General features: G+C 62.9%; 56 protein-coding genes and 2 pseudogenes (2 of these 58 running past the window's edge). 26 read left to right on the top strand and 32 right to left on the bottom strand.

Features of this window, described 5'->3' with window-relative positions; all coding sequences use genetic code 11:
- Positions 1-260 carry the 3' end of an O-methyltransferase gene (locus tag QYQ98_RS09820; RefSeq protein WP_302006684.1) on the top strand. The gene continues 424 nt to the left of window position 1, outside the view, so the window shows 260 of its 684 coding nt (coding positions 425-684); its start codon lies beyond the left edge, outside the window; its stop codon occupies positions 258-260.
- Between the two features lie 60 nt (positions 261-320).
- On the opposite strand, the gene glgC is transcribed toward QYQ98_RS09820, so the two are convergent.
- Complete coding sequence (gene glgC, locus QYQ98_RS09815) at positions 321-1,544, bottom strand: glucose-1-phosphate adenylyltransferase (protein WP_302006683.1); 1,224 nt, start codon at positions 1,542-1,544, stop codon at positions 321-323.
- A 151-nt stretch (positions 1,545-1,695) separates the two neighbouring features.
- Here glgC and QYQ98_RS09810 point away from each other — a divergent pair, with 151 nt between their 5' ends.
- Positions 1,696-2,958, top strand: coding sequence for a glycosyltransferase (locus QYQ98_RS09810; RefSeq protein ID WP_302006682.1), 1,263 nt, complete (start codon positions 1,696-1,698; stop codon positions 2,956-2,958).
- A 16-nt stretch (positions 2,959-2,974) separates the two neighbouring features.
- On the top strand, positions 2,975-4,354 hold the full coding sequence (locus QYQ98_RS09805) for a GH32 C-terminal domain-containing protein (protein WP_302006681.1): 1,380 nt from the start codon (positions 2,975-2,977) through the stop codon (positions 4,352-4,354).
- A gap of 52 nt (positions 4,355-4,406) precedes the next feature.
- Here the strand turns inward: QYQ98_RS09805 and QYQ98_RS09800 are convergent, their stop codons facing one another.
- The 7 genes from QYQ98_RS09800 to dapE all read right to left on the bottom strand — a co-directional run bounded on the left by QYQ98_RS09800 (position 4,407) and on the right by dapE (position 9,481).
- Entirely contained in the window at positions 4,407-5,285 is an 879-nt protein-coding gene (locus QYQ98_RS09800) for a methyltransferase domain-containing protein (RefSeq protein ID WP_302006680.1), read from the bottom strand.
- 23 nt (positions 5,286-5,308) lie between these two features.
- Positions 5,309-5,479 carry a DUF3117 domain-containing protein gene (locus QYQ98_RS09795; protein ID WP_087116512.1) on the bottom strand — a complete coding sequence of 57 codons (171 nt, stop codon included), beginning with the start codon at positions 5,477-5,479 and terminating at the stop codon, positions 5,309-5,311.
- A complete protein-coding gene (locus QYQ98_RS09790) occupies positions 5,467-5,832 on the bottom strand; it encodes a cell division protein DivIVA (protein WP_302006679.1) in 366 nt (121 codons plus the stop codon). The genes QYQ98_RS09795 and QYQ98_RS09790 overlap by 13 nt, the downstream gene beginning before the upstream one ends.
- 9 nt (positions 5,833-5,841) lie before the next feature.
- Positions 5,842-6,597 carry a glucosyl-3-phosphoglycerate synthase gene (locus QYQ98_RS09785; protein ID WP_302006678.1) on the bottom strand — a complete coding sequence of 252 codons (756 nt, stop codon included), beginning with the start codon at positions 6,595-6,597 and terminating at the stop codon, positions 5,842-5,844.
- Positions 6,597-7,469 carry a dihydropteroate synthase gene (gene folP / locus QYQ98_RS09780; RefSeq protein ID WP_302007762.1) on the bottom strand — a complete coding sequence of 291 codons (873 nt, stop codon included), beginning with the start codon at positions 7,467-7,469 and terminating at the stop codon, positions 6,597-6,599. The genes QYQ98_RS09785 and folP overlap by 1 nt, the downstream gene beginning before the upstream one ends.
- Positions 7,470-7,501: 32 nt before the next feature.
- On the bottom strand, positions 7,502-8,302 hold the full coding sequence (locus QYQ98_RS09775) for a TIGR00730 family Rossman fold protein (RefSeq protein ID WP_302006677.1): 801 nt from the start codon (positions 8,300-8,302) through the stop codon (positions 7,502-7,504).
- Positions 8,303-8,371: 69 nt separating this feature from the next.
- Complete coding sequence (gene dapE, locus QYQ98_RS09770) at positions 8,372-9,481, bottom strand: succinyl-diaminopimelate desuccinylase (protein ID WP_302006675.1); 1,110 nt, start codon at positions 9,479-9,481, stop codon at positions 8,372-8,374.
- 42 nt (positions 9,482-9,523) lie between these two features.
- Here dapE and QYQ98_RS09765 point away from each other — a divergent pair, with 42 nt between their 5' ends.
- The 3 genes from QYQ98_RS09765 to dapD all read left to right on the top strand — a co-directional run bounded on the left by QYQ98_RS09765 (position 9,524) and on the right by dapD (position 13,038).
- The gene (locus QYQ98_RS09765) at positions 9,524-10,453 is read left to right on the top strand and encodes a succinyltransferase (RefSeq protein WP_302006674.1); all 930 of its coding nucleotides are present in this window, start codon (positions 9,524-9,526) and stop codon (positions 10,451-10,453) included.
- Positions 10,454-10,555: 102 nt separating this feature from the next.
- Entirely contained in the window at positions 10,556-11,926 is a 1,371-nt protein-coding gene (locus tag QYQ98_RS09760; protein WP_302006672.1) for an amino acid permease, read from the top strand.
- Positions 11,927-12,072: 146 nt separating this feature from the next.
- Positions 12,073-13,038: a 2,3,4,5-tetrahydropyridine-2,6-dicarboxylate N-succinyltransferase gene (gene dapD, locus QYQ98_RS09755; protein ID WP_302006669.1), complete on the top strand. Its 966-nt coding sequence runs from the start codon at positions 12,073-12,075 to the stop codon at positions 13,036-13,038.
- Between the two features lie 158 nt (positions 13,039-13,196).
- On the opposite strand, the gene QYQ98_RS09750 is transcribed toward dapD, so the two are convergent.
- The 7 genes from QYQ98_RS09750 to typA form a co-directional block, all read right to left on the bottom strand.
- Positions 13,197-13,715 carry a GtrA family protein gene (locus QYQ98_RS09750; RefSeq protein WP_302006668.1) on the bottom strand — a complete coding sequence of 173 codons (519 nt, stop codon included), beginning with the start codon at positions 13,713-13,715 and terminating at the stop codon, positions 13,197-13,199.
- Positions 13,716-14,046: 331 nt separating this feature from the next.
- Entirely contained in the window at positions 14,047-15,150 is a 1,104-nt protein-coding gene (gene dapC, locus QYQ98_RS09745) for a succinyldiaminopimelate transaminase (RefSeq protein ID WP_302006667.1), read from the bottom strand.
- Between the two features lie 10 nt (positions 15,151-15,160).
- The gene (fdxA, locus tag QYQ98_RS09740) at positions 15,161-15,484 is read right to left on the bottom strand and encodes a ferredoxin (protein ID WP_302006666.1); all 324 of its coding nucleotides are present in this window, start codon (positions 15,482-15,484) and stop codon (positions 15,161-15,163) included.
- A 46-nt stretch (positions 15,485-15,530) separates the two neighbouring features.
- On the bottom strand, positions 15,531-15,938 hold the full coding sequence (locus QYQ98_RS09735; protein WP_302006664.1) for a hypothetical protein: 408 nt from the start codon (positions 15,936-15,938) through the stop codon (positions 15,531-15,533).
- Positions 15,938-16,855, bottom strand: coding sequence for an N-acetyl-1-D-myo-inositol-2-amino-2-deoxy-alpha-D-glucopyranoside deacetylase (gene mshB / locus QYQ98_RS09730; RefSeq protein WP_302006662.1), 918 nt, complete (start codon positions 16,853-16,855; stop codon positions 15,938-15,940). Before mshB ends, QYQ98_RS09735 begins: the two co-directional genes overlap by 1 nt.
- Positions 16,818-18,512 carry an ABC transporter family substrate-binding protein gene (locus QYQ98_RS09725; RefSeq protein ID WP_302006660.1) on the bottom strand — a complete coding sequence of 565 codons (1,695 nt, stop codon included), beginning with the start codon at positions 18,510-18,512 and terminating at the stop codon, positions 16,818-16,820. The genes mshB and QYQ98_RS09725 overlap by 38 nt, the downstream gene beginning before the upstream one ends.
- A gap of 135 nt (positions 18,513-18,647) precedes the next feature.
- On the bottom strand, positions 18,648-20,564 hold the full coding sequence (gene typA / locus QYQ98_RS09720; RefSeq protein ID WP_302006657.1) for a translational GTPase TypA: 1,917 nt from the start codon (positions 20,562-20,564) through the stop codon (positions 18,648-18,650).
- Positions 20,565-20,858: 294 nt separating this feature from the next.
- Between typA and QYQ98_RS09715 the strand changes: the two genes are divergently transcribed.
- Positions 20,859-21,563, top strand: coding sequence for a hypothetical protein (locus QYQ98_RS09715; protein ID WP_302006655.1), 705 nt, complete (start codon positions 20,859-20,861; stop codon positions 21,561-21,563).
- Positions 21,564-21,624: 61 nt separating this feature from the next.
- Positions 21,625-22,191 carry a DUF402 domain-containing protein gene (locus QYQ98_RS09710; RefSeq protein ID WP_302007760.1) on the top strand — a complete coding sequence of 189 codons (567 nt, stop codon included), beginning with the start codon at positions 21,625-21,627 and terminating at the stop codon, positions 22,189-22,191.
- A 26-nt stretch (positions 22,192-22,217) separates the two neighbouring features.
- Here QYQ98_RS09710 and QYQ98_RS09705 read toward each other — a convergent pair whose 3' ends face one another.
- Positions 22,218-22,595, bottom strand: coding sequence for a DUF2218 domain-containing protein (locus QYQ98_RS09705; protein WP_302006654.1), 378 nt, complete (start codon positions 22,593-22,595; stop codon positions 22,218-22,220).
- A gap of 76 nt (positions 22,596-22,671) precedes the next feature.
- Between QYQ98_RS09705 and QYQ98_RS09700 the strand changes: the two genes are divergently transcribed.
- Entirely contained in the window at positions 22,672-23,583 is a 912-nt protein-coding gene (locus QYQ98_RS09700; RefSeq protein ID WP_302006653.1) for a DUF808 domain-containing protein, read from the top strand.
- Positions 23,584-23,594: 11 nt separating this feature from the next.
- Positions 23,595-24,713: a hypothetical protein gene (locus tag QYQ98_RS09695; protein WP_302006652.1), complete on the top strand. Its 1,119-nt coding sequence runs from the start codon at positions 23,595-23,597 to the stop codon at positions 24,711-24,713.
- Positions 24,714-24,743: 30 nt separating this feature from the next.
- Here the strand turns inward: QYQ98_RS09695 and QYQ98_RS09690 are convergent, their stop codons facing one another.
- Complete coding sequence (locus QYQ98_RS09690; protein WP_302006651.1) at positions 24,744-25,166, bottom strand: DUF4298 domain-containing protein; 423 nt, start codon at positions 25,164-25,166, stop codon at positions 24,744-24,746.
- A 109-nt stretch (positions 25,167-25,275) separates the two neighbouring features.
- Between QYQ98_RS09690 and QYQ98_RS09685 the strand changes: the two genes are divergently transcribed.
- From QYQ98_RS09685 to QYQ98_RS09675, 3 genes are all read left to right on the top strand, one after another.
- The gene (locus QYQ98_RS09685) at positions 25,276-25,710 is read left to right on the top strand and encodes a cupin domain-containing protein (protein WP_302006650.1); all 435 of its coding nucleotides are present in this window, start codon (positions 25,276-25,278) and stop codon (positions 25,708-25,710) included.
- Positions 25,711-25,936: 226 nt separating this feature from the next.
- Complete coding sequence (locus QYQ98_RS09680) at positions 25,937-27,406, top strand: DHA2 family efflux MFS transporter permease subunit (protein WP_302006649.1); 1,470 nt, start codon at positions 25,937-25,939, stop codon at positions 27,404-27,406.
- 92 nt (positions 27,407-27,498) lie between these two features.
- Positions 27,499-28,359, top strand: coding sequence for an SDR family oxidoreductase (locus tag QYQ98_RS09675; protein WP_302006648.1), 861 nt, complete (start codon positions 27,499-27,501; stop codon positions 28,357-28,359).
- 83 nt (positions 28,360-28,442) lie between these two features.
- On the opposite strand, the gene QYQ98_RS09670 is transcribed toward QYQ98_RS09675, so the two are convergent.
- Together QYQ98_RS09670 and QYQ98_RS09665 are read right to left on the bottom strand one after the other, a co-directional pair.
- Entirely contained in the window at positions 28,443-30,623 is a 2,181-nt protein-coding gene (locus QYQ98_RS09670; protein ID WP_302006646.1) for a YhgE/Pip domain-containing protein, read from the bottom strand.
- Between the two features lie 165 nt (positions 30,624-30,788).
- Positions 30,789-33,200: an ATP-dependent DNA ligase gene (locus QYQ98_RS09665; protein WP_302006645.1), complete on the bottom strand. Its 2,412-nt coding sequence runs from the start codon at positions 33,198-33,200 to the stop codon at positions 30,789-30,791.
- Between the two features lie 63 nt (positions 33,201-33,263).
- Here QYQ98_RS09665 and QYQ98_RS09660 point away from each other — a divergent pair, with 63 nt between their 5' ends.
- The 5 genes from QYQ98_RS09660 (at position 33,264) to QYQ98_RS09640 (ending at position 37,677) form a co-directional block, all read left to right on the top strand.
- The gene (locus QYQ98_RS09660; RefSeq protein WP_302006644.1) at positions 33,264-34,229 is read left to right on the top strand and encodes a Ku protein; all 966 of its coding nucleotides are present in this window, start codon (positions 33,264-33,266) and stop codon (positions 34,227-34,229) included.
- Positions 34,230-34,281: 52 nt separating this feature from the next.
- Positions 34,282-34,971 carry a type 1 glutamine amidotransferase domain-containing protein gene (locus tag QYQ98_RS09655; protein WP_302006643.1) on the top strand — a complete coding sequence of 230 codons (690 nt, stop codon included), beginning with the start codon at positions 34,282-34,284 and terminating at the stop codon, positions 34,969-34,971.
- 9 nt (positions 34,972-34,980) lie between these two features.
- Entirely contained in the window at positions 34,981-36,072 is a 1,092-nt protein-coding gene (locus QYQ98_RS09650) for a hypothetical protein (protein ID WP_302006642.1), read from the top strand.
- A gap of 225 nt (positions 36,073-36,297) precedes the next feature.
- A complete protein-coding gene (locus QYQ98_RS09645) occupies positions 36,298-36,930 on the top strand; it encodes a hypothetical protein (RefSeq protein ID WP_302006641.1) in 633 nt (210 codons plus the stop codon).
- A 69-nt stretch (positions 36,931-36,999) separates the two neighbouring features.
- Positions 37,000-37,677: a YoaK family protein gene (locus QYQ98_RS09640; protein WP_302006640.1), complete on the top strand. Its 678-nt coding sequence runs from the start codon at positions 37,000-37,002 to the stop codon at positions 37,675-37,677.
- Here QYQ98_RS09640 and QYQ98_RS09635 read toward each other — a convergent pair whose 3' ends face one another.
- From QYQ98_RS09635 to QYQ98_RS09625, 3 genes are all read right to left on the bottom strand, one after another.
- On the bottom strand, positions 37,678-38,238 hold the full coding sequence (locus tag QYQ98_RS09635; RefSeq protein ID WP_302006639.1) for a DUF1707 domain-containing protein: 561 nt from the start codon (positions 38,236-38,238) through the stop codon (positions 37,678-37,680).
- 128 nt (positions 38,239-38,366) lie between these two features.
- Positions 38,367-39,335: an NAD(P)-binding domain-containing protein gene (locus QYQ98_RS09630; protein WP_302006638.1), complete on the bottom strand. Its 969-nt coding sequence runs from the start codon at positions 39,333-39,335 to the stop codon at positions 38,367-38,369.
- Entirely contained in the window at positions 39,328-39,453 is a 126-nt protein-coding gene (locus tag QYQ98_RS09625; RefSeq protein WP_302006637.1) for a hypothetical protein, read from the bottom strand. Before QYQ98_RS09625 ends, QYQ98_RS09630 begins: the two co-directional genes overlap by 8 nt.
- Positions 39,454-39,541: 88 nt before the next feature.
- Between QYQ98_RS09625 and QYQ98_RS09620 the strand changes: the two genes are divergently transcribed.
- Positions 39,542-40,084 carry a DUF488 family protein gene (locus tag QYQ98_RS09620; RefSeq protein WP_302006636.1) on the top strand — a complete coding sequence of 181 codons (543 nt, stop codon included), beginning with the start codon at positions 39,542-39,544 and terminating at the stop codon, positions 40,082-40,084.
- 3 nt (positions 40,085-40,087) lie between these two features.
- Here QYQ98_RS09620 and QYQ98_RS09615 read toward each other — a convergent pair whose 3' ends face one another.
- Both QYQ98_RS09615 and QYQ98_RS09610 read right to left on the bottom strand, forming a co-directional pair.
- Positions 40,088-40,822: an SCO1664 family protein gene (locus QYQ98_RS09615; RefSeq protein ID WP_302006634.1), complete on the bottom strand. Its 735-nt coding sequence runs from the start codon at positions 40,820-40,822 to the stop codon at positions 40,088-40,090.
- Positions 40,819-41,361, bottom strand: coding sequence for a histidine phosphatase family protein (locus tag QYQ98_RS09610; RefSeq protein ID WP_302006633.1), 543 nt, complete (start codon positions 41,359-41,361; stop codon positions 40,819-40,821). The genes QYQ98_RS09615 and QYQ98_RS09610 overlap by 4 nt, the downstream gene beginning before the upstream one ends.
- Before the next feature lie 58 nt (positions 41,362-41,419).
- Here QYQ98_RS09610 and QYQ98_RS09605 point away from each other — a divergent pair, with 58 nt between their 5' ends.
- From QYQ98_RS09605 to QYQ98_RS09595, 3 genes are all read left to right on the top strand, one after another.
- The gene (locus QYQ98_RS09605) at positions 41,420-42,814 is read left to right on the top strand and encodes a magnesium chelatase (protein ID WP_302006632.1); all 1,395 of its coding nucleotides are present in this window, start codon (positions 41,420-41,422) and stop codon (positions 42,812-42,814) included.
- Positions 42,807-44,726 (top strand): VWA domain-containing protein, encoded by a 1,920-nt coding sequence (locus QYQ98_RS09600; RefSeq protein WP_302006631.1) that lies wholly within the window; start codon positions 42,807-42,809, stop codon positions 44,724-44,726. Before QYQ98_RS09605 ends, QYQ98_RS09600 begins: the two co-directional genes overlap by 8 nt.
- A 383-nt stretch (positions 44,727-45,109) precedes the next feature.
- The gene (locus QYQ98_RS09595; protein ID WP_016423158.1) at positions 45,110-45,463 is read left to right on the top strand and encodes a type IIL restriction-modification enzyme MmeI; all 354 of its coding nucleotides are present in this window, start codon (positions 45,110-45,112) and stop codon (positions 45,461-45,463) included.
- 70 nt (positions 45,464-45,533) lie between these two features.
- Here QYQ98_RS09595 and erm read toward each other — a convergent pair whose 3' ends face one another.
- A complete protein-coding gene (gene erm / locus QYQ98_RS09590; protein WP_016456425.1) occupies positions 45,534-46,388 on the bottom strand; it encodes a 23S ribosomal RNA methyltransferase Erm in 855 nt (284 codons plus the stop codon).
- 1,839 nt (positions 46,389-48,227) lie between these two features.
- Between erm and QYQ98_RS09585 the strand changes: the two genes are divergently transcribed.
- The 3 genes from QYQ98_RS09585 (at position 48,228) to QYQ98_RS09575 (ending at position 50,771) form a co-directional block, all read left to right on the top strand.
- Positions 48,228-48,536, top strand: a complete 309-nt coding sequence (locus tag QYQ98_RS09585; protein WP_024058948.1) for a helix-turn-helix domain-containing protein — start codon at positions 48,228-48,230, stop codon at positions 48,534-48,536.
- A gap of 171 nt (positions 48,537-48,707) precedes the next feature.
- Entirely contained in the window at positions 48,708-49,007 is a 300-nt protein-coding gene (locus tag QYQ98_RS09580) for a hypothetical protein (RefSeq protein WP_024058949.1), read from the top strand.
- A 1,518-nt stretch (positions 49,008-50,525) separates the two neighbouring features.
- Complete coding sequence (locus tag QYQ98_RS09575) at positions 50,526-50,771, top strand: hypothetical protein (RefSeq protein ID WP_302006629.1); 246 nt, start codon at positions 50,526-50,528, stop codon at positions 50,769-50,771.
- A gap of 44 nt (positions 50,772-50,815) precedes the next feature.
- Here QYQ98_RS09575 and QYQ98_RS09570 read toward each other — a convergent pair whose 3' ends face one another.
- From QYQ98_RS09570 to QYQ98_RS09560, 4 genes and pseudogenes are all read right to left on the bottom strand, one after another.
- Positions 50,816-51,526, bottom strand: coding sequence for an IS6 family transposase (locus QYQ98_RS09570; protein WP_271694428.1), 711 nt, complete (start codon positions 51,524-51,526; stop codon positions 50,816-50,818).
- Positions 51,527-51,743: 217 nt separating this feature from the next.
- Entirely contained in the window at positions 51,744-52,022 is a 279-nt protein-coding gene (locus QYQ98_RS10100) for a pentapeptide repeat-containing protein (RefSeq protein WP_158093103.1), read from the bottom strand.
- Between the two features lie 222 nt (positions 52,023-52,244).
- Positions 52,245-52,953, bottom strand: a pseudogene (locus tag QYQ98_RS09565) (IS6 family transposase).
- 337 nt (positions 52,954-53,290) lie between these two features.
- The gene (locus QYQ98_RS09560; protein ID WP_302006628.1) at positions 53,291-53,836 is read right to left on the bottom strand and encodes a hypothetical protein; all 546 of its coding nucleotides are present in this window, start codon (positions 53,834-53,836) and stop codon (positions 53,291-53,293) included.
- Between the two features lie 305 nt (positions 53,837-54,141).
- Here QYQ98_RS09560 and QYQ98_RS09555 point away from each other — a divergent pair.
- Positions 54,142-54,369 (top strand): annotated as a pseudogene (locus tag QYQ98_RS09555) (recombinase family protein); the annotation flags it as partial.
- Positions 54,370-54,469: 100 nt separating this feature from the next.
- On the opposite strand, the gene QYQ98_RS09550 reads toward QYQ98_RS09555, so the two are convergent.
- The 3 genes from QYQ98_RS09550 to QYQ98_RS09540 all read right to left on the bottom strand — a co-directional run.
- Positions 54,470-54,901, bottom strand: a complete 432-nt coding sequence (locus tag QYQ98_RS09550; RefSeq protein ID WP_042406442.1) for a single-stranded DNA-binding protein — start codon at positions 54,899-54,901, stop codon at positions 54,470-54,472.
- A 91-nt stretch (positions 54,902-54,992) separates the two neighbouring features.
- On the bottom strand, positions 54,993-55,136 hold the full coding sequence (locus QYQ98_RS09545) for a hypothetical protein (protein ID WP_016456431.1): 144 nt from the start codon (positions 55,134-55,136) through the stop codon (positions 54,993-54,995).
- Between the two features lie 159 nt (positions 55,137-55,295).
- Positions 55,296-56,017 carry the 3' portion of a DUF4192 domain-containing protein gene (locus QYQ98_RS09540; RefSeq protein ID WP_302006627.1) on the bottom strand. Its footprint extends 301 nt past the window's final position, so only the last 722 of its 1,023 coding nucleotides appear in the window; its start codon lies beyond the right edge, outside the window — the gene reads right to left on this strand; it ends in the stop codon at positions 55,296-55,298.

Genomic DNA, 56,017 nt, shown 5'->3' with positions numbered 1-56,017 from the left:
CGTACCACCTCGTCTACGCCGCCGTTGACCCCGTCGACCTGCCCGCCGTCGTCGAAGCCGCGTGGCCGCTGCTCTCCCCCGGCGGGACACTCGTTCTCGCAGGCTCGCTTCTCGACGCCACCATCACCGACCCCACCCGCAAAGACCGCGGCACCCTCGCCGCCCGCGAGGCGGAGGAACTGGTGGATGGGCTTGAGGGGGCCGTCGTCACGCGGCTGCCCCTCGATTCCGGCGTGACACTGGTGACCCGCCGAGGCTAGGCCACCAGGGCTAGACCGCGCGGGCGCATTAGCCCCCTCCAGCCGGACCGCGCGGGCGCGCTACTCGACGACCTCGGATTTGCCCACCACCACGACACCGGAGTCGGAGATGGCGAACTCTCGGGCGCGGTCGTTGTCCTCGTCGACGCCGACCGTCGCGCCGTCGGAGACGTAGACGTTCTTATCCAGGATGGCGTGCCGCACGACTGCTCCGCGGCCGACGCGCACACCGGGCATAAGCACCGACGACTCGACCGTCGCACCTTCTTCCACGCGCACATCGGTGGACAGAACCGAGTTGCGCACTGTCGAACCGGAGATGATCGAACCCGGCGCGATGATGGACTCCTGCGCGATGCCTCCGGAGACGAATTTCGCGGGCGGCAGGTTCTCGTCCTCGGTGGAGTGGATCGGCCACGCCTTGTTGTAGAGGTTGAACACCGGGTGGATCGAGATGAGGTCCATGTGCGCGTCGTAGAAGGAGTCGATGGTGCCGACGTCGCGCCAGTAGCCCTTGTCGCGCTCGGTGGAACCGGGGACTTCGTTGGCGGTGAAGTCGTAGACGTTGGCCTGGCCTTTGCCCACGAAGTACGGGATGATGTCGCCGCCCATGTCGTGGTCGGACTCGTCGTTCTCGTTGTCTTCGCGGAGGGCGCGGATCAGAGCCTCGGTGGAGAAGCAGTAGTTGCCCATGGAGGCGTACGTCATCTCGGGGTCGTCGGGGGTACCGGGCGGGTCGGCGGGCTTTTCCAGGAACTCGGTGATAGTGCCATCTTCGCCGGATTGGATGCAGCCGAAGGCGGTGGCCTCGCTACGCGGGACGCGGATGCCCGCGACGGTGCATTCCTTGCCCGAGGCAATGTGGTCCTCGACCATCTGCGACGGGTCCATGCGGTAGACGTGATCGGCGCCGAACACGAGGACGTAATCCGGCTGCTCGTCGTAAATGAGGTTGAGCGACTGCAGCAGGGCGTCCGCGGAACCCTGGTACCAGCGCTTACCCAGGCGCTGCTGCGCCGGAACAGACGCGATGTACTGGTGCGTCGGGCCCGAGAAATTCCAGGCGGTAGCCACGTGGCGGTCGAGCGAGTGGGACTTGTACTGCGTCAACACGGCAATGCGGTTGTAGCCTGCATTGACCAGGTTCGAGAGGACGAAGTCGACGAGACGGTAGTTTCCGCCGAACGGCACGGCGGGCTTGGCACGGTCGAGGGTCAGCGGGAAGAGGCGCTTTCCTTCTCCGCCGGCGAGGACAATGGCGAGGACATTCGGCTGGTTGTTCACACATCCAAGCCTAGGTAAGAACAGATGGCCCCGCACTGCCCTTTAGCAAAGCTCTGGCAAACTTCATATAAATAGGCTCCGCGCCACCTCCCTCTGTGGGTACCGCAGAGGGTGCCTGCGCGTGTGCCCGATCGCTACTACTCTCGGTGGCATGAGAGTCGGAATGATGACCCGCGAGTACCCGCCCGAGATTTACGGGGGCGCGGGAGTCCATGTCACAGAGCTGACGCGCTTCATGCGCGAGCTTGAGAGCGTCGCCGTCGACGTCCATTGCATGGGCCAACCCCGCGACGAGGAGAACGTGTACGTCCACGGCGTCGACCCGGAGCTTGAGAGCGCCAACGGCGCCATCAAGACGATGTCGACGGGCCTGCGCATGGCGGACGCCGCCGACAACGTCGACATCGTGCACTCCCATACCTGGTACGCGGGGCTCGGTGGCCACTTGGCGGGTCTGCTGCACGGCATCCCGCACGTTGTCACCGCGCACTCTCTCGAGCCAGACCGCCCGTGGAAGCGCGAACAGCTCGGCGGCGGCTACGACGTCTCCTCTTGGTCCGAGAGGAACGCCATGGAGAACGCGGACGCAGTCATTGGCGTTTCCTCCGGCATGAAGGACGCTATCTTGCGCGCCTACCCGCGTATCGACGAATCCCGCGTCCACGTCGTCCTCAACGGCATCGACACCTCGTTCTGGTACCCCACCGTCGACGCGAGCGGCGAGCAGCGGGATTCAGGCGCCGCAGCTGACGCGAACAGCGGAAATAGCGCCAATGGCAACGGCGCAAACGACGGCGACGGCGCTAAGGACGGCAAGGTCATCGAGCGCCTCGGTGTCGACCCGTCGCGCCCGATCGTGGCGTTCGTCGGCCGCATCACGCGCCAAAAGGGCGTGCCGCACCTGGTGAAAGCGGCGCAGGACTTCGACCCGGACATCCAGCTGATCCTGTGCGCCGGCGCTCCGGACACGAAGGAGATCGCGGAGGAGACGCAGGGTCTCGTCGATAAGCTGCGCGAAACGCGCGACGGCGTGCACTGGGTGACGGACATGCTGCCAAAGGAAGACATCCGCGACATTTATTCTGCGGCCGATATTTTCGTGTGCCCGTCGGTGTACGAGCCGCTGGGCATCGTGAACCTGGAGGCGATGGCGTGCCAGACGGCGGTTGTCGCATCTGACGTGGGCGGCATTCCGGAGGTTGTCGTCGACGGCGAGACCGGTAGCCTGGTGCACTACGACGCGGACGACACGCAGGCGTTCGAGAAGGATCTCGCCGCGGCCGTCAACGCGCTCGCCCAGGACGCAGCGACCACAAAGCGCTTCGCCGCAGCCGGTCTGACCCGCGTGAAGCAGGAATTCACCTGGGACAAGATCGCCCAAGAAACCGTCGACGTGTACAAGTCGCTTCTGTAACCCGGAGGACGAAACTGTGAGCAATTTGAGACCCGAACTGCATGTCACCGCTGACAAAGGCATCCTCGACGCTGCGGCAGGCATGCTTCGCGACGGCGACGACTGGCACCTCTTTTACCAGTACGAGCCGACGCTCGACGCCCCCACCCGGTGGGCGCACCAGTTCTCGGAGGGGAACCCGTTCGACTTCTACGAGTGCAACGACGTCATCGCACCCGTCGGAGGCGAAACCCGAGTCCTCGCAGGCTCCGTGGTGTCGACGTCGGAGGGCACGGACCTCTACTTCACATCCGTCACCAACGCCGGAACAACAATCCAGGCAGCGCGTATCGACGAAATCGAGGCCCTTTGCGACGATGTCGACGAAGCCGGCGAGATCGATACGGGTGTGCGGCGCCTCGGACCAGTAGTTAAAGACATGGGACGCTTCACCCGGTTCCGCTCCCCCTGCGTCGTGCCTGACTGGACTGAGAGCACCGACCGCAACCGGGGCCAGTCCGGCTGGGTGATGCTGGCCAGCAGCGGCCCATCCGAAAAGCCCATTCCCGTCGTCCTCGATTCCTCCGACGGCACCTCATGGTCGCTTCTCGGGCCGCTCCGCTTCAACGGCGATACCGGGCTCGACGACGATGCTGTCACCGTTGCCCCCCGCATCATCCGCTTGCGGGACGAAGAGGACGGCGACATCTACGATGTTCTCTTCCTCACTTTGGAGCTCGAAGACGGCGACCTGTCCGGCTACCTCGTGGGCACGCTCCACGAGACCGAATTCACCGTGAGGACCTCGTTCCGCCGCCTCGACCACGGCCACGACTTCACGCGTCCTCGCAGCACGAACGTCGTGCGCGGCACGCAGACCGACGACGAGCGCTACGCCGAAGCCCGCATCTTCGGTCTTTTGGCCGCCACCGGCCGCGGGGGCGACCCGACCGCGCAGCCCACGTGGGAGACCGAAGGCTGGGCGAACGCGCTTTCCCTGCCGCGAGTGGTCACGCTCGCGGGCGGCGAGCTCTTCCAGACACCTGCGAAAGGCCTTCCCGACGCTGTGAGCGCTACTGAACGCGCCAAGCTCTGGACCGGAATGTGCGACATCCCCGTCGGATCGTCTGTGACGGTCGAGGTGCTGGACACCAACGGCGACGTTGCGGCTTCCATCACCCACTCCGGCGATCAGATCACCCTCGACCGATTGGACGGTTCTCCCGCCACGGCCGAGCTTTCCGACGAGGACGAAGACCACATTTCCGTGCTTGTCGACGGCTCGGCCATCGAAGTCTTCGCCGGCGGCGGTGCCGTCACCTTGGCCAGCCGCTTCTGGCCCGAAAACGGCGTCGGCGAGCTCCGCGTCGCTGCTGACGGCGACGCAGAAATCGTGAACCAGTGGAGCCGCGGCTAGCGCGAGGTCACGGGCGCGGCAAACGTGCGGGCTACCCTGGCGAAACCCGCGGCTAGCGCGCTGCTTTCTTCATCCGCGTGAGCTGCGCGCGGGCGGTCACCGACATCGTCTCCGGCAGACCAGCGACGCGCTCGGCGAGAACGTCTGGATCGAGGTGGCGCGCAGACGGGCTCATGCCCACCTGGGCGGCAATAGATTCGCGGTCGAGGTGCATTGGGAACTCGATCAGCTCCGGCTCCCCGACCGGCTCCAAGTGGCCGGCTGCTTGCTCGAGCATGCGCTCCATCTTGCCTTCCTCGACGCCCAGGATGCCGAGGGGCTCTCGGAGTTCGTCGAGGTGGCCGGATTGGGGGGTGAGGATGAGGACCTCGCCGTCGTCGACAAGAACGCGGGCGAACTCCTGCGGGTTGCGCGGCGCGAAGATCACGGTGATCACGTCGACGGAGCGGTCGCGCACGGGCAAGCCATCCCACACATCTGCCACGACAGCGCCGATGTTCGGGTGCGCCTTGGCCAGGTGCTTCGCGGCGGGAACGGCGATATCCACACCGATGCCGCGGGAATTCTCCACCGCGTCAAGGGTGTGGGAGAGGTAGTAGCCGGTGCCGGCGCCGACCTCGAGGATGCTTGGGGGTGTCGCAGAAACGTCGTCAAGCGGAAGACACTGGAGAGCATCGAGGACTCGCTCCGTGACCGTCTCCACGAACGGCGCGAAATGGCCGCGGGACAGGAACGCCTCACGCGACGCCACCATCTCCGGGCTGTCGCCGTGGTGCGCGATCCCTGCTCCCGAGGCCAGCGTGACATAGCCTTGCTTGGCCACGTCGTAGGAGTGCCCGGACTCGGAGACGAGGCGGCTAAAATCGTCCGCGCCCGTCAGGGCACTACCGTCAATGGGGTCCGCCAGCACATCAACAATGTCTTTGAGCATGGCGAATCATGTTACCCGCAGCTCTACTGCGCTGCGACATCGGTGAGGAGCTGACCGAGCTCGGCCGCTTCCTCGTTGTTGAGCTCCACCACGAGGCGTCCACCGCCGTCGGACGGGATGCGCATCACGATTTTGCGGCTCTCTTCGACGACTTCCATCGGACCGTTGCCGGTACGCGGCTTCATTGCTGCCATGTGGTGTTACTCCTTGGCTCTTCGGTTGTCTGCTTTCCGCCGGCCGACTCGAGGCGGGATTCCACCTTGGGTGCGGACGCCGGAAACTCTCCCCCAATCTTACGCTCTTGCACCCTGATCAGGTGCTCGATGAGAGCGTCGACCTGGTCTTGGCGGTATCCGCGGGGAACGACTTCGAGGGCGATGTCGTCGTAGCGTCCTTCGTCGACGGCTGCGCGGTTGTCGGCAATGACGTCTTGCGGCTCGTCCATGGGCGGCAGTGCTTCACCGCGGCCGAAGATCGCTGAGGACACCCACGCGCCGAACAGCGCGATCGCGGCGATGACGAGGATGAGGATCAACCAAGACAGCATGAGCTGATGCTACCGCAGTTCCGTCCATGGCTGACGTTGGGGAACGTCGCCGATACCGGCGACACCGGCGCGGGAAAGGATGGTCCGGGCGACGGTTTCGGACATGTCGGCCAGCTCGGACAGAGGCCGGTTGCGGTGGATTCTCTGCCCGAGGTCGACTTGGGTGAGGGAGGAGGGGCCGTGGAGGGCGGCGACGTCGATAAGCAGGCCCGCTTCAACGCCGTACCCGGCGACGAACGGCACCTCGAGTGCGGTGCTGCGACGGATGGCGTATTCGCCGGCGAGTGGCTGGTCGAGCTGCGGAAGGTGCGGAAACAGCAGCCGCAGCAGCGGTTTCGCAGTCAGCTCCGTCACGCGCCCGCCGCCACGCGGGGCACCGTCGAGCGTGCGGGCATAGGTCGCTTTCACAAGGTGCACACGCTTATCGACGAACCCCCCAACCAGCCCATCCACCCACTCCGGCCCCACCGTGGTCACATCTGCGTCGAGGAAGACGACGATGTCGCCGTGCGCGGCGCGGACCCCACGCCAGAGCGCTTCGCCCTTGCCGGGTTGGACGGGGATATCGGGGGCGATGTCGCGCCAGTTGAGCACCGTGGCCCCGGCGGCTGAGGCGTTGGCGGCTGTCGCGTCCGTGGAGTCCGAGTCGACGACGATGACCTCGTCGGCGCAGGACGCGCGGGCCGCGCGCACGACGGCCGCGACGGTGCTCTCCTCGTTGAGGGCGGGAATGACGACGGAGACGGTTCCGCTCGCGCACATCATCAGGCGAGTCCCCGGGTGGTGTCGAGCGGACGTACGGTGCCCTGAATTGCCGCGGTGGTGCGGATGACGTCGATGGTCTCAGCGACCTCGTGGACGCGGAATGCGGCGACGCCGCGGGCGGCGCACCACGCGGTGGCGGCGAGAGTGCCGGCGACGCGCACCCCAACCGTCCGACCAGTCGTCTCGCCGATGAAGTCCTTGTTGGACAGCGCCATCAGCACCGGCCAGCCCGTGGCAACGACCTCGTCGATACGCCGCAGAATCTCCAGCCCGTGGAAGGTGTTCTTGCCAAAGTCGTGCGTCGGATCGATAAAGACCTTCTCCTCCGGGACCCCGCAGGCGACAGCTCGCTCGGCCAGGGCTGTTGTTTCGCGGATGACATCCGCGACCACGTCGTCGTAGTGGACGCGGTGGGGGCGCGTGCGCGGTGTCGCGCCGCCGGTGTGGGAGCACACGTACCCGACCTTGTGTGCACCGGCGACCTCGATGAGCTCCGGTTCGTATCCGGCCCACGTGTCGTTAATGAGTGTCGCACCGGCTTGCACTGCGGCCTCCGCCACTTCGGGGCGCCAGGTGTCCACGGAAATGTCGATCCTGGCGGTAGCGTCGGCGGCGTTGTCGGGAGCGCTGTTTTCCGCCTCGTCCGGCGCAATGCCGGCGAGCTGCTCGCGGACGGCCGCGATGAACGGGACCACGCGGTCGATTTCCTCCTGAATGCCGACAGTGTCGCCGGGACCCGCTTTCACACCGCCCACATCGACGATGCTCGCGCCCGCCTGCACTACCTCCCGGCAGCGTTCCAAGGCGGCGTCGAAAGCGAAGGTCGCACCTTGGTCGTAAAACGAGTCCGGGGTGCGGTTGATGATGGCCATGACGCGGGGCAGTCCACTGGCCTTTTCCTGCGTCACTTCTCGTACTTGTGCAGGTTCCGCGGGTCCGACATTTCGCGGTGGGTGTTCACGATGTACTCGACAGCCTCGTCGACGGAATCCGTAACGAGGAAGAGCTGGTCATCGCCCTCCGAGATGAGCCCGCGGGCGAGCTGCTGCGAGCGGATCCAGTCCACCAGGCCGGACCAGAAGTCGGTTCCGAGCAGCACCATCGGGAAGTTGGTGACCTTGCCCGTCTGGATCATGCACAGGACCTCGAAGACCTCGTCCATGGTGCCGAAGCCGCCGGGCAGCGACACGAACGCCTGCGAGTACTTGAGGAACATGGTCTTGCGCGCGAAGAAATAGCGAAAGTTCAGACCCAAGTCGACCCAGGGGTTGAGTCCTTGTTCGAAGGGAAGCTCGATACCGAGGCCCACCGACATGCCACCCGCTTCGTGCGCACCGCGGTTCGGCCCCTCCATCAATCCGGGGCCACCACCGGTGATCACGGCGTAGCCGGCCTCCACGAGTTTTTTACCCAAGTCACGAGCCTGCTCGTACTCCGGGGTGCCCTCGCCGAGCCGTGCGGAACCGAACACGGTCACAGCCCAATCGAGATCATGCAGCGCGTCGAAGCCCGACACGAACTCGCTGGTGATGCGCATGACGCGCCACGGGTCCGCATGCTTCCAGTCGTGGTCCGCCCGCCCCATCTGCAACAACCGCTGGTCGTAGGTCGACGGGGAATCGGCGTCGCCGCCCTTGTGGCGCCGCAGAATCGGGCCGCTCAGTGTGCGGTCCCGGTCCGGGCGCGGAGTTTTGTGTGGAGCCACGTAAAAAGCCTTCTAAGTCTGCTTCAGTATCGGATTGTCAGTAGCGGAGTACCAGTGTCAGGGCATGGGTCACGCAGACGTGCCAGACAGGTACGCCATGAGTGTGTCGGCGACCGAGCCGATCTGATCGATCGGGCACCGCTCGTCGATCTTGTGGGCGAACCCGGGGTCGCCGGGCCCGAAGTTCACAGCCGGAACACCAAGAGTAGAGAACCTCGACACATCCGTCCATCCGAATTTCGCGCGGAATTCACCCCCAACGGCGCTCAGGAGGCCCTGGGCGGCGGGGGCGTCGAGGCCGGGGAGGGCGCCGGGAACGGCGTCGTCGTAAAGCAATTCGAGCCCGTCTTCGAGTGCCAACGTGTTCTCGAGGTGCTGTTTGGCGTCGGCGAGGCTGCGGTCGGGGGCGAAGCGGAAGTTGACGGTCAACGAGGCTTCGTCGGGAAGCGTGTTGGTGGCTACTCCCCCGGACAAACCGACGACATTGAGGCCTTCGCGGTACTTGCAGCCGGCGATGGTGACCGTGCGCGGCTCGTACGCGGCGACGCGGGTGAGCACTCCGGCGAGGTCGTGCGCGGCGTTGTGCCCGAGCCACGCGCGCGCGGAGTGCGCCCGGGTGCCGTGCGCGGTTACGTTCACGCGGATGCTGCCCTGGCACCCGGCCTCGATGATGCCGCCGGACGGTTCACCGAGGAGCGCCAGCGAGCCTTGCAGCAGCTCCGGTGCGTCCTGCTCGAGGTGCGCGAGCCCGTTATAGGTCGCGGCGACTTCCTCCGCCTCGTAGCAAATGAGCGTGAGGTCGAAGGCCAGCTCGGCGGAGTTGCACAGAGTGGCGAACGCGTGGAGGTAGCAGGCCATGCCGGACTTCATGTCCACGGAGCCGCAGCCCCAGAGAATGTCGCCTTCGACGTGGTGCGGGACGTTATCGGCGATGGGCACGGTATCGATGTGCCCGGCAAGCACGATCCGCTCATCCAGACCGCGGTGGGTGCGCGCGACGACGGTGTTGCCGCGGCGGATCACCTCCACTCCGTCGAGCGCGTCGAGGGCGGACTGGATCGCGTCAGCAATCGCCTCCTCCTCGTGCGACGGCGACGGAATGTCGATCAACGCCTTGGTCAGCTCGACCGGATCGGCGAAAAGATCCAGGTGTGCGGGGGTGTCAGCTGCGGAATTCACGTGTGCGATCCTACCTGCCGGACAACAACGTACGATACAGCCATGCCCCAAGGAGCACGCGCCACAGGAATCGCCAACATCGCCGCCGACGGCACCGTCTTGGACAGCTGGTACCCGAGCGTTCAGCTTGTCGACGACATCACCCACCCCCTCACCCGCCGCGTCAGCGCCAACGAGCTTTCACCCCGGCTGCTCAATTTGATCGGCATGGACAGGGACCGGCACGTGGAGGTGGTGCCGGTGCGCACCGAAATCGCCGACCTGTCCGCCCCGGCGATCGACGCGCACGACGTCTACCTGCGGTTGCACTTGCTCTCCCACCGCAAGGTGAAGCCACTAGAAATCAACATGACGGATGTCCTCGACCACCTTGTTCCTGTGGCGTGGACGAACAAGGGGCCGTGCCTGCCCGACGACTTCGAGTACGTGCGCACCAACCTCCGCGCCCGCGGAACGATCCACGTTTACGGCATCGAGCGGCTCCCCCGCATGGTGGACTACGTCGTGCCCACCGGTATCACCATCGCAGAGGCGGAGCGCGTCCGGCTGGGTGCCTATCTGGCGGAGGGGACAAGCGTGTACCGGGAAGGGTCAGTGTCGTATAACGCTGGCACGCTCGGCCCCGCCCGGGTGGAGGGGCGGCTCTTCTCCTCCTGCGTCGTCGGCGCCGGGAGCGACATCGGCCTGTCCGCCTTCGTCTTGGCGGAGAACACCAACGGCCACAACCGCACCCCCATCCGCATCGGTGAGGACTGCGCCATCCGGCCCTCCGCCGGGCTCATCGACCTGAACGTCGGCGACCGGTGCGAGCTCGGCCCCGGCGTCATCCTGGAACCCGGAACCATCGTCTACGACACCCGCAATCCGAGCGAGAAGACCTACGTTCCCGCCCGCACCATCACCGAGCAGTCCGACTGGTCCATCACGCACGAACCCCACAGCGCCACTCCGGTGGTTCGGAACCGGGTGTAGGGGGCGGGCAGGTAGGCGTCGTTAAGCCTGCTTCCTCTCGCCGCGGTTCATTTAATTCACCCCCAATTATTGGCTGGTGCCCAGGGTTTCTACACTTAACTCATGTCGAACACCCTTAACAGCGGGCTGAAGGTCCGCCACCTGACCATGATGGGTCTGGGTTCAGCAATCGGCGCTGGATTGTTCCTGGGCACGGGCGTGGGCATTCAAGCCGCGGGCCCGTCCGTCATCATCGCCTACGTCATCGCCGGCGCCGTCACCGTGTGCATCATGCAGATGCTCGCGGAAATGGTGGCGTCCCGTCCGTCTTCCGGCAGCTTCGCCACCTACGCCGACCAGGCGTTCGGCGCCTGGGCCGGCTTTTCCGTGGGCTGGGCGTACTGGTTCATGCAGGTACTCATCATCGGTGTGGAAATCACCGGTGCCTCCGCGATCATCTCCGGATGGTTCGGTATTGCGCCGTGGATTCCGGCGCTGCTCGCCGTGGTGTTCTTCGCCGCAATCAACCTGGCCGCCGTGCGCGGCTTCGGCGAGTTCGAGTTCTGGTTCGCGCTGATCAAGGTCGCGGCCATCATTGTCTTCCTGGTTATCGGCATCCTCATGGTAGTCGGCTGGTTCCCGGGCCTCGATGCCGTGGGCACCAGCAATATCGACGGTGTCGGATTCATGCCGAACGGCATCGGCGGCATCGCCACAGCCATGCTGGCCGTCGCGTTCGCGTTCGGCGGCATCGAGCTGGTCACCATCGCGGCCGCGGAATCCGAGAACCCGAAGGAAGCCGTCGGCGCCGCGATCCGCTCCGCCATCTGGCGCATCGCCGTGTTCTACATCGGCTCCGTGCTCCTGATCATTTTGCTGCTCCCCTACGACCAGATCGCCGGCGCTGACTCCGCGGCGGAGTCGCCGTTCACCCTCGTGCTCGACAAGGCCAATATCTCCGGTGCCGCGACGATCATGGAAGTCGTCATTGCGCTGGCTCTCCTGTCCGCTTGCAACGCGCAGATCTACGGCAACTCCCGCCTGCTGTACTCCATGGCGCGCGGCCACGATGCCCCCACCTACTTCGCGCAGACCAACAACGCCGGCGTGCCCGTGCGCGCTGTCATTGTTTCCATCTTTTTCGCGCTCGTGTCCGTGGTGTTGCAGTGGTGGAACCCGCCGGGACTGCTCCCGTTCCTGCTCAACGCGGTCGGCGGCATTCTCATTGCCATCTGGACGATGGTCATCCTCTCCTACATCAAGCTGCACCCCCAGCTCGTCGCTTCCGGCGAGGTCACTGATGTGCGCATGTGGGGTTTCCCGTGGCTGCCGTGGCTCACGCTCGCAACATTGGGCGGCTTCATTCTGCTCATGCTTTTCGACGCAGGCGGCCGCACCGAACTCATCTCCGCCATCGTGGTTGTGACCACGATCGTGGTGATCAGCTTCATCGTCCACCGCGGAAAGGCAACGCAGCCGGCGGAGCTCGCTTAACCGTTGCAGCTCGCTCGGCCGCTCCGCGTTGAACGCCCCACACGAACCCAAGATCTTCTAAGCTATGCACGGCTGACGCTTTCCGCGCGCCGTGCATTCGTTTAAACCGTAAGAGTGAACCGTAAGAGAAAGAACTGATCACCACTATGACCACCGCATTTGCTCGTGGCTTGGCCACTGTGACCCACGATGGCACTGTCCTGGATGTCTGGTATCCGGCCCCGAAGATCGGTGAGTCGGTCGCGTCGACAGGCACGACGCGCCTGGAGGAGACCCCGCAGCAGTTCGCCAACCTCGCAGGCCCGGACGAGGAACGCGGCGTGGCGCGCGTTCCGGTCGCAACGTCGATCGCCGATGTCTCCGCGGCGCCGATCGACGCGTACGACGCATACCTGCGCCTTCACCTGCTCTCCCACCGTCTGGTCAAGCCGCACGAGGCGAACCTCGATGGGGTCTTCGGTTTGCTGGCCAACGTGGTGTGGACGAACTACGGTCCCTGTGCCGTGTCCGACTTCCAAGTCGTGCGCGGTCGTCTCGCGGCACGTGGCCCGGTCGTTGTCTACTCGGTCGACAAATTCCCGCGCATGGTCGACTACGTCGTCCCGTCGGGTGTGCGCATCGGCGATGCCGACCGTGTCCGCCTCGGTGCCCACCTCGCTGAAGGCACCACGGTGATGCACGAGGGCTTTGTTAACTTCAACGCGGGCACTCTGGGTGCCTCCATGGTCGAGGGCCGCATCTCCGCGGGCGTCGTTGTCGGCGACGGCACAGACATAGGCGGCGGCGCCTCCATCATGGGAACCCTGTCCGGCGGCGGCAAGGAGACCATCAAGATCGGCGAGCGCTGCCTGCTCGGCGCGAACGCCGGAATCGGCATTTCGCTTGGCGACGACTGCACCGTCGAAGCCGGCCTTTACGTCACCGCCGGCACGAAGGTGGTGCTGTCCGCGGACATCGCGGAGGCTACCGGTCAATCCGAGGGCGACACTGTGAAGGCCCTCGAGCTTTCCGGCGCCAGCGGGATCCTTTTCCGCCGCAACTCCATCACCGGCGCCGTCGAAGCCACCAAGGCGAAGGGCGTCGAACTCAACGCGGAGCTGCACAAGAACTAATGAGCTTGGGGCTGGGCCCGTTTGCGGCGGCCTTGCCCTCGCATGCGCGAAGAACTGCCGGTAGGATCCGTTCCCTACCGGCAGTTTTCGTTGCTGTATGCGTGCGTCGCGAGCACCACACGTGCGCTCTTCCAACGCGCTGTCACGCTTCGCCGGCGCTACGCTTCGCTGGTGTTAACCAGCGTGACCTTGGGCTTCCTGAAAGTCCACAGCTTGTTGATGATGAAGTTCACGGGCATCGCGATCAGCGTTGAGATCGCCTGCGCCCAGTACGATTTAGTGCGCAACCCGCTGGAGCCGTCAAAAATGTGGTCAGGCAAACCGACCGGGGTCGTCGGGTTCATCAACAGCGTCATGCATGTCAGGGAGACGGCAAAGGCGACGAGACCCGTTGCCAAGAACGGGAAGAACCCCCGCAACCAGGAGCGCTTGGACAACCCGCGGAACGTCCAACTGCGGTTGAGCTGGTAGTTCCAGGTGTTGGCCAGCAGAAACGCCAGGGATGACAGCAGGTGGTACCAGCGCACGTTCCACCGGGTGGACCCGATCTGGGTGACCACATCGTCCGCACCCAGACCGAAGCCGTGAAGCAGAGCCTTGGATGCGACATAAAAGACGAGGAAGTTCACCAGCACCCCGGAACCACCGACGATGCCGAATTTAATGAACTCCCGCATACTGTTCATCAGACGAACGGCCGTGCTGCCCGAGCCTGAGTCGCGGCGAGCGGGCGTTACGGGTTCAGGCGTGCCGGGCTCGGCGGGCGAAAGCGCATCGGGTCCTAGCCGGGCAGAATCACCTGCGCCACCGTCAGTGCTTTCGTAGAGGGTCAACCCCGGCCACCTTTCATCGTGTCAGTACGCACGCGCGCTGCTTCACCGCGTGACAAACCTTTGACAGTTTAGTCCCGCAGTCACGGGGGAATGAAAACATTACGCGGCGATGTGGCGCACCAGACACTCAATTCTTAGATCCGGTGAGCACCCGGGGTAATGCGCGAGCCGGGCGCTATTGCGCTAGCCGACGCGTGGCTTCGGCAACCTTCTCGTCGGTAGCGGTCAACGCAATGCGCACGTGCTGGGCACCGGCGGGACCGTAAAAGTCGCCGGGGGCACCCAGAATGCCGCGGTCGGCGAACCAGTCGAGAGCCTCGCGCGAACTCATGCCCTCTCGGCGAACCCATAGGTAGAGGCCCGCATCGGAGTTGTCGACGGTGAAACCGGAGGCGGGCAACGTCTTGAGCAGCTCGAGGCGACGGGCGGCGTAGGTGGTGCGCTGGAGCTCTTCGTGGAGGTCGGTTTCCAGGGCCGCGACCATGGCGTGCTGGATTGGGCCGGGCACGATGAGCCCGGCGTGCTTGCGCACCTCCAACAATTCCTGAACGAGTGCTTCATCGCCCGAGATCATTCCGGCGCGGTAGGACGCCAGGTTCGATGTCTTGGACAGGGAGTGCAAAGCGATCAGGCCGGTGTTGTCGCCGTCGGTGACCGACGGGTGCAGGATGGAGACTGGCTCTGCGGACCAGCCGAGGTAAAGGTAGCACTCGTCGGAGGCGATGACCGCACCGGTTTCCCGGGCGAAGGCCACCCACGCGCGCAACTGTTCGACGGTGGCCACAGCCCCGGTCGGGTTTGAAGGTGAATTGATGAAGACGAGGGCGGCGTCGCGGGGGGCGTCAGAGGGGGCGTCGCAACGCACGACGTCGCAGCCGGCGATGAGCGCGCCGACCTCATAGGTGGGGTACGCGACCTCCGGGATGACTACGGTCTGGCCGCGCAGGCCGAGCAACGTCGGCAACCACGCAATCGCCTCTTTCAGGCCGATAGTGGGCAGCACGGATTTCTCGTTCAGGCCTGTGATGCCGAAGCGCCGCACGAGGGCGGAAACGATCGTGGTGCGCAGCTTAGGCGTGCCCATGGTCTGCGGGTAGCCCGGCGCGGCGGAGTTCTCGGCGAGCGCAAGCTGGATCGCCGGCGGCACCGGGTCGACGGGCCCGCCGACGGACAGGTCGATCAACCCGTCCGGGTGGGACGCGGCTTTCGCCTTGACATCCGCGATGGTGTCCCACGGAAAATCGGGCAGGACCTGGCTGAGCGGGTGACGCGCCCCCATGGCTTCTCCCCTACTCCTGGTTCATCGGCGGCAGCGCGGCCACGAACGGGTGGTCGAAGTCGTATGGGCCTTCCGCGGCCGCACCGCCCGGAGAGCCGAGATCGTCGAAGAAAGCGACGTTGGCGTCGTAGTAGTCGCTCCACTCGTCAGGCAGGTCGTCTTCGTAGAAGATCGCCTCAACCGGGCATGCAGGTTCGCAGGCGCCGCAGTCCACGCACTCGTCGGGGTGGATGTAGAGCATGCGCTTGCCCTCGTAGATGCAGTCGACCGGGCACTCCTCAACGCAGGCGCGGTCCAGTATGTCGACGCAAGGCTCAGCGATGATGTAGGTCATGGGCTGTTGTCACTCCTTGTCTGGCGAAAATTCTCACATCAGTATGTCACTTCCTCGCCAGGATGGGCCACACGCCCCCGCCGCAGGCCGCGGCGAACAGGACAGCGCAGCGAATCTTATTTTCGGCGATCATCGCGGCGGTCACCTCGGGCCCGAGCGCGAGGAGCGCGAACCCGATGATCCAGGCGCCTAAGGGCAGAAGCGCGAGTGCATTCGCACCACGCACCCACAGCCGCGCCGTGCGCGTGAGCACCGCCCCCAGACCCGCGGCGGCGAGCATTGAGGGAATGCCGTAGAGCGTGCTTATCGACGCCACCTCCACCAGCACCATCACCAACGCCCCCGCACTGAGCCAGGCGATGCCGGAGCAGGCTTCCGCAGCGGTGAAATCGGTGCGGGTTTCGGGGCACCGCGGCCGGTCGGGACGGTCAGGTGGCGGGCCGGGATGAGCCATTAGAAGTCGAGGCCGTTGGCGATGTCGGCCCCGTGGTCGAGGGGCAGGCCGGCACCGAGGCGATAGTGCTCGCGGCGGATGATCGGCTGCGCGATGAGGTTGGACAGCGCGTAAGTGGTCACCGGTCCGCTGGCGGTGGCTGAGTGGGGGTTGGTGGGGCTGACGGAGCCGTCGGCAAGCCAAATTTGCGTTGCGTGCGCCTTCATCGCCTCGGCTTTGGCGGCGTAGACGACGTCGTCCATCTCGACCCACGTGTCGGTCACGTCGACGGCATCGAGAGATCCCGGCGCGGGGCGTGTCCAGCCATCCGGAGTCCGGTCGGCGAAATTCGCCTCGAGCTCCGTGCGCAGACGCACGGCCCACAGAATGCGCGGAATCTCGACCTGCTCGGCGGCGAGGTGCGTGATCTCGTGGGCGCGGATGTGGTCGGGGTGCCCGTAGCCGCCGTTAGGGTCGTAGGTGAGCACGAGGTGCGGCTTCTCGCGCTGGAAGATCTCCGCCAGGTGGTTGACCGCGCGGTCGCCGGAGTTAACGAAGGCACGGGGATTCTGGCTAGCCGGCGAGCCCGCCATACCGGAGTCGCGGTAGCACCCGGCACCGCCGAGGAACTCGCCGCGCACCCCGAGAATCTCCAGGGCGCGGGAGAGCTCGTGAATGCGGAACCCGCCGAGCTGGTCGGCGCGGTCGTTGACGAGCCCCTGGTAGGTCTCGCCGATGACTTCGCCCTCTTCGCCAAGCGTGCACGTGACCACGAGAACGTCGGCGCCGCGGCGAGCCAGGTGCGCCAGTGCACCGCCGGTGGAGATGGACTCATCGTCCGGGTGCGCGTGGACCGCTACGACGCGTAGCCCCACCAGGTCGCGGTCGTAGGGCACGCCGTTACCCTGCCGCTGATTGAGGTTCGTTGAAGTGCTCATCCGTCCCCCCTTCACTATCGAGGTTGCTGTCCTTGTTTCTGTTGGCGTTGCCGTCGGCACTGTGGGCACTGTGGGCACTGTGGGCACTGTCGGCGCCGTTGCCGTTGGCTCTGTTCTCGTCATCGGCCGCGGCCCCGGGAACACCCGAGCGTTCAGCTTTCCATTGAGCGGCGCCGGCCACGCCTTCCTGCCAGAGATCCAACTCGGGCACCGGTCCGGTGATTCCTCTGCCCAGGACCATCAAGCGCCGCTCAGCGAGCAGCGGCACCCACACCGACTCACGGCGAAGCGTGTCGGACACTTCCTCTCGCGCCTGATCCGCTGGTATGCGCCCGGTGAGAATATCGCTGGCCAAGCTCCGTGTGGAGGGTAAGCAGAGACCGCTGATATTGCCAGAAACGAACTGCTCGTTCTGCGGAGCACACTGCACCTTGCTGGCCCACACGCCAGGGCCGCCGTCAACGGACCAGCCGACCACCGCGTCGACCGTACCTGCGCGCAGACGGGTGGCGATCTCGGCGGTATCGGCGGCCACCGCCTCAGCATTGATGCCTGCACCGACGAGCAGGTCCGCCAGAGCGCGAGCGGCGGGCATGGCTTGGTCGTCGCGCGCGTCCGCGGCGATCCTCAACGTTCCGGACTCAGCCACCGCGGCACGCAGGGCGTGCGGCTCCTCCTCCAGAGGTTCAGTGCGAGGCGCCGCTGCGAGGTCGCGCTCGCGGCCGGCGGCGATACGGGCGACGAGGGGGACGTCGATAAGCGATGCCAGCTCTTTGCGCGCATCCTCGGATCCGAGGATCGACGAATTGACGGAGAGTGTGACACCCAATTCCCGGGGCCCTTCGACAAGCTTCAGTTGCGCACCGGGAATGAGCGAGTACGCGTCCCACGACGTCTCCCCCGGCACGTGATCGACGAATGCGAGCTGGCCGGAACGCAGACGGTCGCCGGTGAGGTTCGTGGAGCGCACGAAGTTGAGCGTCAGCAGATCGATGTTCGCGGGGTCCGGGCCCCAGAAGCGGTCGTTGCGTTTCAAGGCAATCACTCCGGCACCACGGTCGACTTTATCCACCATGTAGCGCCCGGCGGAGGCGGGGATCGTGTCGCCTAACGCTGTGGCGAAGTCCGCCGCGCGGGAATCCAGCAGGTGCGACGGGAGCAGGTAATTGAACAATTCCTGCCAGGTGGTCAGAGGTTCGTCGAAAAGCACGTCGACCGTCTTTCCTGAACCGCTGACCCGAATGTCTCTAATCGCGCGGTACCCGGCAGGGTCCACAGCACCCGGAGTGGAGACCATTCCGCGCCACAAATAGGCGAAATCCGCACCCGTGATCGGGCTACCATCGGACCACTGCGCGGACGGCGCGATGACGTAGCGCACGGTCATCGCGGGCGCGTCCGGGTCGGTCTGTCCGTTCTCCACCATGGCATTCGGAAGAATGCCCGCAGACACCAGCAGGTCGCGATTGATGCCGTCAGCTCCAAATGCGCTGGGCAGAGCCAACTCCGCCACATCGCGGACTGTGGAATTCTCATCCGCCGCAAGATGCGGGTTGAGGCCGTTGCGCAACGGCTGCACGCCGACGCTCGCCTCTGTGCGCGCCGCAGACTGGGCGGCCGTCGTGGTGGACGCCTCCGTCGTCTCCGGCTCTTCCACAATTGGAGGCGGACCTGGCTGTGCCGAACACGACGACAACACCCCCAGCGCGAGAACAGGAGCGAGAATTCTCGCGGCTGAAACTCTGCAACTGGGGGTGCACATGGCCACTAATGCTACTGCATAGGACGGTCCCTACTTATTCTTCTGCTTCGCGCGGGAGCGGGCGCGACCGCGTTCGGTGGCGTTGAGAACGACCTTGCGCACACGCATGACATCGGGCGTGACCTCGACGCACTCATCGTCATCGCAGAACTCGATGGCCTCGTCCAAGGAGAGGCTCTTCGCCTTCGCCAACGTGACCGTGGCATCCGCGGTGGCGGAGCGCATGTTGGTCAGCTTCTTCTCCTTGGTGATGTTGATGTCCATGTCCTCGTCGCGGTTGTTCGCGCCGACGACCATGCCTTCGTACGTCTCCGCGCCGGGCTCGACGAAGAAGTCGCCGCGGTCGGCGAGCTGCGTGAGGGCGTAGGCAGTGACCTGGCCGGAGCGGTCGGCCACGAGAGAACCGGTCGGGCGGCCCTTAATCTCGCCGGCCCACGGGCGGTGCTCGATGGAGTAGGAGTTGGCGATGCCGGCACCGCGCGTCTCAGTCAGGAAGGTCGTGCGGAAGCCGATGAGGCCGCGGGACGGGACATCGAATTCCATGCGGACCCAGTCGCCGGAGCCGGCGTTGCCCATCGCAGTCATCTGGCCCTTGCGGTTGGCCATCAGCTGGGTGACGGCACCCTGGTGCTCGGCCGGGGTATCAATGACCATGTGGTCGTACGGCTCGTACGTCTTGCCGTCGACCTCCTTGGTCACCACCTGCGGCTTGCCCACGGTCAGCTCGAAGCCTTCGCGGCGCATCGTCTCGATGAGGACGGTCAGGGCCATCTCGCCACGGCCCTGCACCTCCCACGCGTCGGGGCGCTCGGTAGGCAGAACCTTGATGGAAACGTTACCGATGAGCTCTTGGTCGAGGCGCGCCTTGACCATGCGGGCGGTGAGCTTGTCGCCGCCGCCGCGGCCGGCCATCGGCGAGGTGTTCACGCCGATGGTCATGGAGATCGCCGGGTCGTCAATCTTGATGCGCTCACGCGCCTCGACGTTGTCGGGGTCGCACAGGGTATCGCCGATCATGATCTCGTCGATGCCGGAGACGGCGGCGATGTCGCCGGCGACAACCTCACCCTGTGCGGGGACGCGCTCGAGTCCTTCGGTAACCAGCAGTTCAGCGATCTTAACGTTCTTGACGTGCTGCTCCCCCTCGGCATCGTAGTGGACCCACGCGACGTTATCGCCCTTCTTCACCGAGCCGCGGTATACGCGGATGAGGGCGATACGGCCGAGGAAGGAGGAGGAGTCGAGATTGGTTACCTGGGCCTGGAACGGTGCATCGATATCCGCGGACGGCTCGGGCAGGACGTCGTAGATGACGTCGAAGAGGGGCTGCAGGTCCTCATTGTCCGGTAGCTCGCCGTTGCCCGGGTTGTTGAAGGAGGCGCGGCCCGCACGTCCGGAGGCGTAGAGCACCGGGAGCTCGAGAAGGTTCTCCGCTGCCTCGGCGGCCTCCGGGTCCTCCAGTGAGGCACCGAGCTCCAGAAGCAGGTCCTGGGCTTCTTCCACGACCTCGTCGATGCGCGCGTCGGGGCGGTCAGTCTTGTTCACACAAATGATCACCGGCTTCTTCGCCGCGAGCGCCTTGCCCAGGACGAAGCGGGTCTGCGGCAAAGGTCCCTCGGATGCGTCGATCAGCAGGACGACACCGTCGACCATGGACAGGCCGCGCTCGACCTCGCCGCCGAAGTCCGCGTGGCCCGGGGTGTCAATGACGTTGATGACCAAGTCGCTGCCGTCCTTGCCGGCACCCGCACGGCGGATGGAGGTGTTCTTGGCCAAAATGGTGATTCCGCGCTCGGACTCGAGGTCGCCGGAATCCATGACGCGGTCTGCAACCTCGCCGTGATCGCCGAATGCGCCGGACTGCTCCAGCATGCCGTTGACGAGAGTGGTCTTGCCGTGGTCGACGTGGGCGACGATGGCGACGTTACGGAACTCAGGGTGCGACACTTCTACGTCTGCTCCTTTAGATAGGCGTACTACGCGCGGGGCGCAGTTGAACGGTTAAACCCTACTCCCATAGGGGCGTGCGTGCGATACCGAAAATACACGTTCCTCGCGCGCTCCCCTGATTCCACGGATTGGCGTCGACCATCCATCTCGCAGAGCACCCAATGTCCAGAGTCACTACTTGACCACACGCGCGTTTACAGAAAAACGTGAGATCGATGTTGCAGATGGGCCCAAAGTCGCATATGTTGCAGATGTTGTAATGTTATTTTCCCGCAACAAAGGATACTTTCCTTGAAGATAGCACCACTCAACCGCACTGCAGTCATGCCCGCAGCCCTGTCGGCAGCGCTCGCCGCCGGCGCTCTCGCCACCCCCACTCCCGCCCAGGCCGCACCTGCCCCCGCACCGCTGTCTGCTGCATCCTCAGCGCTCATCGACCCGCTCGGCCGTCCTACACCACAGGTGCAGAGAGCAGTCACGGATTTTGCCAACCGCCCCGGCATGCCCGCGCAGGCCCGGGACGCCCTCCTTGGCGGCCTGGCATTCCTCACCGGCTCAGGCGGGCAGTCCGGCGGCCCGGCATTGCCTGCTAATGCCCCCGGTTTCCGCCAGGGATTCTGGCCCACTATCTCCCCCAACTGCATGGGCCCGGGCATGAACTCGACTGGCTCGGTCATCGCCGTGCCCGGCCCCGCACGCGTCCCGGTTCCCGCCCCGAAGTCCGGCCAGACCACGTTCGTTTTCACCGCGTTGGGCACGCAAGCAGCGGCACGCAACCAAGGAGCAATGCGTGTCCACTGGATCAACCTCGCCACATTCCGCACGGGCGTAACACCGCTCTATAACAACGGGATAAACCCAACAGGACCGGCAACGCTCTCCAACGTCGCCTCCACGGGTTCCGGACTCGTGCTGGCGGTAGTGGAGGGCGCCGTCAACACCGGAGGCCGCAGCTGCGGATTCGCACCGACGGCGCTGAGCGTGACGGTCAAATAACCGGCGAAAGGTTGGCAGGAATCCCATGAACAAGCAGTTCGACGAACGGCAGGTGAACGACATGACCGCGAACCAGGCGGGGCGCACAGATCTTCCCGATCTCCACCCGGTGAAGCAAGAGACGTTCGACACCACGTCGAACACCAACACAGACCCAAAGGGATTCCTCCGGGACGTCGACACATTCCGGGTCACCGACTTCGGCCTCTACATGGCGCGTGGCGCGAACCACCCGAAATTCGGATATTTGGAAAGCTGGCTGCTGCCAAAGCTGAATCTTCGCGCCAACATCTTCCATTTCCGCGAGGGTGTGGATGTGGAGCAGGACTACTACTTCGACATCGCGGAGATCGAAGTCGAGGGCGAAGTCTGGCGCACGCGCGACCTGTACGTGGACCTCGTCGCAGTCCAGGGTGAGGCGGTCGACGTGCTCGACATCGATGAACTCGCCGCAGCGACCTCCGCTGGACTCATCTCCGCCGAAGAGGCGGAAAAGGCGATCGACGCAACGCTCAACGCCGTCGAAGGCATTACGCGCCACGACGATGACGCGATGGAATGGCTCCGTGCTCAGGACATCGAATTGACCTGGGCCGAGGAAGTCGAACTCACCCCGGCAGCCTCCTAAAGCCACGAAGCAGCTAGACAGCGCTTTCAGTCAAGCCGTCGTAGCTCTTTGCGCGTGAACCTCGCGCGGTCGCGATTGCCCCGGGTAAACTCCACCACCACATCTTGGTCGGCAGCAAGGTAAATCAGGCGCGTCGCCAGCTCGCGTTCGACATTCTCCACGGCAGTCTCCGGTCCCTCAACGCTGAGCATGAGTACCCCCTCGGTGCCGATGACATCGCATGTCGCGGCGCCGCAACCTGGGGTGCCCACAGTGCCATCCGCAGGAAATGTGAAGGTGCCTTTGGAGGTTTCGGGGTCCCACGCAGCGTCGATAAGCCGCCCGTAATGGCTGGCCAACAACTTCCCGTAACGTGCGGGACGGTCGATGCGCACACGCGCAGTCGAGGTCACGGTTTCTGGCATGGCCCACACCCTACCCAAGCGCTGCGTTCGCATTAGTATTTGTTGTTCGAAACACCCCCGACAGAAAGGTCCGCACATGGCCGGAGGTCTCCTCGCACTGCTTGACGATGTCGCCCTCATCGCCAAATCCGCCGCCTCCAGCATGGACGATGTTGCGGCGATGACTGCCAAAACTTCGGCCAAAGCTGCCGGTGTCGTGATTGATGATGCGGCAGTGACTCCGCAGTATGTCACCGGCGTCTCTCCCGCGCGCGAACTGCCGATCATTTGGAAAATCACGAAGGGCTCGCTGCGCAATAAGCTGCTGATCATCCTGCCGATCGCGCTGCTGCTCAACGCGGTTGCACCCTGGGCGTTGGTCCCGATCCTCATGATCGGCGGCACATACCTCTGCTTCGAAGGCGCGGAGAAGATCGCTGAGAAGCTCCTCCATGACGAAAGCGAGCAGCAGGACCGCGCCGTCAACCGCGACCAAGAAAGCGAAGATTCGCTAGTCAAGCGCGCTGTCACGACAGATCTCATTTTGTCGGCGGAGATCATGATCATCTCTCTCGATGAGGTCGCGGACCAGCCGTTCACGACGGAGTTCTTGGTACTCGTTGCCGTGGCCCTCTTCATCACCGCGGCCGTCTACGGAGCTGTCGCTCTGCTGGTCAAGGTCGACGACATCGGCCTCCGGATGATCGAGCGAGGCAACACCCCTGGGCTAGGCAAAGCCCTGGTGAAGGGGATGCCAGTAGTGCTGAAGATCATCGGCATCGTGGGCACCGTGGCCATGCTGTGGGTCGGTGGACACTTGATCATCCGCGGCCTCGCCGAGGTCTTCGGTTGGCATTGGCCCCATGATGTTCTGGCAGAGGCCTCCGACGCTGTCGGCGGTGGCGCCCTGGGCTGGCTCGTCGACACCGCCGGATCGACCGTAATGGGACTTATCGTGGGCTTCGCCGTCCTCGGTGTCGTCTCCGGGATCCGTAAATTCGCGCGCTAGAGTCGAGGGCCATGGAACCACTGCCCCGCTACCCTCTCGCCCCGACCGCCCCCGGCGGCGGAACCGAGCTCAGCGTGGGCGACCTTGTGGCGGCAACTTTGTTCGAGCACGCCGGGGCACCGACCCCCGACGATCCATTGCAGACGAGCGTGGAGCTTGAGCCTGACCCACTTTCCGGACAATGGAAGGTGCGGTGGCCCGCAGCTCACGGCGGGATCATCGGCTCCATCAGCGCCGATGATCGAGCACACTACCGCTGCGTCGATACCCTCCACGGCGCCGGTCTCGTGCCCACCGCGCACGCGGTGATATCGTTCGACCCGCTCACCGCCACACACCACGTCGCCGTCCAACTGGCCCCCTCAACGATGTGCGTCCCACGGAACAATCTCCTGCCCGGCGCACTGCTACTCCCCGGAACTGCGCCGGGAGAAGCCCCTGTTTACGTCCACGTCGCCGACGGCGAGTTCACCGCCGCGGAGACCATGCTCATGTCACCGGGCCAGTGGCTCGTGGGGCTGTACCTGCACGGACACACTGTCGTGGTTACATGCGGCGGCCGCGTTCTGGGCACCCTCGACGAACACCAGGCTGGCCCTGTGCGGGCGAAAATCGCTGCACTGTTTGCACAGGGGTCCGACGTGAAAGCGCGCGCATGGGCTGTCGACGGATCGATCAGCGTCGACGTCACCCGCGCCCCCGGCACGTTCCCGGTGCGCACTCTGCCGCAGTTGCCGCTGCCGGAAGGCCCCGAGATTGAGCTTCCCACGGCAGAAATCTTCCAATTCTCTGACGGTTCCATCGCTGTCACCGTGGACCTCGCTCACGCTATCGACCCCAAGGACTGGGTTCAGCCGCTCCCCGGCGGACGAACCATCGCGCCGGTCACCGCCGAACCGGAGCCCGCCGAGGACTCCCCGACGCAATACTTCCCCGCGTTCTTGGACTTCAACCCGTCCCGCACCGACGACGGCGACACCGCCGCCAGCGAGACCTACCTCACCGAGGTGGAAAAGGTCCAGCTCCGCCGAGCCCGCCGGGATGCCCAGGCCCCCAAACACGCCCCCAAGCACAGCAAAGACGACATCGCCGAGCAGGAGTACACCGGCCGTCACCGCCGGGATAATTAGCGAGGGCCTGGTGAAACTCGGTAGCTCTAGTTAGGGCTCGTCGATGATCGCCACGTCGGCACCGGGATCCAGACCATCCACGAGCTCTTCGTCGGTGGGAGTGGTGCCGGGATCGACCTTCGGGTCGTTGTCCGCCTCATATTCGCACACGATACGGTTGGCGGTCGCCGCGATTTCCTTCATGGACTCGTAGAAACGGCCCATCTCGTTCCACACACCGTCCTCCGACAGTACGCCGAACTGTGCCTCAGGGAAGTCCCTGACATCGTCACGCCACATGCTTTCGTAATAGGCGATGAGTTTCGCCATCGCGTCCCAATCGTCCGCGAGACGCTCGGGGATTTCCTCCCAGCGGTCGTTGGCCTCGGCGAAATGCTCGAGGCGTGCGTCGTTGTCGACTATCCGCTCCGGAATATCGTCAGCTCCGGGGAAATCTGGCTCGCCTGTGCTCATGCCGTCACTCTACTCCGGCTCAGCCCCTATGTGGGGTTATGAACCGACAACTTGCCAGCGGAAATCTCGGTATATTGGGGGTATCTAATCCCGAGTTTGAGGAGGAGACATGGCAGCACAAATCGGTAACGACCACGGACCGAACCCGTACGTCGTCGATATTGAGAAGGCCACGCTCGACAACGAGGCATTCCGCGACACGCTGTGGACCGGACCTAACCTGCAGCTGACCGTCATGACTATTCCGGCCGGCGGCGAGATCGGCGCTGAGATCCACGACGATCACGACCAGTTCCTGCGCCTTGAGGCTGGCGAGCTGCGCGCCCAGATCGGGCCGAGCGAGGATGACCTCGAGGTCGACGAAGTCATTGGCGCCGACTGGGCAGCCTTCGTACCTGCCGGCAAGTGGCACAACTTCGTCAACGAGTCCGACGCACCCGCGAAGCTCTACTCCATCTACGCTCCGCCGGAGCACAAGCCAGGCACCCGCCACGAAACCAAGGCGGACGCGGACAAGGACCCGCAAGAAACGGACGGCGTTTAAACCGCACTCTATGAACCTGGCTTAACGAGTTTTTTGTCTCGCTGGACCGAGTGACCACCGGCCCTTCCCGTTTCATACGGGGAGGGCCGGTTTTCATTGACAACACACCAAGCTGACAACCCACGCCAAGAGAGAACTGAAGCAAACTGAATGAGAAAGATGGACGAAACCGTAGCCAGCGGGTAGATTTCCGGCGTTGGCCCACGTCCCCTCCGAAAGGCGCACTATGACACAGGAACAAGTCGACGGTGCGGATAAGACTGTCCAGTCTGCACAGGGTTCTCCGTGGCCGGCGCTCTGGTCGATGATGATCGGCTTCTTCATGATCCTGGTGGATTCCACGATCGTGGCGGTGGCCATCCCGGCCATCGCGGAAAGCCTGCACGCCACCTACAACGACGTGATCTGGGTGAACAGCGCGTACCTTCTCGCGTACGCGGTGCCATTGCTCATCACGGGCCGATTGGGCGACCGGTTCGGGCCGCGCCGGATGTACCTGCTCGGCTTGGTCGTCTTCACCGCCTCGTCGTTGGCGTGCGGCCTGGCCGGTTCTGTCGGAGTGCTCATCGCGGCGCGCGCTTTTCAGGGACTGGGCGGTGCGATGCTTACCCCGCAGACGATGTCGCTGATGATCCGCACGTTCTCCCCCACCCAACGCGGCAGTGCCATGGGTGTGTGGGGCGCCGTAGCCGGCGTGGCCACGATTGTCGGCCCACTGCTCGGCGGGGTGTTCGTGGACCTCGGCGGCTGGGAATGGATCTTCATCGTCAACGTCCCCTTCGGCATCATCGGCCTCATCCTGGCGTGGAAGTACGTGCCCAGATTGGAGCTCAACGCCCGCCACTTCGATTGGCTCGGAGTAGCGCTGTCCGCGCTGGGCATGTTCTGCCTCATCTTCGGTATCCAAGAGGGCTCGAATTTCAACTGGGACGGCCGCGCCATCGGGCTCATCGCCGTGGGTGTGTTTTTCATCGCCATTTTCATCGTGTGGCAGTCCCGCACCACACGGGACGCCCTCGTGCCGTTGTCCCTGTTCGCGGACCGGAATTTCGCGCTCGCCTCTGCGGCCATCACCACCGTCGGATTCGCGGTGTCCACGTTCGCAATACCGTGGATGATCTACGTCCAGCGCGTCCAGGAATTCAGCCCAACGCGCGCTGCTCTGCTCATTCTTCCGTCGGGGCTTGTGTCCGGGGCGCTCTCTGGATTCGTGGGCAGGAGGACCAACACGCATGATCCGAAGCCGTACGCGATCGCGGGGTTGGCGGTGACGTCGATAAGCATTTTCGCGTCGGCGTTTATCACCAACCCGCAGCACAGTCCGTACTGGATGCTGCTCATCAGCATCTTCTACGGTGTGGGCAACTCGCTGATCTGGGGTCCGCTATCCATGATTGCCACGCGCAACCTCGACCCTGCGCTCGCTGGTGCGGGGTCAAGCGTGTACAACACCGTGCGCCAGGTCGGCGCTGTGATCGGCTCCGCGACGGTGGCGGCTGCGATGTCTGCCCAGTTGAATTCACGTCTCGGCGGCGGCGAGGCAAGCCGGTCCGAGACGGGTCCGCTTCCTGATTTCCTCCATGAGCCGTTCGCAGCGGCGATGAGCCATGCGCTGCTGCTGCCCGCTGGCGTTCTGGTACTCGGGGTCATTATGGCCACAATGTTCGCGCGCACCCGCACGTGGAGCGACGGGTAGAGCCGTGGAAATCGAGTTCTTTTACGTCTTAGCCCTCATTTTATTGGTTTTTTGAGCCACGCAACATGAACGCGGGGCCTATGGTTGTTTCTATGTGGAATCCATTCGCCAAACCATTTCATGAAGACACCAACGAGACCCCTTATGTGAAGCCAGACGACTTCACCACCAACCCCGCTGCTCGCCCTGCCGCGTTCATCACCGGCGGTGCCAGCGGCATCGGCAAAGCTACCGCGCAACGCCTGCTCAACCTCGGTTGGACCGTCGGCGCTTACGATATCCAGGAAGTCACCTGGGGCACCGCCGACATCCCGGACGGCCAGCTGATCACCGGGCACCTCGATGTCACGGACCGCGAGGAATGGGACAATGCCCTGGCGGATTTCACCGCGCACACCGGCGGGCGCCTGGACTTCCTGTTCAACAACGCCGGCATCATCATCGACGGACTGCTCACCGAGCAGGACCCCGAGAAGATCCGCACGCTCGTGGACATCAACTGCCTCGGCGTCACCTTCGGCGCGCAGGCCGCGCACCCCTATCTCAAGGCGACGAAGGACGCCGTCATGATCAACATGAGCTCCGCGTCCGCGATCTTCGGCCAACCGGAGATTTCCACCTACTCCGCGACGAAGTTCTACGTCAACGGAATCACGGAGGCGCTCAGCGTCGAATGGCGTAACGACGACATCCGCGTCCACGACCTCATGCCCCTCTGGGCAGCTACCCAGGTGGCCAACGTGAAGGCCCAGTCCGTCAAGACGATGGGTGTGAACCTCACCCCGGGCGATGTCGCCGACGAAGCAGTGCGTGTCCTGACTACCAAGGCGCCCTGGAGCCGGTGGGTCCCCCACTACGCCGTCAGCCTCACCGACCGCGTGCTGAAGTGGATGCGTAAACCGTTCCCAGACCCGATCGCCCAGTTGCTCATGCGCTTCGTGGCTACCTGGTAGCTAGCTGGCACACAGTAGAACGGCCCGAGGATCTTCCTCGGGCCGTTCTTCGGTCTCCGCGGGACATGAGACCCCGCGGGCGACTAACGGGAGAACACTGATTCCAGCGGCTCTTCACCTTCCCGCATCTCACGCTCAAACTTCTTGCGCTGCAGCGCATTCTCGTTTGGGTCCTCGATGAACAGGGCGTTCCGGCGGGCATCATAAATGAGGATGGATGCGCCGACGGCGAGAAGGGAGAACAGCGCCAGGACACCGATGCCCGTCCAGAACGTGCTGTCGTAGATGCCGTCGACGGAGCGGACAAACAGGTTGCGGGCGTGGCTCATCGGGTGCAGCGGGTTCATGAATGCCAACGGGGCAGGCAGCGTCGACAGCGGCCACACCGCACCGGAGACAAACAGGCCCAGGGCGAAGAATCCGATGTTGAACATTGCGCCGACCGCCCGGCCGAAGAGAATGCGGAAGAACTGGAAGATCGACGTGCCGGCGATATCGATCAGCAGGAGGGCCCCGCCGATGACGAACCAGTTCTCCGGGCGCCACCCCAGCGTGATGGACACGAAGGCGAGCAGCGCAGTGAGCGCGACGTTGATTCCCAGCATGGTCGCCCAGGCACTGAAGACGGGACCGACTGCACCGGATGCCTTGTGGCGGCGGCCGATGGCGTGCGGGAGCAGAATGGACACGACCGCCATCAGCAGGAAGTTGATCACGATCAGTCCAAGGATGGAGAAGCCGCTGGAGGGTTCCTTCTGCGTCGGGTTCGCCGGGTCGACAACAACCTGGGTCGGGTGCAGGTTGGCTTCGTCGAAGATGATCGGCACTGCGATTTGGTCGGAAGACTTCTCCATGTTCTTGACTTGCGGGGCCTGCTTCGCGCCGTCGGCAAGCTTCGTGGACAGTTCCTCCGAGCCGTCCTTCAACTGATTGATGCCGTCTTCGAGCTGACCGCCGCCGTCGACAAGCTGGGTGGTGCCGTCAGTCAGGCGCGCGGTGCCGTCGTTCAGGCGGGTCGCACCGTCGTTCAGCTGGTTCGCGCCGTCTTGGAGGCGCGCGGTACCGTCGGTCAGCTGGTTTGTGCCGTCGACCAACTGGTTCGAACCATCGATCAGGCGGTTGAGGCCGTTGCGGTACGGCATATTCGGATCGGACAGGTTGGCGTACAGTTCACCCGTGCCGTCGCGCAGACGGTTCAGATCGCTGACCACGTTCTGCGGGTTACCCGGGTCAAGCTGCCCGACGATGCCCGCGAGCTTTTCCGCCTCCGCATTCAAACCGAACTGGCGCAGGATATCCACGATGGGGAGGAGCTGGGTGACGCCGCCCTGCACATTTTCCAACAGTGGAATGAGCATGCCGGTCAGCTTGTCCACGCCCTCGTCGATCTGGCGGGCGCCGTCAGCGAGCTGGTCGGTGCCGTCCTCAAGCTGGTACAAGCCGTCGTTGAGCTGCTTTGCGCCGTCGTCCAGGCGCAGGGAGCCGTCGCGCAGTTCGCCGACTCCCGAGTTCAATTCGGTGGTTCCGTCGACGAGCTGCCCCGTGCCGTCGTGAAGCTCGTGCGCGCCGTCGTCGAGCTGGTTGATGCCGTCGACCGCGCGCTCGCCGCCTTCCTTGAGCCGACCGACACCGTCGTCGAGCTGCTGTGAACCGTCGGCCGCGGCCCGGATGCCGTCGCCGAGCTGGTTGAGGCCGCCCAGGACCTGTTCAGCGTAGGTTCTGGCCACTTCGGCCTTGACCTCGGCCTGAATCTGCGGAACGAGACCCGCAGTGAGCACGGCACCGTTCGTGCCGTTGTAGTCGTTGAAGTCGACGAGGATGTTGGCCTGCTTCGGCTCCGGGTCAATCACGGTGACCACATTCGCGGAGAAGTCCTCCGGAATGGTCACGGTGAACAGGTAGCGCCCCTTGAGCAGGCCATCACGGGCTTCATCCGCGCTGACCTCAGTGAAGTCAAGGTAGTCTTTGCTGGTCAAGCCTTCGACGACGTCGGCGCCGAATTCCTCGAGCCCAGCTCCTTCACCGCGGTCGACTCCCTTGTCGTTGTTGACCACAGCGAGCTTGGTTTCAGGCACGGACCCGGAGGGGTCCCACATCGCCCACATGAACAGGCCCGCGAACAGCAGCGGAAAAACCAGCGCCAAGATGATGAGCGTGCGGGCGACTGCGGAGAACGGCCGCCACATCAGCAGGCGTTCCAGCGGCCTCAGCGCCCTTCCTCCGCGGGTTGTGCGCGAGCTGCCAGTAGTGATTTTCGTGCTCAACAGGTGCCCCATTCCTCGTGTCGTGGTGTACCCCGTGCCGCGCCTTTAGCCCGGAACACAACGGGTTTGAGACGTGACGCAGATTACTTTGTAGAGGAATATAGTACGGCTGGAACGCGAAATCAGGATTTTCTTCGCATTGCCCCGATAATTTCCCGATTCTTATCACCTGAGTTCTTCTGTCCAGAGCACCTGCGCTGGGTCTTTATCGTCGCGCCAACCGCGCCACACTGCGTGGCGCACCTTCCCGTCGCGCGTTCGACCAGCCAGCGCCACTTCACCGACTAATTCCGGAGCAACCCACCACACACCCTTGCGGTCCTCGCGCGGCACATCGCTTATCGACGGCTCCCCCACCTCCTTTTCCCTCAACCTCTTCTCCATCGCCTGCAATTGCTTGGCGCCGAACCCCGTACCCACCCGCCCGGCATAGGTGAGCTGCCCCGTCGCCTCATCGGGCACCGCCAGCAACAGCGAACCGATGCCGCCGGATCGGCTACCTTTTCCTTCGCGGACGCCGACAACCACGACTTCTTGGTGGATCTGAAATTTCATTTTCAGCCATGCCGAGCCGCGTTTTCCGGGGAGGTAGACCGAGCCGAACCGTTTAGCCACAACGCCTTCGAGCTTGAGCTCGCGGCTGACAGCCGCCGCTTCTTCGAGCGTGCCCGCGTGCGCCGGAGGCACCGACACATGCTCGCCCTCGAGCACCGAGTCGCGGAGGATCTCCCGGCGCTCCTCGTAGGCGGTCCGCATCAGCGACCTGCTCTCGGCGCCCGGCGCGCCCGCGGACAAAATGTCGAAGACCATGTAGCGGATCTCCACTGATTCCGGATCCACCTCGCCAGCATTCACAGCCTGCAATAAACCGAAATCGGGGCGGCCGTTCCCGTCGAGCGCGACCACTTCCCCGTCCACGACTGCCCCGCCGGGAATGAGCTGCGCCAGTTCTTGCAACTGCGGAAAGCGTTCGGTGTAGTCCTTGCCGTTGCGGCTGGACAAGACCACCTTTCCACCGCCCACTCCCGCGATAATCCGGTACCCGTCCCACTTCATCTCAAAGGCCCACTTCTCGCCGTCTTTCCTGCTTAAGCGAATATCCGCTTCTTTGCCGGTACTGGCGAGCATCGGTTCCGGTAGATCCGCGAGGGTGAATGCGGCTCTCTCACCGGAGGGGGCCGCAGGAATCTCCGGCTGGTCCTTCATGAATTTCATGAGCCACTGGTTGTCCGCCTTGTCACCCCGGCCTCCGCCCATGCCTGCAGTGCGAATCATCGCGTACCTGCGCGGCACTCCTCCGAGTCCGCCTCTGGGCTGTCCGTGCAGCACCGCGATGACCTCTTTGGCGTCGCGCCATTTCTCCACCTCGATGGTGCCTGTGTCCCAGATGTCTACTTCGCCCGCGCCGTACTCCCCCGTCGGGATCGTGCCCGAGAACGTGGCGTACTCAATCGGGTGATCTTCCGTCTGCACCGCCAACCGGTTCGTGTCCGGGTCCAGCGGCGGCCCCTTGGGCACGGCCCAGGACACCAGCACACCCTCGCGTTCAAAGCGGACATCCCAATGCAGGGAGGAGGCGTGGTGCTCCTGGATGACAAAGATTGGATCGCCTTCGGTACGCGCCCGCGGTGAGACAGCGGGCACCGGCTCGGCGGTCTTGGAGGGATCGCGCATGGAACGGTACGTCGACAAGCGATCGTTCTCCTCGGCGAGCCCGAGCGGCGCGATCGGGTCCGTCCCCTGCGCCACCCGATGGAGCACCTCTGTGTACTCGAGCTGGCGCAGCTTCGGGTCATTCAGCTCAGCCCATGTGCGCGGCGCCGCCACGGTCGGGTGCTCCCGGCCACGGAGAGAATACGGTGCGACCGTGGTCTTCTTGCCGTTGTTCTGGCTCCAGTCGATGAAGACCTTCCCGGCGCGCTGCTGTTTCTTCATCACCGAGGTGACCGTATCCGGGTTGTCTGCTTCCAGTGCGCGGGCGAGCTCTTTGGCTACCGCCGCCACTTGCTCAGCGGTGCTCGCCCCGTCGAGGGCGGCGTACAGGTGGATACCCTTCGACCCGGACGTGACCGGAACAGATTCCATGCCCATTCCATCGAGAATGTCCTTGCACCAGCGCGCCACCTCCGCGCATTCTGCTAGCCCCACGCCCGGCCCCGGGTCGAGGTCGAGCACCAGCCGGTCCGGATTGTCCGGGTAGCCGTGCTCCCCGAAACGCCACTGCGGGGTATGCAGTTCGAGTGCAGCCACCTGCGCGAACCATGCCAGCACCGCCGGCTCCTCCGCCAACGGGTACCGGTTCGTCGACTCTTTGTGCGCGAGAATCCCGAACGGGAGCCAGTCCGGCGCGGAACTCTCAAGGTCCTTCCGGAAGAACGATTCCCCCTCCACCCCGTCCGGGAAACGCTTGCGCGTCACTGGGCGTCGCGCCACCTGCGGGATGAGCACATCGGCAACCTCGAGGTAGTACTGCATCACGTCGGCCTTCGTGGTGCCCGTTGCCGGATAGAGCACTTTGTCCAAGTTCGTCACCGACAGCGTGCGCCCGCCGACGGAGTACTCGTTCTTCTTCGCCATCGCAGCACCCACCTCCCTCCTAGCCGCCCCATCCACTGCGCGCACACCACGTACACTGCGGTCATGCGCGCAATCTGGAGCGGATCCATTACTTTCGGCCTTGTCAACGTTCCCGTCAAAGCCTACGGAGCAACCGAAGACCACGACATCTCTTTCCATCAGGTCCACGACGAAGACGGCGGCCGCATCCGCTACGAGCGGCGCTGCGAGGTGTGCGGGGAGGTCGTCGAGTACAGCGACATCGACAAAGCCTTCGAAGAAGACGGGGACACCGTCGTGCTCACCGACAAGGATTTCGACGCGCTCCCCGAGGCCGACAACAACGAGATCGAGGTCGTCCAGTTCGTTCCCGCGGACCAGGTCGACCCGATCATGATGGAGAAGTCCTACTACCTCGAACCGGAGGGCAAGACCCCGAAGTCCTACCTGCTCCTACGCGAGACCCTCAAAGAAACGGACCGCACAGCGATCGTGAAATTCGCCCTGCGCCAAAAGACACGCCTGGGCGCGCTGCACGTGCGCGACAATGTCCTCGTCCTGCAGGGCATGCACTGGGCCGACGAGGTCCGCGACGTCGACTTCAAGGGCGCGAACTCGAAAGCGAAGATCGGCAAGAAGGAGCTCGAGCTCTCCTCCACACTCGTGGAGCAATACTCCTCCGACTTCACGCCCGAGGAGTTCGAGGATGACTACCAGATTGAGCTGCGCAAGCTTATCGACGCCAAATTCAAACAGGGCGACACCCTCGACACCGAAGAGACCTTTGGTGAGAAATCCGGGTCAAAGAAGAACTCCGACGACGACGGCGAAGGTGCCGATGTGGTCGACCTCATGGCCGCACTGAAAGCATCGCTCGGCCGCACATCCCGCGGCACCGACGATTCCAAGAAGTCGGCGAAGAAGACCGCCAAGAAAACCGCAAAGAAGACGGCCAATAAGACAGCGAAAAAGTCAGCCAAGAAAACAGCTAAGAAGTCCACAAAGAAAACCAGTAAGAAGGCGAGCCAGAAGACCTCGAAGAGCGCTTAGCCCCGGATAAGTAAATCCCATCAACCCAGCGGGAAGCCTATGGTGGGGCGGTATGAAGGTACTAGCTATTTCCACCAGCGCCAGCCGTTACGAGAAGACCGGGCACCGCACCGGCATGTGGCTGGGCGAATACACCCACTTCTACGATGTGCTCATTGAAGCTGGCCACGACGTGACTCTGGCCAGCATCACAGGCGGGGAGGTCCCCATCGACCCGGTGAGCCTCCAGCCGCCGGTGATCAACCTGGGCGGCACTTCGAAGCGGTACCAGGACCGCGAATTCATGTCGCAGCTCGACGACACCCCGGCTGTCGCCGACCTCAACGCCAGCGATTACGATGCCGTCTACCTCATCGGCGGCCACGGCACCCTGTTCGATTTCGACGATCCGGCTCTGAAGACGCTTCTCGCCGACTTCGCCGAAAGCGGGGCAATTGTCTCCGCGGTGTGCCACGGTCCGGCCGGTCTGCTCGATGTGCCGCTCCCTTCGGGCGACACACTGCTGTCCGGCAAGAAGGCCACCGGATACACCTGGGCAGAAGAGAAGCTCGCGCGCCGCGCCGACGCCGTTCCTTACTCCCTGGAAGACAAGCTCGAGGCGGAGGCCTGCGAGTACACCACCGCGAAAATTCCCATGACCGAGCACGTGGTCACCGACGGCACACTCGTGACCGGACAGAACCCAATGTCCGCCGCTAGCGTGGGCAAGGAAGTGGTCAGGCTGCTCGCCGAACGCCGCTAACTCGTCCGCATGAAGATGAAGTACTACTTCGGCGCCGACACGGCCCGGAAGTTGGGTGACCAGCTGGGCATCGACGGCACCGAGTACGCGGCCTGGGTTGCTCCCCGCGTCGACGACTTAGAGATCAAGGACCGGGTCGGGGTGTTCGCTGCCGGCCTGCGCGACCGGCTCCCGGGAGACTATGCGGAGGCGGTTGCGGGGGTCGTCGATAAGCTCGGCCCCGAACTCGCGGAGGGCGAAGGATACTTCAACCACGCGTTCCACTTGTGGCCCGTGAGCCGTTTCATTGAGGACTACGGGCTCGAGCACCCCGAGACCTCCCTCGACGCTACCGAGGCACTGACCCGCGCGTTCACCGGCGAATGGGCCGTGCGTCCGTTCCTTGCGCGCTACCCGGAGATGACTATGGCGCGCGTGGAGGAATGGTCGCGCTCGGCGAACCACAATGTGCGCCGCTTATCCACGGAGGGCATCCGCCCCCGTCTCCCCTGGGCCCCCGTTCACCGCCCGTTTATGGACGACCCCTCGCCGATCGTTCCAGTGCTTGACCGCTTGTTCGCCGACGGGTCCGTCTACGTGCGCACCTCTGTGGCCAATAACCTGAACGATATTGGGCGCACCCACCCCGAACTTGCGGTCGCCACCGCCGAACGTTGGCTAGCCACCGACGACTCCCCCGCAGTCGCCTGGGTCGCGGAACGGGGGCTGCGCGGTTTGGTGAAAAAGGGCGACCCGAAAGCCCTCGCCGCCGTCGGATTCGCCGCCACCGACGCCGTTGAACTGGTCTCCGTCGACTTCCCGGCGCGGGTGACCGTCGGTGACAAAGCTCCGTTGCGCGCCCGCGTCGTGAACGCCTCCGACCAGGCACTCGACATTCTCGTGGACTACCGCCTGCACTTCCTGAAGAAGAACGGCGATCTGCGTCCCACGTCATTTCGCCTCGGCCGATTCACCCTCGCACCCGGGGAGGAACGCGACCTGGTCAAGCGTCACTCGTTCGCTGTCACCAGCACCCGAACTTTCTACCCCGGCACGCAGGCTGTCTCTGTCGTGGTCAACGGTGCCGAGAGCGAGCCGATCCCCTTCGAGCTCGTAGGGTGAGCCCGTTTGCAGATGTCACCCGGCGCGCGCCCGTCTCGCCCCGGCGGGCCCCGGGCGTCGCGTGGATCTACTTTCACTTTGGCTGGGACCTGCTCGACAAACCCCAGGTCATTTTTTGTCAACGCGGCAACGACGCAATCTAAATCCACAGCCCTCAGCACACTGGCGTGCAACTAGCCTTAACCGACCTCTCCGGTGTGTCTGAATCGTGCTATTTTGAGCAGCATGACTTCCCGACGCCGTGCCACGCGTTTTACCAGCGTCATCACCGGCGCCTCCCTGCTTCTCGCAGCCTGCGGCGGCAATGAATCCACAGAGGTCCCCCAGGCCGCGCCGGATGAACCTGCCGGCGATGTCGAGATCGTCACCGTCACGCAGTACAACGACGGAACCGTTCTCGGCCCCGACGACGAAGTCGAGGGAGCGGGCGACGAGGACGAACCCGAGGCCGTCGACGAGGACACCCAGGATGAAGAGCTGAGCGACCTCGCGCCGGGAGAGTTTGAATACATCGGCACTGTGGAAAAACAGACGACCGAAGAGGTCCTGAAGGGCGCGCCGGACCCGAACCCGAGCTCCAGCAAGCCGTCGGACAGGTACTACGTGCTCGTGCTCGATGAGCCCACCGAAATCTCTGCGCAGAAGGCGGGCCCCGAGCCCTACACCCAAGTCAACGAGATCATCGCCCTCGGAGATAACGGCAGCTACTTCGATTCGGGCGAGCGGTGGGAGCCGTACGTGGGTAAGCGCGTCCGATTGATCGTCGACAAGGAAGACGTGTCCTACGCCTCCGACACCAGCCTGCCGCTCGGCGCGATCCGTTTGAGGGAAGATCGCGGCAGGGTCGAAGAGCTCTAGGGCCAGCGCTGTCGTCGATAAGCGTGCGACGTCCGCAACTTTCATGGCCGCGTGTTATAGCTTGAGCGCATGAAGGGCTACCGCACGGGCGAGCACCTCCTCGCCGTCTACTTGTCGTCGATCACCGGGTTCATTGACGCGCTCGGCTTTATGTACCTTGGCGGCTTCTTCCTGTCATTCATGTCGGGCAACACCACGCGACTCACGGCGGCGCTTAACGACGGCCACCTTGACGTCGCCGCCAAAGCCGGCGGCCTTATGCTTCTCTTCTTGGTCGGGGTCGCGATCGGTGCGCTGATCAGCCAACTCGGGCAACGGTATTTGCCGCCCACTCGGACACGTGAAGCAATTTTGTTGTTTGTCTGCCTCACCTCCGCGATCGCGTCCGTGTGGGTGGCGACGGGGCATGAAGACTTGGCGGTATACAGCTTGTCGTTCACCGTCGGTGCCATGAACTCCACCTTCGAGCGCAACGGCGAAGTGTCTATCTCCTTGACGTACATGACCGGCACCCTGGTGAAGATGGCGCAGCGCTTCGTCGCTGCTTTCTTTGGCGGTCCTCACAGCGCGTGGCTGATCAACTTCGCTCTGTGGCTCTCCCTTGCGTGCGGCGCGCTGATCGGCGGCCGCTGTTATCTCCAATTCGGTCTGTATTCGGTGTGGGTGGTCACGGCTCTGCTAGTCGGGGGCACTGTCGCCGCGTTGGCTAACCGCCACAGGCGCCGCTCCCGTGGACTGCCCGTCTAGTTATTTACCCAGCTCCTTGCGCCGCTCATGAGCAATGCGCAGGCGTTCCGCACGTTCCTTGTTCCGCTCCTCCAGAATTTCGTCGAGCAGATCGTCTTCGTCTTCCCCGATGTCGTAGAACTCGTACAGGCCCCACGTGAGCACACCGGCCACCGGGAAAACCGCCCAGAAGAGGTCCCACTCGAAGACGAACAGACCGAGGAAGAACGCCGCCATCGTGACCGACCACAATATCCCGAGTGCGCGGTTCAACTTCCTCTTGCGTTCCAACACTTCCTCGAGTTCACGGTCCGCCCCTGATAAATCGGGGTCGTGCTCGACCGCCTGGCCCTGCTCGATGCGTGCGGGCACGGGAGCTGTGGGCGAGCCGCCGCCCGGCAAGTCTCCAAACAACGCCGACAGGTCCGACTGGGTGCGCGCAGTCGCTGCCTGACCGGTGCGCTCCTCGAATTCGTGGACCGTGAGATAGCCGTTGGCGAAGTGCTCCCCCAAGCGATCCAGCGCCTCCGTGCGCTCCGGATCCCCGACGCGGATCTTGGACGAATCGAACTGCTCAGACACGAACTGCAGGGCCTTTCTATCGCGGTGTCGAGCCTGGCGCGGGACCAAGCGTCATTTCACAAACTCTTTCCGTCCCGCAACTTTAACAGTTCACCGGCCTGGCGATCGCGGACATTTCATCCGGAGTACTACCGAACACCAGCGTCGCGGCCGACGACCGCCTGGGCGGTTTGTTTGGCAAAGGGCCCTACACCCATCAGCGTTGCTGAGCCGTCGCCGGTCCAGTTGCCGTAACCGACCAGATGCAGATTCTTCACCGCGGGCTCGCGGCCGTGCATGAGGTGGCGGAATGGGCCGAGAGCCGGACGGAAACCAGTGCACCAGATCAGGTGGTCGTGGTCGAGCTCGTTCAAGCTATCGAAGATGGGGGTAGCGGTGAGCTGACCGGAGTTACGGAGCTCACGTAAATGGGGAAGTGCGACGATGTCCCCGAGGTTCGGGCCGGAGTCTCCGCCGAGAATCCGGCGGCGACTACGTAGGAAGAGATCACGGCCGTCGACGTCGTCGGGCATCCAGCGAGGCTCCTCGAGCGTGAACCATGTGACCTCCGACGTGCCGATGAGGTCCGCGGCGATCTGAGCACCCGAGTTCGCCCCACCGACCACCGCGACTTTCGCACCGCGGAATGGTTCCGGCCCGGGGTAGGTCGACGAGTGCCACTGGCGGCCGCGGAAGGTGCCGGGATAGTGAGGCACGAAGGGCGCGGACCACGTGCCTGTGGCCGCGACAACGTGATCCGCCGTGAACTGACCGGCAGACGTGTCCAGATGGAACACCCCACCGACAAAAGACACGCTGCGAACGTGCACTGGGCGCCTAACTGGGAGGTCGTAGCGCCGTTCGTAGCGTTCCAGGTAGTCGATGACATGGTGTGCCGGCGGGTACCCCGGGTAGTGCGGCATAGGCCAGCCGGGCAGATTGGAGAACTCCGCGGCGGAGAAAAGCGTCAGTGACGGCCACGTGTGCAACCACGCTCCGCCGGGTTCTTCCTGGTTGTCTAGGACCAGGAAGTCCGCTTTGAAGCGCCGCAGGTAATAGGCCGTGGCTAGGCCGGACTGGCCACCACCGACGACGATGGCAGTGTGGTGCTCAGTCACGGGAGAGCACCTCCAACGCCACCTGTCGGTCATTCGGGCGCAGGCCACCACACGCAGACGAGACAACACCGGCGACGGCCACAATCATCGCCACCATTCTGATGGACACGCGCTTCATGCCCGCGAGTTTAGCCAGCGCCCCAAAGCGCGTCTGATTCAGGCGGCTCCGCTCAAGAGCACCTCGGGGTAGGCGTACCGTGGCACCCATGCGCATCTTCACCGTCGGTCACTCCAACCTCGAATTCGACGAGTTCGTGCGAATGCTTCAGGCAGCCGGGGTCGCGGCGGTCGTCGATGTCCGCAAGCTGACCGGCTCGCGGAAGTACCCGTGGTTCAACGACGACTCCCTCACCCAGCACCTCCCCGAACACGCCATCGACTACGTGAAGAACGAGGGGCTGGCGGGGCGGCGCAACGTATCCAAGACGATCCCGTTCGAGGTCAACGCCAACTGGCAAAACCGCAGCTTCCACAACTACGCCGACCACGCCCTGGGTGAAGAATTCGCGACAGCATTGGAGAAACTGCGCCAGCACGCTGCTCACACGCCGACCGCCATCATGTGTTCCGAGGCGGTGTGGTGGCGCTGCCACCGCCGCATCATCGCCGATCACCTCCTCGCCCACGGGGACGAAGTGGAGCACGTAATGGGGTTGGGGGCCAAAGGTGCGTCGATACGCAAAGCAACGCTTAACGACGGCGCCGTGGTCGGAGACGACCTCCTCGTGCGCTACCCCGCGCGGGAGTAGCGCCTACACCAGCGGCCAGGGATAAGGAAACTCGGACTGTGGCTCCGGCAGCCACGGCAGGCGCACGATGCGCGAGGCGCGCGATTTCAACGCCGCCACCTCTTCCGGTGTCAACAACGACGCCACACCTTCCGGCACCTCCCCCGCGAGCGGCTCGACCGCATCCACCAGCTCGGATGGGATCGCCTCGTGCGCGAAGTCCCAGATCACAGTGCGCAACTTCGGGTCATGGTGAAAGCACAGTCCCTGGTCGATGCCCCACACGTGGTCAACGCCGTTAGCGTTTCGCGAGCGCGCGAGCAAAACATGGCCCGATTTACGGTCCGTGTTATTCACCAATAAGTCGAAGACGGCCATGCGCAGTAACTGGGGGTGCAGGTCGGGGCGGGTCTCGTACAGCGGGAAATAGTGGGAACCGTCGTTGTCCACGTAGTACTGCAACGACCCGACACCGAGCGGCTCCACCTCGCGCACCACCGTGGGCGGCACGATGTCCCAGCCCAGCCAGTCGCTGAGCAGGTACGCGGCCCGCTCGCGCCGCCACAGCCCCGCCGGGAAATCGTGGAGGTAGCGCTCCCCCGCCTCAGGCTTGAAGATGCCCCAGCAGTAGTCCTCTCGGCCACCGTCGCGAGCAAGCGTGAGGTCCACAACCGCCGTGAGGTTCGAGGACTCCGCGATCTGGCCTACGAAACCCACCTCGCCGTGTTGAAGCAGTTCACACAGCTCATTCGCGGTCACAGCTCAAGCTCCGACACCGAGCACGGTTCCGCCGGGATCTGCTGGAACGCGCCCCACCCCCGTCCCGTGAAATGCGCCAACGCCGCCTTGATCGGGTCGGCGTGGGTGAAGCAGGCCACCGCCTCGCCCGGGTGCCGCGCCGCGATCGTGCGCACGCAACCTACGACGCGGTGTTGCATCTCCACGAACGACTCGCCGCCAGGGAAGCGGAACTCCCCGGGCCGCTTCTGCACCACCTGCCACTCGGGCAACATGGCAAGGTCGGACAAGGATTCACCGGTCCATGTGCCGAAATCGGCTTCTAGGAGGCCGTCGTCAAGCACGAGCTCTTTGTGGAACCGTTCGCAGGTGGGCAAAGCGGTCTCGCGAGCGCGCTCGAGGGGTGAGGAGTACACCGCGTCGACGCTGGCGAGTCGCTTGGCCACAGCCGCGGCTTGCATGCGCCCCCTCTCCGAAAGGTGCAACCCCGGCGTGCGCCCGGGAAGGATTTTTCCGGTCGTCGGGGTCTCGCCGTGGCGAATGAGGTAGATGGTGGTCATGCAGTGATGGTAGGTCACCGCGCACACCCGCCCTTGAAACCCGCGTACCCTGGCCGGCATGACTGAAGCGCCCAACTCCCGGCCATCCATCACCACCCTCGGCGAGCTCAAGGCCGCGGGCTACACCTACAAGACCGTGCGCGAAGAGATGCGCGACAACCTCATCGCCACACTGCGCGCCGGCGAAAACCCGTGGCCGGGCCTGCACGGCCTCGAGCACACCGTGTTGCCGCAGGTCGAGCGCGCCATCATCGCCGGCCACGACATCGCGCTGCTCGGCGAGCGCGGCCAGGGCAAGACCCGCCTGCTTCGCACGCTTCCTTTGCTTCTCGACGCCTTTGTGCCCGCCGTCGAAGGATCCGAGCTGCGCGAACACCCCCTGAACCCGGTGACGGATGCCACGAAGCGCCGCGTCGAGGCTGAAGGAGACGCGCTGCCCATCACCTGGATCCCGCGCGAGGCCCGCTACTCCGAGAAGCTGGCCACCCCGGACACCTCCGTGGCGGATCTGATCGGCGACGTGGACCCGATGCGCGTGGCCGAAGGCCGCCGCCTCGGCGACCCGGAGACCATCCACTACGGCCTCATCCCGCGCTCCAACCGCGGCATCGTGGCCATCAACGAGCTGCCTGACCTGGCGGAGCGCATCCAGGTGGCCATGCTCAACGTGATGGAGGAAGCCGACATTCAGATCCGCGGCTACATGCTGCGCCTGCCGCTGGACGTCCTGGTGGTGGCGTCGGCGAACCCGGAGGACTACACGAACCGCGGGCGCATCATCACCCCGCTCAAGGACCGCTTCGGCGCGGAGATCCGCACCCACTACCCCGTCGAGTTGGACGACGAGATCCGCGTCATCGAGCAGGAATCACAGCTCACGGCCACTGTTCCGCAACCCATTATGGAAGCCCTCGCCCGGTTCACCCGCGCGCTGCGCGAATCCGACGCAGTGAACCAGCGCGCCGGCGTCTCCGCCCGCTTCGCTATCGCCGGCGCCGAGACAGTCGCGGCCTCCGCCGCCCGCCGCGCGGCCATCACAGGCGAGGACCCGGTCGCCCGCCTCGTGGACCTGGAGGCCGCCGTCGACGTGCTCGGCGGCAAGGTGGAGTTCGAGCACGGCGAGGAAGGCCGCGAGTGGGACATCCTCGAGTACCTGCTGCGCAACTCCGTGGCCCAGACTCTTCGCCCCCGGATCAAGGGACTCGACTTCACCCCGCTGATTGAGGCGCTCGACGGCTCCACCTACATCACCACTGGAGAAAATATTACGGCGGCAGAGTTCCTCAACGGCCTGCCCCAGCTCGAAGGCACGCTTTACGCAGACATTGCGTCGACCTTCAACGCCGAGAGCGAGGGCGAGCGCGCTAGTGCCATCGAGCTCGCGGTGGAGGCGCTCTACCTCACCCAGAAGATTTCGAAGGACTCCGGTGAAGGTGAGACCATTTATGGTTAGCCAGCGCCGCTACCGCAAGTACACCCCGGGTCCAGACCCCCTCGCCCCACCACCCGACCTGGCCAAGGCGGTGCGCGCCATCGCCGACGACGTCATGTACGGCTATTCCGCCGAGCAAGCCATGCGCGAGTATCTGCGCCGCGAGGGCTACGACGACTTCCTGCGCCGAATCGCGGAGCGCCGCCAGGAGTTGCTGCACAAGACCAACCTCGGGGGCACGCTCCAGGAAGCAAAGAAGCTTCTCGACGAAGCGGTGCTCGCCGAACGCGGTCAACTCGCCCGCGACGTGGACATGGACGATCTCGACCGCACAATGCGGGAGATGACGCTGGACAACCTGCCCGTCTCCCCCGCGGCGGCGGTGACCGAACTGAACGACTACAGCTGGGCTTCCTCCGCAGCACGCGAGAAGTACCAACAGATCAAAGACCTCATCGGCCGCGAACTCTTAGACCAGCGCTTCGCCGGCATGAAAGAGGCGCTGGAAGGTGCCACCGATGAGGATCGCGCATCCGTCGCCGAGATGCTTCGTGATCTCAACGTGCTGTTGGGCAAGCATCGCGCCGGCATGGCTACGGAGCAGGACTTGCAGGAGTTCATGGCCAAGCACGGGGACCAGTTTCCGGAGAACCCCCGCAATATCGAGGAGTTGGTGGAGCTGCTCGCGCAGCGATCGGCGGCAGCCCAGCGATTGCTCAACTCCATGACGCCCGAGCAGCGCGCCGAGCTCATGCAGCTCGCGGCCGAGGCCTTCGGTTCGGAGGAGCTGATGAACCTCGTTAGCGAACTGGACGCGAACCTGCGCGGCATCCGCCCCGACCTGGACTGGACAGGGTCCGAATCGTTCGACGGCGACGGGGCATCGGACGGCATGGGCCTCGGCGAAGCCACCCGCGCGATGCGCGACCTCGGGCGCCTCGACGAGCTCGCCGCCACCCTCGGAGGCAAACGCCCCGGAGACATTGACTTGGACGACGTCGCCGACCTCTTAGGCGCTGACGCTGCCGCCAGCGCTAAGCAGCTGCGCGACCTGGAGAAAGCGTTGCGCGACTCCGGATTGCTGAACAAGGGCGAGTCCGGCACGCTGCAACTGTCCCCGAAAGCGCTGCGCATGCTGGGCAAAGAGCTGCTGAAGGGCGCGACCTCCCAGTTATCCCGCGGCCAACGCGATTCCCGCCTCGCCGGTCAGCAGGGCGAACCCACCGGTGGCACACGCCCCTGGGAGTTCGGCGACACCCAGGCGTGGGACACCACCCGGACCATCACGAACGCCCTGCAGCGCAGCGCCGCCAGCGGCGAGCCGTTCGCGATCACCGTGAACGACATCGAAGTGGTCGAAACCGAAGCGCGCACGAAAAACGCCGTCGCACTCCTTGTGGACACCTCCTTCTCCATGGCAATGGAAGGCCGCTGGACGCCGATGAAGCAGACCGCGCTGGCGCTGAACCACCTCATCACCACACAGTTCCGCAGCGACGAGCTCGCGCTTATCGGTTTCGGCCTCTACGCACAGACGCTGACGATCGAAGAACTCACCGCCCTGCCGCCGATGCAAGAAAAGGGCACAAACCTGCAGCACGCGCTGCTTCTCGCCAACGAGTTCTTCACCCGCCACGCCGACTACGACCCGACGCTTCTCATCGTCACCGACGGCGAGCCAACCTCTATCCTGACCGAATGGGGCCAGGCCTACTTCAACTGGCCGACCGACCGCATCACGCTCGCGCGCACAGTCGACGCGCTTGACTCGGTGACCAAACGCGGGGCGAAGATCACCTTCTTCCGCCTCGGGGATGATCCAGGGCTTGTTTCGCTTATCGACGCCCTCGCCAACCGCTCCGGCGCCAACGTCGTCGCACCCGACCTCAACGAACTCGGGGGCGCTGTGGTGCGAGAGTACCTCCACTGGTGACAACGTTAAACGCTAAACGTCGAACTTGAACTCGACGGAGTGTCGTCGATAAATAACCATTTGATGCGCGCGTGCGGAATTAACAACGAAATACCGCTAAAACAGACAACATATGGGGTGCACAGAAACACATATAAGTTCTGCGGAAAACCTATAGGGTGCGTCGCTAAAAACCGCTGTACGCGAAAAACATAAAGGGTTTACGGACCCGGTCCCAGACCCCTCAATACTCTGAGCCGGAAGAATGGAAAGTGGAAGGTTGATGTATCCCCACTATCTATTTTTTCCGTTTTTCGGAGTACATCGGGAGCTACAACTGCGGACCAGCTCTGTGTGAACTAGATGAGAAGGCGCAGCAGCGAATCATCGACGCTGGACAGTTGGTGCTGCGGGCACGCGAGCGGCACCCCCAGCGGTCACTCGCGGAGCACTACAACCCGTTATCGATGGACCCAATTCTGCTCAAGGCCCACAACAACTTGGACCGGGAAGTCGATAAGGCTTTCGATGTGGCACGCAAACTCACCAACGAGCGCCAGCGCCAGGAGCTACTGTTCGCCAGCTACGGGGAGTTGGCGAGGGGCTATGTCTCCTCGCTTTCATCAAAATCGAAACCACCAGCAGGGTCGTTCCCCGTGCGGGTGATTTTGATCGGTCCCGCTGCTGGGTGTAGAACCCTGTCGCTGGCAACGCCGGGAACTATGACTGTGCCCGACGAGAACACGTCACTGCCATAACGCGGCTCACGGTAGACGAACATGGGTCGTTCACTACTACTGGTGGATTTCGGTTTTGGTGGTGGGGGGATTACCGCCGCCGGCCTCGATTTTTCCGTTGAGGAGGGCGTTGACTACTTCCCGATTGTGAAATGGGCCGATGGCGCGGTGAAGAGGAACCAGTCACCTGGAAGAGATCGATCCAGTCGCTGGTGTGCAATCTGGGAGGTAGGGTTGCGGGGTCGATTCCTCGCGAGCGCAACCATGATTGTGTCTCTGAACGTGATGAAAACAACCCTGCCCTTCGGAGAATTTCCCCTATCCCGCGTCCCCGGGCGGTGAAAACGGTGTGCACCATCGCCTGAAAGGCTTTGCGTTGCTCTATCGGGATCTTCGGGTCACCCACCCGGCGGATCACTAAGATCCCCCCGTCAACGTTTGGCTGTGGCCGGAAAGCAGACCTTGGTACTCGGGAACCAAGGTGAAACGTGAACCATGGGGACCACTGAGCTGTCATCATCGTGCTTGCACCTACCCCGGCCCGGCGGCGAGCGACTTCCCACTGCATGAGGAGTACAGCGGCAGTCCATGCCGGCGCATGCAACAACTTTCGAAGAATGGCAGTGGTGAGGTGAAAGGGAATGTTTCCCACAATGACGCAGGGAGTGGCGGGTAACGGGAAGTTGAGGAAATCATCATGGACCACTTCGACCGACGCCGAGGCGGTCTTTTTTGTGAGTTTGGCAGCTAGTTTTGCGTCTACCTCAACTGCCGTTATTGCCCTCCCCAAGTGGGATATCGGGTGAGTGAGGGCACCGCTTCCTGGCCCGATCTCAATGATGGGGCCGGAGGTTTGTTTTACAAGATCGACGATGGAGTTGATGATCTTGTGGTCTGTGAGAAAATTTTGGCCATGTTCGTGACGGCCGTATCCGTATGTAGACATCAGGTGTGCTCCGTGGAGTTGAAACGGAGCCGGGCATGGCAAATGGCCGCCCGGCTAAAGGACCGGAGCGGTTTCTAACCTGCGGGAGGGAGAAAACCGCCTTAGCGGCTGGTGAGCGGCCGCATGAAAACGGAACCTGAAATCAACATGGGCCTATCGTATCCAATTAATTTCGCAGGGTCCAATACGGTGAGAAAGAAGACAACCGCACCGCAACAGTGCAAGACCTCTCTGGATTGGAATTTAATTGAACATGGGTTTGGGGTACGACGCGCCCTACTCGGAGTGGCACGGACACTACGGCTGCGCGCCCACACACAACAGTAAAGAGCTCGGCAATGCACAGACACGTAACGAGAGCGCCACAAATGTATGTACGTTTAAGTTACAGCATCGACACTGACGCTCCACATGGAGGGACGGCCGCAGCCCTGCAGCAAGCACACGGCAGGGTGTCTGCTTCGGGCGACGTGAAATTACGCAGAAAAATACGAAACACATCACCGCAGGTCACGGTAGGTATTTGCGGGTCATTTCGTAATCTCGTAAACGAAAAGAACAAAACTACGAAACACAAAAACATACGTTGAGCAGCGTAAATGGTTTTCGTTTCGTAATTTTTCCACTTTTTGAAGAAAATCTAAATAAGAAGAGACACCTTGATTGCGATTGTGTCCCGTGTCACATAGCTGCAACCCCTGCAGCGTGCCCTCAACGAGGACGCTCTGTGCCGTAGACATGTGCCTGCAATGCGTGTCTGTGTCTCTCTCTTAAAAGGTTTGGGTCGAAATACCGCAAAATTACGAAACACCGCCGAAATGTGACGTGTCTATGCAGGTCACAGCGTTATCGCGTGTTTCGTAGTTTTGTTCTTTTCGTTTGCGGAAATCACGAAACCGCAGGTAGAGCGTTTCGTAATTTTTTCGTATTTTGATCGGCAAATTACGAAACGAGGTCAAAACTACGAAACGAGCGCGCTACAGACGTGTCACAGGTCATAAAAAGGCGCGCCCCTTGCGTGTCACCGTGACGCAGCATCCCGGCCGTGTCACATAGCTACAACCCCTGCAGCGTGCCCTCAATGAGGACGGTCTATGTCGTAGACATGTGCCCGTAATGTGTGTCTGTGTCTCTCCCTTAAAAGGTTTGGGTCGAAATGCCGCAAAATTACGAAACATCCCCGAAATGTGACGTGTCTGTGCAGGTCACAGCGTTATCGCGTGTTTCGTAATTTGGTTTTCCGATTTTCGTAGTTCTACGAAACCGCAGGTAGAGCGTTTCGTAATTTTTTCGTATTTTGATCGGCAAATTACGAAACGAGGTCAAAACTACGAAACGAGCACACTATAGACGTGTCACAGGTCACAAAAAGGCGCGCCCCTTGCGTGTCACCATGCCGCCACACAACAGCTGCCCCACCACAACACCCCAGCCGTGCCACGTGGCGTGTAGAAACGTGCTCGGTTCGATTCGTAAAGATTAGGTCGCAGGCTATTGTGCGCGACGCATAAGTTCCGTACGATGGCCCCCAGACCGTATGTGGCGTTTTAATTCGTTTTTGGTTTAGCCAGCCGCATACGGGGGATAACCCCGAGGATAATTCATAAAGAGACAGCCTCTCGACCGTGATAGGCGCGGTTCCTCCGACGAGATAGACCGGTCGGCAACGGCATTGCCAACCACAAAAGCGGTCAGGTAGGGAGTAAGCGCTCCCGTAAAGCGATGGGACGGCAGACCACCGTTCTAGCGAGTTGAGCACGGCACTCCAAGCCGCCTGAATAGCAAGCCGGTAAAGCACCCCGCTCCGGGACAGATCAATCTGCCCAGGAGCGTTTTTCTATGTCCGAAAAGGACACGACTACCGCCGTCGCGCCACGCTTTTACACGCTGCAGGAACTCGCCGATCTCGGCGTCGGCTCCGAGTCCACGTTGCGAAAAGCTATTAAAGAGGGCCGTCTTTCATTCCACCGTTTCGGCACCGCCTATCGGATTCGCCAAGACGATCTCGACGCCTACCTCGCGGCCGCACGCCGCCCTGCCCCGCAGCTATTCGACGGCTTCGTCGATGCCGTCGTGAATGCAGCGCCCCAACTGACAGATGAGCAGCGCCAGCAGCTCGTCACGGTGCTGGGCGGTGTGAAGCACTAATGCGGACAAACCCGCCTACGACGAGATCCCGCCGCTTAGCTCAGCTAGTCAGGCTGGGTCTTGAACTGAGTGCGAGGGCTGATGGGTGATGGCCGTGCTACTACACACGCGCGCTCCACCGTCGTGCCCCGAGTCCAAATAAACAGTTCATTCAACCAAGGAGAACAAACGATGTCTTTCAGAGACGATTACGCAGCAGCGCTGCGCGATGAGCAGCAAGCAAAAGATACCGTGAACGAGGCGCGCCGTGCACACAAAGCGACAAAGGAGCGCCTTGCGCAGTTGCGCAAGTATGCCGAAGAGTTCGAGGTGAATCTCGACGGTGACAAGTCCGCCAGCACCGAAGGGGACGGTGACAAGTCCGCCAGCACCGAAGGGGACAGCGATACACCTGAGAACGGTGACGGCGACACGCCTGAGAGCACCGAGGGCAGTAAGCCGAAGCGGCATCTAGAAGTTGTACCCGACTAACCCTTTAGCCGTACACGCAATCACCTCATGTGTGTACGGCCACGCGGCGTGACGACGTACAGCCGTCACGTTTGATGTCGCCACACACCCCGCTCGCAAGGGCGGGGTTTTCGCGTGTGTGCGGGTGGCTGCGGCACCGCTACACGTGACACTGTCACGATGCTTGCGCCGGTGTCGGCGACGGGGCATATAAGCGTCTGCCCCGTCGCCTGGATCATCCGCCACATGGCTGGCGGTATGTCGCGCTGCTGTGATGCGCGGTCCCGGCCGGCATAGTCTCGTGTGGACGTCAGCTATGCCGAAGACGGGGCCGTGGGCGCAGCAAAGACAGCAGCGTGGACAGAGCAGATTTCAGCAGCTGTGCTGCTGAAGTTGTGACCGCGACGGCAAGTGATATGCGGCGCATGCCGCATAATGCCGCGTCGTGAGATACGCCAATATCCATCTCGGCAGGCTTGCCGTGATGGAGCGTTTCGTGATGACCCAAACACGACACATCGATGCTGGCATATCCGAATGTATATCAACAAGATATATCGGATTGCCGGCAGTGTCGTGATACAGAGCATGGGTCATCACACAAGGTGCAGCGCCAGCTGCACTATTGGGCATCTTGACCGGAGCGCAAGCGGAGGGCAAGACAGCACCAGCCAGACCGAGCGAGCGAGGTCTGAGTCTGGGGCTGTAAGGGGCGGCGCGCCAGCGCCGGGCACCGGGTTATGCGAGCGCCAGCGAGTAGTAATACCCGGTGCAGTTCCTCGGCTATGCCGAGCGCCGGAGCGCAGCGGAGGCGTCGCACCCCCTTATGCCCTTTTCCCCCTTCTACCCCTATAACGACAAACATATAGGGGTTTTGACACAGAAGGGGGCTGCGACCTGCGTGTTTCGGGTTGTAATGCGGTCTTCGACCCTTACCCGAAACGGCCCGTTGATGCGCGAAGCGCACATGGTGCCTACGCAAAATCTGCAGGTCGCTACGCTGTGCGCACCACATACGGCTACGTCCGTTGTATGTCGGTCTTAAAGTAAGGGCCGATGACGGGTGGAAACGCCGCTTGCGGCGTCTTCCCGCGTCATCGAGACACCTGCAGCGAGCCTGCGAGCAAAAGGTGTCTAACCGAACGGCAAGACCGACATCGCCTACGTGGTGCGCACAGCCACACCCTGCACAGCGACACCGTCGTCAGGCGGTTATTGCAGGGTGTTCCAAATCCCGCAGCGAGCTATCCGCCGCCAGGCGGTGTTGATGCTGCTGCGGGGGTCAACGACACGGGCTGAGTAACACACTCCATATCGGCCCGTGCCATAAGCACAGTATCGGTGCAGACGTATCACGCTCGCGGCGGTCATATGCGCGCAAGCGCATGTAACTTACGCCGCCAGCGACGTGTGTTTCGCAGCTGTAAGCTGCAGCAGATCCAGCGGCAGCTGTTGATGTAAATGTGTAGCGCCGCGACCCGATTGGTTCATCTTTGTTGCAGCGGCTGTACGGCCCTGTGGCGGCCGTAGACGCCTCGGATGGACGGAGTGCGCGTGCAGAAGAACAGTTTCGAGACGTCGCTGTTCGTCGTGTATCTGCCGAAGTCGATGTGCAAGGAGATCCCCGACTACTACACCAGTGAGGTGGACGGGCGCGAAGTGAAACGTCCGCGCTATGTCGCCCGCGACTACGAAGAAGCAAAGAAGTACCCCGAAGAGTCAATGCGTTGGCTCGCCGAGAACTTCATTCCGGTGCTGTTGCAAACTTCAGGCGGAGAGCCGTGACGACCCAGTCTTCATCCTTTGATGCTCGCTGCGGGTCGGCGTTCTCAGGCAGCCTCGAACACCCGGCTGACGATCACCGCATCCGGGTTCGGTTGCTCGTAGGCAAACATCGCGCCCTGGCCTTTCCGTAATGAGTGCATCGCTTCCATCCCTTTCAACGTCCGGTACGCCGAGGTCCGGTTTTTGAACGCCCCCTTCGGTCCGAGGATCCGTTTCAGCCGCCCATGATCTCCTTCAATGACGTTATTGAGGTATTTCACCTGCCGGTGTTCCACGGTCTGCGGGCAGATTCCCTCTGACTTCAACTCGGCGATTGCCCTGGCCAGGGAGGGTGCTTTATCGGTGTTGATCACCCGCGGGAACCCGGTTATCGTGTTCGACCTCAGGGTCTTGGCCAGGAAACGCTTCGCTGCGGCGACGTTACGCTTTGGGGACAGGTAAAAATCCAGGGTCTGCCCACCGGCGGTAATAGCCCGGTAGAGATAGCACCACGTGCCGCCGACCCGAATATAGGTCTCATCCACCCGCCAGGACCGGGCCTGCCAGTCGGGTACCTGCCGGTACCACCGAGTGTGCTTATCCAACTCAGGGGCGTATTTCTGCACCCAGCGGTAGATCGTGGTGTGATCGACTGGCACACCCCGCTCGGTCATCATCTCTTCGAGATCGCGGTAGCTCACGCCGTAGCGGCAGTACCACCGCACCGCCCACAGGATGATTTCACGGGGGAAATGCCGACCGGAGAAGATGTCCATGGCCGTGATTATTTCACGCAGGTCTTCCTGTCGCCCGAACTTTGCAACAGCACCGGACTACATATGGGCGGACATATGCTAAAGCGTATGCCGTGCCATATGCCTAAACATACGGCATGTACTGTGGGGCGTATATTCACCCGCCCCATCGCGGTAGCTATGCGTTTTTCAACGCCCGATACACCGTAGGGCTTGAACGGAATTCATGTAGGCGCAATCAGGGGCTATAAAGTATCGCATTACTTGCATCCAAACCTGTACATTCAGAGAATTGCCTTGGACTGGCGGTAACAGGTACCAGATATGCGTTCGTAAAATTCGCGCGCGTTAATGTCGCTCCACGAAGGTCTGACTCGCTAAGAATTGCGTTCGTAAAATCTGCGTCGGTGAAATCTGCCGATTTCAAGTTAGCCCATGCCACCATGGAGCCGCGAAACGAGCATCCTTTGCATATGCTTCCTTCGAGATTGATATCCGTCAGGTCATAGTTGGACATATCTTTCCCGGAAATGTCTTTCCCAGCGAGCTCCGTGGCCCACGATTGAGGCATCGTTTTGTACATTTGCTATTTAATCTGCGGTGAATTGATAATCCATTGCGGGCAACGGCCTTGGTAGCCAAGACAGTGGGTGGTTACAACGGTGCTGTTGCAAAGTTGGGCGGAGAGCCGAGACGACCCAGTTTCTCATTTCCTGATGGCCGCTGCGTGCCGGCGTTCTCAGGCCGTCTCGAAGGCCCGGTTGACGATCACCGCGTCCGGATTGGGGTGCCCATAAGCAAACATCGTGCCCTGACCTTTCCGCAATGAATGCATCTTCCATCCCTTTCAACGTCCGGTAGGCAGACGTCCGATTTTTGAACGCCCCCTTCGGTCCGAGGATCCGTTTCAGCCGCCCATGATCTCCTTCAATGACGTTATTGAGGTATTTCACCTGCCGGTGTTCCACGGTCTGCGGGCAGATTCCCTCTGACTTCAACTCGGCGATTGCCCTGGCCAGGGAGGGTGCTTTATCGGTGTTGATCACCCGCGGGAACCCGGTTATCGTGTTCGACCTCAGGGTCTTGGCCAGGAAACGCTTCGCTGCGGCGACGTTACGCTTTGGGGAGAGATAAAAGTCCAGGGTCTGCCCACCGGCGGTAATAGCCCGGTAGAGATAGCACCACGTGCCGCCGACCCGAATATAGGTCTCATCCACCCGCTAGGACCGGGCCTGCCAGTCGGGTACCTGCCGGTACCACCGAGTGTGCTTATCCAACTCAGGGGCGTATTTCTGCACCCAGCGGTAGATCGTGGTGTGATCGACTGGCACACCCCGCTCGGTCATCATCTCTTCGAGATCGCGGTAGCTCACGCCGTAGCGGCAGTACCACCGCACCGCCCACAGGATGATTTCACGGGGGAAATGCCGACCGGAGAAGATGCCCATAGCTGTGATTATTTCACGCAGGTCTTCCTGTCGCCCGAACTTTGCAACAGCACCACTTCCCCCTTCCTTGCCGGTTCTTCATTTTGGCGTACACCTAGTTCAACGCTTTGATCTCTATTTTATTCCCGACCCGCCCCCAGGGGGTGGAGTGTTGCGTTTTCCCGAATGTCCCATTGGGTACACCGACCTCAACCGCGACATCGCCGCACAAACAGGGCAAACAGCCTTCGGCAAAAGCGTCGCTCCCAACTTTTGGGCGCTGTGGTGCGTGACCAGCTTCCCTCTCCTATCGGTGGTCTCACTCTGCCGGCGGCGAGCGACAACCCTCCCACATTCTCTAACTGCCGGGAAGCGCTTTCCTGTTTACGTTCGCAACCATCTGTCCTCCGTTTTGCACTAGCCATTTCCTGGCTTCTGGAGAAACTGCGGCCATGCCGGCCGCGCCAAATGCAATTCCAATTCCGAGGACTACCTCTTTGTTGACCTTCAACACTTCCAAGTTGAATCGTTTATTGTTCAACTCATGTTCAAATAGTTTGTCGTCGTACCGCTCTAGGCGGTTAAGTGCATCCTGGCGTTCCTGCTCAGAACTATTGGGGTTGTGAATAATTTGACGGAGTATTTCTTTTGACGTGTCTATTTGCGCGTAAAGATTGTCTGAACTCCGGTCATTGCTGGCAACAGCCTTTTGGACACTATCGTCCATCGCCTGGGCAAACTGGAACATCGTGTCGGGCGCGATAGATCGTAACGCCGTAAGGACCGCCTCGTTAACTCCCTCTTTCTGCACCATCTTGACGAGGTGAAGAACTTTGTCGCTACTCATTCGCCGCAAGTCCTCTACATTGAGAGCGACCTTAAGATCATCGACTGTCTCGATCACCGTTCCCCCTTAGTACGTGGAAGGCTCAATCTTACTCACCTTTAGCCTGCAAGGCTTTAGCTGAAAAGCGTAAATGGGTACACCCCAAGCGAACAATTTGTGAATGACAAAACTTCCTGTTCGCTAGGGTTAGTTCCAAGACTAACGGAACAGAACCGTCACTGCCTCTGGAGATCACTGAACAGTTGGGTGCGATCTCAGGACAAAAGGTGGGCTATGCCCGGGTGAGTTCGAAAGATCAGAACCTTGATCGTCAGATTGAACAACCCAAGGCAGAGAAGGTCTTCACCTAATACACGGATAAGGCCAGTGGTGGATCGCGTGAGCGCCCTGGACGTGATGAAGCAATGCGATATGTCCGTGCAGGAGATCAGCTTGTCGTCACGTCGATGGATCGGTGCGCGCGTTCACTGACGGATCTGTACGCCATTGTTGACGAGCTAGTCAGCAAAGGAGTGTCGGTGAAGTTCCTCAAGGAGGGACAGACCTACTCAAAAGACTCCACCCCGATCGCCAAGCTGATGCTAGGGCTGTTGGGTTTTGTTCAGTTGGGTAAGGCCGTGAAAGAGCTGGATCAACACCGTGAAATAGTTGAAAAAATAACCCCGCAGGTTTCCCTGCGGGGTGTCGTTGTTAGAACGGTGCTTCGTCGTTGTCGGCGTCAGCGCCAGCCAGGGCGGCGTTCGCCGCCTCGCCTCCGCGACGGGCTGCGCGCGCAGCGGACTCTTTCTTGGAGTCGATCAGCTGCACGGTGTCGATACGGGCGACCAGCGGGTACTGCTTCTGGCCGTCCTTGTCGGTGTAGACGTCGGTTTTCAGCGAGTAGCTCACCGCGACACGATCGCCGGAGCCGATGCAGCCGAACACGCCGGGGTTCTTAGCGTCCTGGACGTAGCCGGTCAGCTCCACGATCTCGCTTTCCACCTTGCCGGTGGCCTTGTTCTTGAAGGTGTTGCGCGCATAGACGCTGAGTTTCACCGTCGCGCCACCGTTTGCGTGCTCGAACAGCTTCGGTGCGCGAGCTGCGTTGCCGACGATGGTGCCGTTGTTGAAGGGGTTGGACATGATGGTTCTCCTTACGTGAGTGGGTGTGATTTGCCGTGCAATTTGGGTACTTCAGCAGCGGCTTTGCTGCTGCGGGGTGGTTGAGCTGTCGTTACAGCACTGCCCAGGGCAGCGGTGTGCCTGCCGCCTCTAGGTCGCGCAGTTCTTGCGCTGCGCCCGGATCGGCGTCCTCGCCGTCGATGCCGTCGGCGAGCTGGTAGAGCAGTTCCAGGTCGGTGTGGGTGATGTCGCGCATCACGTGCCTCCTTGTTCGGATTGATGGTCAATCCGTCTGTTGGAGACAGCTCTGCTGTCTAGGGGGGTTCTCCCCCGCCCCGCTAGGTGTGCATCTCTGCAAGCCACGGCCGACGAGAAAAAGAAACCCCATTGCATTGCTGCAACGGGGTGTGTGGTGCTACTCGGCAAACAAGATCGTGCGGGTCTTCTCGGCGCCTTCGCGGACAAGCTCGACCATCCGCTCGCCCTGGCCGATATCGGTCAGCTTCGCCACCAGCGACGGGAAGTTCTCGTCTGGCCCGATCTCGGTGGCTCGCTGCGCAGCCACGCCAGCTAGTCCCGGCTGGCCGGTGGCGTGCGCGAGCACTGCGACAGTGGCGGTGAGCTGCGCCCGCATCCCCGGCCAGCTGGTCGGGACAGCGCGCATAACCTTCTCTATGAACGCAAGGCCAGCCTGCGGCTCATCGAGCAGCGCCGCGAGCAGCGTGTCTCGCAGGCGCGGCGTGGTGAAGCATTTCAGCGCAGACCGAACAGCGCGAGTGCTCGGCTGGGTCATCCCTGCCGCCGCCTGCTCGTACTCACGCTGCAGCACGTCGGAGAACATGGGCGGGATATACGCCAGCGCGTCTTCGATGATGTCGGCGTGCTCGGCAGCGTCGATGCCGTGATCGGTGCTGTTCAACCGTGCCTCGATGTCGTCTTTGCTCGGCTCCGGCAGCTCGCCGGTGTGCTCTAGCATCTGCCGCAGCGCCGCCGATGCGGCGACCTCGCCGACAACGCCGTGGCGCGGCTCGTCGATGAGCGGATGCTGATACACGGACCACCACGCAGCCCCGGTGACGATCTCAGGCACCTGCACCACCCCGAGCAGCGGCGGTAGGTGCACTGCCCCGCTGGTGA

The sequence above is a fragment of the Corynebacterium sp. P3-F1 genome (genome assembly GCF_030503635.1).
In the GTDB taxonomy this organism is placed as follows: domain Bacteria; phylum Actinomycetota; class Actinomycetes; order Mycobacteriales; family Mycobacteriaceae; genus Corynebacterium.
The sequence above is the reverse complement of the archived record's forward strand: the minus strand, read 5'-3'. Positions and strand labels throughout refer to the sequence as shown.

Bases quoted from the DNA above. Each gene is read 5' to 3' on its own strand.
- QYQ98_RS09545 (WP_016456431.1), bottom strand. From the start codon at position 55,136: ATGCGCGACATCACCCACACCGACCTGGAACTGCTCTACCAGCTCGCC.
- QYQ98_RS09600 (WP_302006631.1), top strand. From the start codon at position 42,807: ATGGTTAGCCAGCGCCGCTACCGCAAGTACACCCCGGGTCCAGACCCC.
- QYQ98_RS09620 (WP_302006636.1), top strand. From the start codon at position 39,542: ATGCGCATCTTCACCGTCGGTCACTCCAACCTCGAATTCGACGAGTTC.
- erm (WP_016456425.1), bottom strand. From the start codon at position 46,388: ATGTCTACATACGGATACGGCCGTCACGAACATGGCCAAAATTTTCTC.
- QYQ98_RS09645 (WP_302006641.1), top strand. From the start codon at position 36,298: ATGACTTCCCGACGCCGTGCCACGCGTTTTACCAGCGTCATCACCGGC.
- QYQ98_RS09710 (WP_302007760.1), top strand. From the start codon at position 21,625: ATGACCGCGAACCAGGCGGGGCGCACAGATCTTCCCGATCTCCACCCG.
- QYQ98_RS09760 (WP_302006672.1), top strand. From the start codon at position 10,556: ATGTCGAACACCCTTAACAGCGGGCTGAAGGTCCGCCACCTGACCATG.
- QYQ98_RS09700 (WP_302006653.1), top strand. From the start codon at position 22,672: ATGGCCGGAGGTCTCCTCGCACTGCTTGACGATGTCGCCCTCATCGCC.
- QYQ98_RS09765 (WP_302006674.1), top strand. From the start codon at position 9,524: ATGCCCCAAGGAGCACGCGCCACAGGAATCGCCAACATCGCCGCCGAC.
- dapD (WP_302006669.1), top strand. From the start codon at position 12,073: ATGACCACCGCATTTGCTCGTGGCTTGGCCACTGTGACCCACGATGGC.
- QYQ98_RS09735 (WP_302006664.1), bottom strand. From the start codon at position 15,938: ATGGCTCATCCCGGCCCGCCACCTGACCGTCCCGACCGGCCGCGGTGC.
- QYQ98_RS09605 (WP_302006632.1), top strand. From the start codon at position 41,420: ATGACTGAAGCGCCCAACTCCCGGCCATCCATCACCACCCTCGGCGAG.
- QYQ98_RS09785 (WP_302006678.1), bottom strand. From the start codon at position 6,597: ATGATGTGCGCGAGCGGAACCGTCTCCGTCGTCATTCCCGCCCTCAAC.
- folP (WP_302007762.1), bottom strand. From the start codon at position 7,469: ATGGCCATCATCAACCGCACCCCGGACTCGTTTTACGACCAAGGTGCG.
- QYQ98_RS09695 (WP_302006652.1), top strand. From the start codon at position 23,595: ATGGAACCACTGCCCCGCTACCCTCTCGCCCCGACCGCCCCCGGCGGC.
- QYQ98_RS09690 (WP_302006651.1), bottom strand. From the start codon at position 25,166: ATGAGCACAGGCGAGCCAGATTTCCCCGGAGCTGACGATATTCCGGAG.
- QYQ98_RS09750 (WP_302006668.1), bottom strand. From the start codon at position 13,715: ATGCGGGAGTTCATTAAATTCGGCATCGTCGGTGGTTCCGGGGTGCTG.
- QYQ98_RS09610 (WP_302006633.1), bottom strand. From the start codon at position 41,361: ATGACCACCATCTACCTCATTCGCCACGGCGAGACCCCGACGACCGGA.
- QYQ98_RS09705 (WP_302006654.1), bottom strand. From the start codon at position 22,595: ATGCCAGAAACCGTGACCTCGACTGCGCGTGTGCGCATCGACCGTCCC.
- QYQ98_RS09680 (WP_302006649.1), top strand. From the start codon at position 25,937: ATGACACAGGAACAAGTCGACGGTGCGGATAAGACTGTCCAGTCTGCA.
- QYQ98_RS09800 (WP_302006680.1), bottom strand. From the start codon at position 5,285: ATGCTCAAAGACATTGTTGATGTGCTGGCGGACCCCATTGACGGTAGT.
- QYQ98_RS09575 (WP_302006629.1), top strand. From the start codon at position 50,526: ATGGACGGAGTGCGCGTGCAGAAGAACAGTTTCGAGACGTCGCTGTTC.
- QYQ98_RS09640 (WP_302006640.1), top strand. From the start codon at position 37,000: ATGAAGGGCTACCGCACGGGCGAGCACCTCCTCGCCGTCTACTTGTCG.
- QYQ98_RS09665 (WP_302006645.1), bottom strand. From the start codon at position 33,200: ATGGCGAAGAAGAACGAGTACTCCGTCGGCGGGCGCACGCTGTCGGTG.
- QYQ98_RS09625 (WP_302006637.1), bottom strand. From the start codon at position 39,453: ATGAAGCGCGTGTCCATCAGAATGGTGGCGATGATTGTGGCCGTCGCC.
- QYQ98_RS09655 (WP_302006643.1), top strand. From the start codon at position 34,282: ATGAAGGTACTAGCTATTTCCACCAGCGCCAGCCGTTACGAGAAGACC.
- QYQ98_RS09585 (WP_024058948.1), top strand. From the start codon at position 48,228: ATGTCCGAAAAGGACACGACTACCGCCGTCGCGCCACGCTTTTACACG.
- dapC (WP_302006667.1), bottom strand. From the start codon at position 15,150: ATGGGGGCGCGTCACCCGCTCAGCCAGGTCCTGCCCGATTTTCCGTGG.
- QYQ98_RS09810 (WP_302006682.1), top strand. From the start codon at position 1,696: ATGAGAGTCGGAATGATGACCCGCGAGTACCCGCCCGAGATTTACGGG.
- QYQ98_RS09650 (WP_302006642.1), top strand. From the start codon at position 34,981: ATGAAGATGAAGTACTACTTCGGCGCCGACACGGCCCGGAAGTTGGGT.
- QYQ98_RS09580 (WP_024058949.1), top strand. From the start codon at position 48,708: ATGTCTTTCAGAGACGATTACGCAGCAGCGCTGCGCGATGAGCAGCAA.
- fdxA (WP_302006666.1), bottom strand. From the start codon at position 15,484: ATGACCTACATCATCGCTGAGCCTTGCGTCGACATACTGGACCGCGCC.
- QYQ98_RS10100 (WP_158093103.1), bottom strand. From the start codon at position 52,022: ATGTCCAACTATGACCTGACGGATATCAATCTCGAAGGAAGCATATGC.
- QYQ98_RS09660 (WP_302006644.1), top strand. From the start codon at position 33,264: ATGCGCGCAATCTGGAGCGGATCCATTACTTTCGGCCTTGTCAACGTT.
- QYQ98_RS09550 (WP_042406442.1), bottom strand. From the start codon at position 54,901: ATGTCCAACCCCTTCAACAACGGCACCATCGTCGGCAACGCAGCTCGC.
- QYQ98_RS09795 (WP_087116512.1), bottom strand. From the start codon at position 5,479: ATGGCAGCAATGAAGCCGCGTACCGGCAACGGTCCGATGGAAGTCGTC.
- QYQ98_RS09675 (WP_302006648.1), top strand. From the start codon at position 27,499: ATGTGGAATCCATTCGCCAAACCATTTCATGAAGACACCAACGAGACC.
- QYQ98_RS09685 (WP_302006650.1), top strand. From the start codon at position 25,276: ATGGCAGCACAAATCGGTAACGACCACGGACCGAACCCGTACGTCGTC.
- QYQ98_RS09570 (WP_271694428.1), bottom strand. From the start codon at position 51,526: ATGGACATCTTCTCCGGTCGGCATTTCCCCCGTGAAATCATCCTGTGG.
- mshB (WP_302006662.1), bottom strand. From the start codon at position 16,855: ATGAGCACTTCAACGAACCTCAATCAGCGGCAGGGTAACGGCGTGCCC.
- QYQ98_RS09790 (WP_302006679.1), bottom strand. From the start codon at position 5,832: ATGCTGTCTTGGTTGATCCTCATCCTCGTCATCGCCGCGATCGCGCTG.